Raw genomic sequence first — 57671 nt, forward strand, 5'->3', positions numbered from 1 at the left:
TATTATTTACTTTATGTCCATTTTGTCTAAAATAGAAAATATAGCTGGACAAAAACACACGTTTTAACACATAATGGACACAATGCTTCTTTAGAGGTGTAAAGAAAAAACATTGACAAATATAAAATGGCTAGCTATAATTTTGTTTGTTGCCTTGAGGTGATATGATATGAAATGGTCCATCCATCAATTGAATAAATTGAGAAATAAAGGATTGACATTGGATGAGATGGTAGATGTAAGTGAGCTAAAAGAGGTCGAGAAAGATATTCGTGAAATTAATCCTGTTCATGTAACAGGAAGAGTTGATTTTGGCTCCGGGAAGTTTACGTTCCATCTACATATAACTGGAAGCATGGTTTTACCATGTTCTCGCTCTTTAGTAGATGTGACATTACCATTTGACATTAAAACAACTGAGGTGTTCCAAACTTCAGAAGAAGAGTTTGAAACAGAAGCTGAAATTCATTGTTTAGAAGGAGAAGTACTTGACTTACTGCCCGTAATCAAGGAAAATATACTTTTGGAGATTCCAATGCAAATTTTCAGTGATGATGTTTCTGGTGGAGCACCGATGCAAGGTCAAGACTGGCAAGTGATTTCGGAAGAAAACAAAGAAAAGGCTGTTGATCCAAGATTGGCAGGACTTGCAAAGTTTTTTGACAAATAATCGGAAGACTGGTTTAGGCCTTCATATGAAAATAATTATTTCTTTTAAGGAGGTGGGAAGAATGGCTGTACCTTTTAGAAGAACTTCTAAAACAGTAAAAAGAAAGCGTCGTACGCATTTCAAATTATCAGTACCTGGTATGGTAGAGTGCCCAAGCTGTGGTGAAGCGAAATTAGCTCACCGTGTATGTAAAGCATGCGGTACTTACAAAGGTAAAGAAGTAATCAGCAAGTAATTGCGGGAAAATAAACGTAGAAGATATCTTCTGCGTTTATTTTTTTTGTTTTATTCTTTAGTTGTTGTATTCTATCTTTTCTAGTAACTGCATATGCTTAATAAAAAATGCATAGGGAGGACTAGAGAGATGGCGACAACAAGACAAGATGCTTGGACTGATGATGAAGATTTGCTTCTGGCAGAAGTAGTACTCCGGCATATTCAAGAAGGTGGAACGCAACTTTCTGCCTTTAAAGAAGTGGGAAGACATTTGTCTCGTACACCAGCAGCATGTGGATTTAGATGGAATTCTTACGTGAGAAAGCAATATAAAGAACGTATTGAAGAAGCGAAACAACTTCGTAAAGTAGAAAATTATGAAGTGAAAGAGACGGAGGTATTAGAGCCTACGTCAATTACACTGAATGATGTTATTGATTTCTTGCAAAATTATAAAGATGAAAACTCTTTAATGGTGTTGCAAAAACAAGTTGAATCGCTACAAACAGAGAGAGAACGACTTCTAGAGCGATTATCGGTATATGAGGAAGAGTATAGAACATTACTTGATTATATCGATCAAAAAAGAAGTGTAATGGTAGCGGAAAGAAGCAGTGTTCGTTCGAATGGAAAGTTAGAGAAGTTAAAGAAATAAAAACAGCTGTTACGCAGCTGTTTTTTTTATTTTTTATGCAGATTCCTCGTTTGTAATCGCATTCATATTTGTTTCTGGATGCCAAATATAAAAATCACCATTAGTTACTGATACAGGTTGGAAATTTAATTTATCCCAAAAACCAGCTGAATGGATACGTGCTATCGTTTTAACTGGGAACTGTAGTTGTTTTGCATAATTCACAAGCATTTGTCCAAATCCTTGTTTTTGAAAAGTTGGTAACACTTCAAGTTTATAAAGTTCTAGGTAAGGGCCAGTAATTTCAAATGGTTCGCCACCATCCCTTTTCATATATAGACTCATACGTGCGATTAGTGATCCGCCATAATAAATACCATAAAATGGTGATTCGCTATTGTTTTCAATAATGTTTGCTTGTAACTCTTCCAACATAGATAGTTCTAGAGCTCCGCAACCTTTAAATTTTTTAAATTCATCTAATGTTTTATAATTGATGAGCAAGCGCTCAACTTTTGGGAATCCCATTACATCACATCCTTTTCTTATCTTGTTGAATCCAGAAAAGTAAAAATATTTATAATAATATTATAACTTATTTTTTTATTTTTATGAAGAAGATAGTATATTTCTTTTATTATTTTTTTGAGGATTTGCTAAACTAAGAATAGAAGCACGTTAATAGGTAGTATATACATAGTGAAAGAAGAGGTTGAATTTATCTGTTAGGAGTCAGTGCAAGCGTAGGATGTATGCATGTGGATTAGAAAGATATAAAGGGAGGGAAGGCAAGGAAATTTAATATGAATTCCTTGGGTGAAAATGAAAATTGGAATTGTAGGATCAGGTGCTATTGGTCTATTATATACATTTTATTTACAAAAAAGTAATCAAGATGTCACGTTGTTTACAAGGACGGCTAAGCAGGCTGAAGAATTGAATAAAACAGGTGTAACTTGTATTAGAGATGGGAAACGTGAAACGGTATTTCCATCCATTTTACCGATAGAATATATGTTAGATCAGAAGTTAGATTATACATTTATTGCTGTGAAGCAATACCATATAAATGACATATTACCGTTTGTGCAAGGAGAATCATCATTAATCTTTTTGCAAAACGGAATGTCGCATCTTCATGCTATACAGAAAATAAGAAATGAGAATATAGCTGTTGGTATTGTAGAACACGGTGCGAAAAAAGAAGAAAGGTATACGGTCCATCATACTGGAATAGGTATAACGAAGTTTGGGGTAGTGCGCGGTCCATCTTTATATTTTAAAAAAGTATTCGATTATTTTCCTTTTGCTCATTTTCCAATTCAAATAGAGGCTGATTGGAAAGGTATTATGTACAAAAAATTAGTAGTAAATGTATGTATTAATCCATTGACAGCGTTATTGCGGGTTCAGAACGGTGAGTTAATTACGAATCCTTTTTTTTATCAAATGATGGAGCAAGTATTTAGGGAAGTTGCATTTCTTGTTAGTGAAGAACAAGAAATGGTATGGGAAATGGTACGAGGTATATGTGAAAGAACGTCTCATAATACATCATCTATGCTAGCAGATGTAAGAGCGAATAGACAAACGGAAATCGATGCAATTGTTGGATATGTGTTAGAGGAAGCTAAGAAACAGCAACGACCAGTTCCGACACTTCAATTTTTGTTCGATGCAATAAAAGGATTAGAAGTAAAAGAATAAGTGTTATTCTTTGCTTTTACGTGAAACATTGACTACAATGTGGATTGGTGAGAGAACTGGATACGAAAGGAAGAATTATATGGAGATAAACGAAATCTCTGTTCCGCAACAAGGTATTGTAGCGGACTATATGAACGGTAAAAAAGAGATACAGTCGTGTTTTGATTATATGTTAACAGAAGTTGCTTTTAAACAACGTTTACATGATTTGCGTGAAAGGAAGTTTTTCCGCCAAGAGTTAGTAGCGCATTTATTAGAATATAATACAAAATTGCAAGCGGGAGAATCTACAATTCAAAATGTAAAAGCGCTTGGAGATGAAAATACATATGTTGTTATAGCTGGACAACAAGCGGGGTTATTAACTGGACCGCTTTATACAATTCATAAAGCTATTTCAATTTTACAGCTTGCAAAGGAAAAGGAAGAAAGTTTAGGCGTTAAAGTCGTTCCTGTATTCTGGATTGCTGGTGAAGATCATGATATGGATGAGATTAATCATACTTTTGTAACGAAAAATAAAAAAATAAAAAAGACTATTTTTCATGACCGTAATCCGAAAAAGGCGAGTGCTTCTGAGTCTGAACTGTCTGTTGAAGATTGTAGAAAATGGATGGAAGAGGTTTTTAAAACATACCCAGAAACGAATTTTACAAAGGATGTATTACGATTTGTAGATGATGCTTTGAATAAATCGAATACGTATGTAGATTTCTTTGCTTACCTTATTACAAAAATGTTTGCTAATTCTGGTTTAATTCTTGTTGATTCGCATCATCCTGAATTAAGGAAGTTAGAGGTTCCATTCTTCAAACGTATTATAAGCAAGTATAAAGAAGTGCAAGAGGGGCTTCACAATCAGCAGGAAGTAATTAAAGAATTAGGGTATAAGCCAATTATTGAAACAAAGTCTAATGCAGTGCATATATTCATGGAAATCGATAATGAGCGAGTGCTGCTTGAAGACAATCAAGGAAAGTTTGTCGGAAAAGATGGGACACATTCTTTTTCATATGAAGAATTGATTGAAGAGTTGGAGAGAAGTCCAGAGCGTTTTAGTAATAATGTTGTAACACGTCCTCTTATGCAAGAGTATGTATTTCCTACGCTAGCGTTTATTGGAGGTCCAGGGGAGATAGCTTATTGGAGTGAACTGCAACAAGTATTCCATACTGTTGGTTTCCAAATGCCGCCTGTCGTTCCTCGTCTTACAATGACTTATATAGAGAGAGATATAGCGACAGATTTAAATGATTTACAGTTGCAAGAAAATGATCCGTTTTTACATGATGTAGATAAATTACGTGAAAACTGGTTGTCTGATCAAATAGAGGAACCAATCGACGATCGATTTATAGAGGCGAAAAAAGAAATTATTGATATTCATACATCATTACAACAGTTTGTGAAAAAAATAGATCCAGGATTAAGTGAATTCGCAGGGAAGAATGAGTTGAAAATTAATGAACAAATTGAACTGTTAGAAAGAATGTTGAAAAGAAATGTTGAGAAAAAACATGAAGTTCAACTAAATAAATTCCGCCGTATACAATGTGCAATTCGTCCATTAGGAGCTCCGCAAGAGCGCGTGTGGAATGTATGTTATTATTTAAATCAGTTCGGTTTGGATTTCGTTGATCGAGTGATGGAGAATTCATTTTCTTGGGATGGAAAACATCATGTTATAAAACTATAGAATCTTGCTCTTTGGAGCAGGATTTTATTTTTATTCTGTTGAATTTACTGTGAAGTGAAATTTTTCTGAATTATCATTTTATAACTGGTAGAGATTGTATATATGTAGGATACTTAAATATATGACAAAATCACACAAAATGTAAACGTATTATTCTCTTTTTCGACAGTTTTTTATTTAAATTCCCGCAAAAAATGATAAAATTTAGTATATAATAAAAGAAAATAGCGATTTGTATAGTATGCTGCCTTTGTTGGTAAGTTAACTGAGTCGTTCTTTAGTAGTATTTCGTTCTCTGATCGTGAGAAATACGTTTAGAGGAAGAAATACATTTAACATAAATTAATTGGAAAAAGAGTAGGTGCAACAATGTTTAAACACGTAACAGTGCTTTTGAAAGAAACAGTAGACGGCTTAGATATAAAGCCAGATGGTACATATGTAGATTGTACACTGGGGGGAGGAGGACATAGTTCTTATTTATTATCCCAATTGACTGATGGGGGAAAATTAATTGCTTTTGATCAAGATGAGATAGCGATTCAAAATGCAAAAGAAAAATTTTCTTCATACGGTGAGCAGTTTATAACGGTAAAGAGCAATTTCCGTTACTTATCTGAAAAACTACAGGAATTAGGCATAACAGAGGTAGACGGTATTTTATTCGATTTAGGTGTTTCATCCCCACAATTAGATACACCAGAGCGAGGCTTTAGTTATCATCATGATGCACCGTTAGATATGCGGATGGATCAAGATGCCCCATTAACAGCATATGATGTTATAAATAGCTGGTCATATGAACAACTTGTAAGAATTTTCTTCCAGTATGGTGAAGAGAAATTTTCAAAGCAAATAGCAAGAAAAATTGAAGCGTATCGTGAAAATAAAGCTATTGAAACGACAGGAGAATTAGTGGAACTAATAAAAGAAGGTATTCCGGCTCCTGCGCGTAGAACTGGTGGACATCCTGCGAAGCGAGTTTTCCAGGCAATCCGTATTGCTGTAAATGATGAATTGAAAGTATTTGAAGAAGCGTTGGAATCTGCTATTGAGATGGTCAAGCCTGGTGGAAGAGTTAGTGTTATAACATTCCATTCATTAGAAGACCGTATTTGTAAAACAACATTTAAGCGAAATAGTACAACGCCGCAATTGCCGCCAGGGTTACCAATTATCCCAGATGAATTTAAGCCGAAATTAAAGCTTATTACAAGAAAACCGATTTTACCTTCTGATATAGAGCTGGAAGAAAATAATCGAGCGCGTTCTGCGAAGTTGAGAATCGCTGAAAAACGATAAAAAGGAGAGAGAGGTATGACTAATTTAGCTGTAAAGTACAAACAACAAGCGCAAGAAGAGGTACAAATTCAAACGCCCCCACAGCAGATGGTTAAGCCGAAGGTTAAAGCAAAGATCACAAGGGTCGAAAAACTGATGTATGTAGCGTTTATTGGCTTCTTATTGTATGCCTGTGTAGCGTTTATTGGGAATAAAGCAGGGCTTTATCAAGTTAATGTAGAAGCAGCGACGATCGAAGAAAAAATTGTACAGCAGCAAAAAGAAAATCAAGAATTGCAAGCTGAAGTAGAGAAGCTAAGTCGCTATGAACGAATCGCTGAAGTTGCAAAAAAACATGGGCTAGAAATTAATGCGAATAATGTGAAAGGCCTCAAGTAAGGCAATAGGTGTGAAGGAAAGATGAAGAAAAATATGACTAAATTTCATACCAATAAAGGAGCAGGTTATTTTATGATATTTTTCCTCCTGCTCTTTTTGCTATTATTAGCCCGATTTTTTTACATACAAGCGACAGGAACAGTGCATAATCAGGATTTGGATGACCTTGCTAAGCAAAAACATAGTAAAACAGGAGTTCTCGAAGCGAATCGAGGAACGATTTATGACCAAAATGGTCATGTGTTAGCGCAAGATGCAAACTCTTATAAACTTGTAGCTGAATTAAAAGGTGCGAAACCTGTTGAGAATAAAGAGGATACTGCAAAGAAAATTGCAGGAGTACTAGGAAAAGGCGAAGAGGATATTTTAGCTGCATTAAATAAGGAAGACAGAAGTCAAGTCGAATTTGGAACACTAGGCAAGGATTTGACGAGAGAACAGAAGAAACAAATAGAGGCATTGAATTTGCCGGGAATATCTTTTATTACAGAAAATGCAAGAGTGTATCCAAACGGTGATTTTGCGTCTTACGTCATAGGTCATGCGAAACCAAATGAAAAGGGAACTTCGGTAGGACAATTTGGCTTAGAAAAAAGTTTGGATAAATATTTAAGTGCTTCTAATGGAGAAGTAGCTTATACAGGTGATCGTAAAGGTGTATCTCTCGATGGTGGAAAAGTGAATGTAAAGGCACCTAAAAATGGAGATAATGTGTATTTAACAATGGATCAACGAATCCAAAGTTATTTAGAAGATGCGATGAAAGCGGCAAGTAAACAATATGATCCAGAAAGTTTAATAGGGATTGTTGCGGATCCGAAAACTGGAAAAATATTAGCGATGTCTACTAAACCTAGTTATGATCCTAATGATCGTCAAATTAAATATTTCTTCAATGATGCGATTTCAAATGCATTTGAACCGGGGTCAACAATGAAAATTTTCACATTAGCGGCAGCTATTAATGAAGGTGTGTACAAAGGACAAGATTATTATCAGTCTGGTACATATCAAGTTGGAAATCGGAAGATAAATGATCATAATGGCGGTGCTGGCTGGGGCTCTATTACATTCGATGAAGGGGTGGAGAGATCTTCAAACGTAGCGTTTGCTATTTTAGGTGATCAAAAACTTGGTCCAGAACGTTTCCGTAAATATATTAATGCTTTTGGGCTAGATGAGAAAACAAATATTGATTTACCTGGTGAAGGTTCTAATACAATTTTATTTGATCAGCAAATACAGCAAGTAACAACGGCTTTTGGACAAGGTTCTACTGTAACGCCAATTCAGCTTGTACAAGCTGCAACGTCTATTGCAAATGATGGGAAAATGATGAAACCATATGCGATTGACAAAATTGTAGATCCGATAACAGGGGAAGTAAAATTAGAGCATAAACCAGAAGAAGTAGGAAAGCCTGTTACAAAAGAAACAGCAGCGCAAGTAAGACAGTTGTTAGAACGTGTTGTTACATCTCCGAAAGGAACAGGAACTGCTTATAAAGTCGATGGATATTCAGTTGGTGGTAAAACAGGGACAGCGCAAATGCCGGATGGGAAAGGTGGCTATATGACAGGAAGAGAGAATTATATATTCTCATTCTTAGGGATGGCGCCGATGGAGGATCCGCAACTTGTTGTGTATGTAGCTGTTAAACAGCCGAAATTGAAAGATGATGAGAACGGCGCACAGCCGTTAGCTGATATTTTTAAATATGTAACAAAAAATAGTTTAGAGTATTTAAAGATAAAGCCAAATGAAGTGAAAGATCCGAAGAAGCATTTAAAAGAGCAACAAACTGCTGTTCCAGATGTAACTGGTAAAACGATGACTGAAGCGGGGAAAGCAATTGAAAAAGCAAAACTCCGTCCAATCATACTAGGTGAAGGAAAAGTGCAGCAACAAGTACCAAAAGCGACTGAACAAACATTAAAAGGTGATCGAGTCTTTTTAGTGGGAGATAAGCCAACAATGCCAAATATACAAGGATGGGCACTACGTGATGTTATGAATTTGGCGAAAACATTACAGCTTAACTTAAAACCTTCTGGTACCGGATACGTAACTGAACAAAGTGTAGCAGAAGGAACATTACTGCAACCGGGTACAGAATTAGGTGTAACACTAGTACCACCACTTGAACCACAACAAGAAGCAGAAAAACCGTAATGGTAAGAAGCAAGGAGTTCTAATTAAATAAGTACAAGCATATATTGGAACAAGCTAGGCGTAAGGGAGGCTTGTTCCAATATGCGTGTATCAAATGTAACGGTTAGAAAACGACTTATTTTTATACTTATATCAGGTATACTTATTTTCACTATCATCGATATTCGTCTTGGATATGTACAGTTTTTTCTTGGAAATATGTTAACGGATCGCGCGAAAGATTCGTGGAGTCGTAATATTACTTTTGAGCCTGAAAGAGGGAAAATTTTAGACCGAAACGGTGTGGAACTTGCCACAAATAAAAGTGCCCCGACGGTATTTGTAGTGCCGAGGCAAATTGAAAAACCAGCAGAGACTGCAGAGAAGTTAGCTGCAGTATTAGGTGTGGAAAAAGACGAGATTTATAAGAGGGTTACAAAAAAGGAATCAATTGTAAGGTTAGATAAGGGTGGCAGGAAGATATCGCATGACAAAGCGAAAGAGGTACGAGGATTAAGTTTAAAGGGAGTTTATATTGCAGAGGATTCTATCCGGTACTATCCATTTGGAAATTTTTTATCACACGTATTAGGGTTTGCAGGTAGTGATAATCAAGGTCTTATGGGGTTAGAAAAATATTATGATAAAGAGCTGAATGGTGATAAAGGTCATGTCCGTTTTTTTGCAGATGCAAAAGGACAAAGAATGCCTAACATTGGTGATGATTTCAAAAAACCAGAAGCTGGATTGAACTTAGGCTTAACAATTGATGCGCGTATTACGAGAATTATGGAAAGAGAAATGAATATCGCAGAGTCAACGTATAATCCCGATGGTATGATTGCGATTGCAATGAATCCAAAAAATGGTGAGATTTTAGGCATGTCGAGTCGACCGAGTTTTGATCCAGCAGATTTTCAAAGTGTTTCTCCAGAAGTGTATAATAGAAATTTACCTGTATGGAGTACGTATGAGCCTGGTTCAACATTTAAGATCATTACGTTAGCGGCCGCTTTGAATGAAAATTTGGTAGACTTAGAGAAAGATACGTTTTATGATGATGGAGCAGCTGAAGTTGGTGGGGCTAGATTAAAATGTTGGAAAGCTGGAGGTCATGGTAGCCAGACGTTTTTAGAGGTCGTTCAAAACTCGTGTAACCCAGGGTTTATTGAACTTGGTGATCGTCTTGGTAAAGACAGATTGTTTAAATACATTCGTAATTTCGGCTTTGGACAGAAGACTGGAATCGACTTACAAGGTGAAGGTAGTGGGATTTTATTTAATTTAGATAAAGTTGGTCCAGTTGAGCAAGCAACAACTTCATTTGGTCAGGGTGTTTCTGTTACACCAATTCAACAAGTAGCAGCTGTAGCAGCGGCTGTAAATGGTGGAACGTTATACCAACCATATATAGCTAAGGAGTTTATTGATCCGAAAAATAATCAAGTTGTTAGTAAAAAAACACCTGTTGATAAAAGGAAAGTTATTTCCGAGGAAACTTCAGAAAAAGTTCGTTATGCATTAGAGAATGTTGTAGCGAAGGGGTCTGGTAAAGGTGCGTTTATTGACGGATATCGTGTAGGTGGAAAAACAGGTACTGCTCAAAAGGTGAAAGATGGTAAATATTTAGAGAATAATTATATAGTGTCTTTTATTGGCTTTGCTCCAGCGGATGATCCGCAAATTGTTGTTTATGTAGCTGTTGATAATCCAAAAGGAGTTACTCAATTTGGTGGAGTAGTAGCGGCTCCAATTGTTGGGAATATTCTTCGGGATGCACTTCCTGTTATGGGAGTGAAACCGAGAAAAGAACAAGTTGAGAAAGAATATAAATGGGGCGACACACCAACTGTAGAAGTTCCGAATTTAATTGGCATGAAAAAGAAGGATTTACAAACTCAACTTGTTGATTTGAAGCTTGATATAAGCGGAGATGGAGAGAGAGTAATTAAACAATCACCAGAAGCTGGGGCCAAGGTAAAAGAAGGCTCAAAAATTAGAATTTACTTCGGGAATTAAAGGTAACATAGTGCGTTTTATGGTACAATTGGTGGAAGTGAGTTCTTTATAGAAGAGTTACTTAATTTGAGACAGTAAGTGTCTCATTAATAAATAGGTCTATGTATTAGACGATAGTAGCACGTACCTCCTATTTAAATTAACTAGGAGGTAATGTGTTGCTTACTAAAAAAGAGATAAATAAACAATGTAGAGAGGGTTTAGTGAAATGAAGTTGCATACACTTGTATCATGTTTGCATGATTTTCCAGTTGTTCCAAAAGAAAATCCAGAAATCACATCTATTGAAGCTGATTCACGTAAAGTGAAAGAGGGAAGCTTATTTATATGTATGAAAGGGTATACGGTTGATAGCCATGATTTTGCTAAGCAAGCAGCGGCACAAGGAGCGGCTGCTATTGTTGCTGAAAGACCAATTGATGTTGACGTTCCAGTTGTACTTGTGAAAAATACTTTTCGTTCGTTAGCGGTTTTAGCTGATTATTTTTATGGTCAACCAACACACAAGTTACATTTAATCGGTATTACAGGTACAAATGGAAAGACAACAACATCGCATATTATGGATGAAATTATGCGCGCACATGGTCATAAAACAGGGCTAATTGGAACGATTAATATGAAAATCGGTGATGAAACATTTGAGGTGAAAAATACAACGCCAGATGCACTAACACTTCAACAGACGTTTTCGAAAATGGTTGAACAAGGTGTAGATAGCACAGTAATGGAAGTTTCATCTCATGCTTTAGATCTTGGGCGTGTACACGGATGCGATTATGATGTTGCAGTATTTACGAATTTAACACAAGATCATTTAGACTATCATAAAACGATGGAAGAATATAAACATGCGAAGGGCTTGCTTTTTGCACAGCTGGGCAATAGTTATAATCATAATCGTAAAAAATACGCTGTATTAAACAGCGATGATCCAGTTGCGGAAGAGTATATGAGAAGCACAGCGGCAACTGTTGTAACTTACGGTATAGATGTTTCAAGTGACATTATGGCGAAAGATATCGTTATGACGAGCGGTGGTACGACATTTACACTTGTAACACCGTATGAAAGTGTAGATGTTACGATGAAATTAATTGGTAAGTTTAATGTATACAATGTGTTGGCTGCTGCTGCAGCAGGGCTTGTTTCAGGCGTAAGCTTACAAACAATTATTGATGTAATTAAAGAGCTTGCTGGTGTGCCTGGACGTTTTGAAGTTGTTGATGGTGGACAAAATTACACAGTTATTGTGGATTATGCACATACACCTGATAGCTTAGAGAACGTTCTAAAAACAGCGAAACAGTTTGCGAACGGTGATGTGTATTGTATCGTTGGTTGTGGTGGTGATAGAGATCGCACGAAAAGGCCAGTGATGGCAAGTGTCGCGGTAGAATATGCAACTCAAGCGATTTATACATCAGACAATCCAAGAAGCGAAGATCCAGTGGCTATTCTAGATGATATGATAAAAGGTGCAAAAGGGAATAATTATGAAGTAATTGTTGATCGAAAAGAAGCGATACGTTATGCTATTTCGAAAGCCAAAGCAGAAGATATTATTATTATTGCTGGTAAAGGGCATGAAACGTATCAAATTATTGGTAAAGAAGTTCATCATTTTGACGATCGTGAAGTTGCTAAAGAAGCAATTACAGGGCGTCTAAACAACGAAGAGTAACAACGTGAGAGGAGGACTACATGTGCTTGAGCAAGGTTTATTAGTAACGGCAGGGGTAGCATTCTTAATTTCTGTTGCCCTTTCGCCACTGTTTATTCCATTTTTAAGAAAATTAAAGTTCGGACAGAGTATTCGTGATGAGGGACCGAAGTCACATCAAAAAAAATCAGGGACACCAACGATGGGCGGTATTGTCATATATGTATCTATGATGGTAACGACCTTAATTATGGCAATTAAGTTTAATCATTTAGGTGCAGAGGTTTCGTTACTATTATTGGTGACATTTGGTTATGGATTAATTGGTTTTTTAGATGACTACATAAAGGTAGTTAAGAAAAGAAATCTTGGTTTAACATCGAAACAAAAATTACTAGGACAGCTTATTATTGCAATTGCGTTCTTTTTAATTGGAAAAGGGCAAGCATTTCACACATACATTATGATTCCAGGGACGGATGTTAAGTTTGAACTAGGCTGGGCGTATTTTGTTCTTGTATTATTTATGCTTATTGGTGGGTCGAATGCAGTTAACTTAACTGACGGTTTAGATGGTTTATTATCGGGAACAGCCGCTATTGCATTTGGAGCGTTTAGTATTATTGCTGTGGCACAAGAGCAATTCGGAGTAGCAATATTCTGTATGGCAGTTGTAGGAGCTGTACTTGGATTTTTAGTATTCAATGCGAATCCAGCGAAAGTATTTATGGGAGATACGGGTTCCTTAGCTTTAGGTGGAGCGATCGCAGCTGTAGCAATTTTACTAAAACAAGAATTGTTACTTGTAATTATTGGTGGAGTATTCGTAATGGAAACTTTATCTGTTATTATTCAAGTCATTTCGTTTAAAACAACCGGAAAGCGTGTCTTTAAAATGAGTCCATTACACCATCATTATGAATTATGTGGTTGGTCAGAATGGCGCGTCGTTGTGACGTTTTGGTCTGTAGGATTTTTATTAGCTATGTTAGGAATTTATATCGGGGTGTGGATGTAATTGAAAACTGTAACTGAATTTCAAAATAAAAATATTCTTGTATTAGGCATTGCAAAAAGTGGTTATGCAGCAGCTACCTTGTTACAAAAATTAGGGGCAAATGTTATTGTAAATGACGGAAAGCCTTTAGCAGAAAATACGCTTGCTGCAGAATTACAAGCAAAAGGAATGGACGTTGTATGCGGGGGGCATCCTTTGGAATTATTAGAGAGAAATATTTCTCTTGTAGTAAAAAATCCAGGGATTCCGTATTCTAACCCAATATTAGTTGCTGCGAAAGAAAAGCAGATTCCAATCGTTACGGAAGTTGAATTAGCATACCGTATTTCAGAAGCGCCATTTGTAGGCATTACGGGGTCTAACGGTAAAACGACGACGACAATGCTTACGTTTGAAATGCTAAAAGAAGGACGAAAGCATCCTATTATTGCAGGGAACATAGGCACTGTAGCTTGTGAAGTAGCACAGGATGCAAAAGAGAATGAAGTTGTAGTTACAGAACTTTCATCGTTCCAACTGATGGGAGTAGAATCGTTCCAGCCTAAAATCGCTGTGTTTTTAAACTTATTTGAGGCCCACTTAGATTATCATGGGACGAAGAAAGAATATGGTTTAGCAAAAGCTAATATTTTTAAAAACCAAACAGAAAACGATTATAGTGTAATAAATGCAGATGATGCAGATGTGATGGCTTTATCTGCTTATAGTAAAGGTCAAAAAATACTATTCTCGACAGCGAAAGAAAATGAAGATGGTGCGTGTATAAAAGATAACGCTCTTTATTTCAAAGGTGAAAAAGTTGTTGAAGTAAGCGATATTGTTTTACCTGGTCAGCATAATTTAGAGAATATTTTAGCTGCGATGAGTATTGCGAAACTATTAGGTGTTTCTAATGAAGCTATTACGGTTGTGTTAAAACGTTTTACAGGTGTAAAACATCGTTTAGAATATGTAACAACTATTAACAACCGTAAGTTTTATAATGACTCAAAAGCGACGAATATGTTAGCGACTGAGAAAGCTTTAGCTGCGTTTACACAACCAATTGTGTTATTAGCAGGTGGGCTTGATCGTGGAAATGAATTCGATGATTTAATTCCATATTTCAAAAATGTAAAAGCGCTTGTAACATTTGGACAAACAGCACCAAAATTAGTAAGAGCAGCAGAAAAAGTGGGATTAGATATAATTGAAAGTGTCGACACTTTAGATGAAGCAGTAGTGAAAGCTTATGCTCATTCTACGGAGGGCGATGTAATTCTTCTTTCCCCAGCATGTGCAAGCTGGGATCAATTTAAAACATTTGAAGAAAGAGGAGACATTTTTATACAAGCTGTGCATAAACTTATATAAAGTAAATCAAAACATCAGTAGGCTAACACCTACTGATGTTTTGTTACATAGGGCAAAAGATTCTGCCTAAAGAGGTGGTGTTCATGGCTAATGAAGAAGACGCCTGATTATATTCTTATTATCGTTACACTTGCGTTGTTAACAATCGGAATGATTATGGTTTATAGTGCGAGTGCGGTTTGGGCCTCTTATAAAATGGGGGATTCATTCTTTTTTGCAAAAAGACAATTGTTGTTTGCGAGTATTGGTGTAGTGGCTATGTTTTTTATCATGAAAATTGATTATTGGGTGTGGCGGACATATTCAAAAGTAATTTTGCTAGTTTGTTTCGTTCTTCTTATTCTCGTTCTAATTCCAGGGGTGGGTCTTGTCCGTGGGGGAGCACGAAGTTGGATTGGAATCGGTGCATTTTCCATTCAACCGTCAGAGTTTATGAAATTCGCGATGATTATTTTTTTAGCGAAATTTTTAGCGGAACGACAAAAGTTAATTACATCGTTTAAACGTGGATTACTACCTGCTCTTAGTTTTGTATTTCTTGCTTTTGGGATGATTATGTTACAGCCAGATCTTGGTACAGGAACGGTAATGGTTGGGACATGTATTATTATGATATTTATCTCGGGAGCAAGGGTCTTTCATTTTGCAATGTTTGGTTTGCTTGGTGTAGCAGGATTTGTAGGGTTAATTGCATCAGCACCATATCGAATGAAACGCATCACATCATATTTAGATCCGTGGTCGGATCCGCTCGGAAGTGGATTTCAAATTATTCAATCGTTACTCGCAATTGGACCTGGTGGTTTATTTGGACTTGGACTTGGGCAAAGTAGACAAAAATTTCTTTATTTACCTGAACCACAAACAGACTTTATATTTGCAATTTTATCCGAGGAATTAGGTTTTATTGGCGGTTCATTTGTGTTATTATTATTTAGTCTATTACTATGGCGCGGGATTCGTATAGCATTAGGAGCGCCAGATTTATATGGTACGTTTTTAGCAGTAGGTATTGTGGCGATGATTGCGATTCAAGTAATGATTAATGTTGGTGTTGTAACGGGACTAATGCCTGTTACGGGTATTACTTTGCCATTTTTAAGTTATGGTGGATCAAGTTTGACCTTAATGTTAATGGCAGTAGGTGTATTATTGAATATAAGTCGCCATTCTCGCTATTAAACCCTGTTTAAAAGACAGGGTTTTTCGTATGTGTGGAAAATACAATATGTATATGGAAATAAATACGATTGAATAAGAACAGGGAAGTGGAGGAATTAGTAGTGCGAGTATTAGTAAGTGGTGGGGGTACTGGAGGCCATATTTATCCAGCTCTTGCTTTAATTAGAGAAATAAAAAAATTAAATCCGGAAGCAAGATTTTTATACATTGGTACAGAAAATGGATTAGAGAGTACCATCGTTCCAAAAGCTGGTATTCCGTTCCAATCTATTGTTATAAGTGGATTTAAACGAAAAATATCGTTAGATAATGTGAAAACGGTTATGCGTTTTCTAAAGGGTGTACAAGATAGTAAACGATATATTCGTCGTTTTAATCCGGATATAGTGATTGGAACGGGTGGATACGTATGTGGACCTGTTGTATATGCGGCAGCAAAACTAGGTATTCCAACTATTGTACATGAACAAAATAGTGTACCAGGTGTAACGAATAAATTTTTAAGTCGTTACGTTGATAAAGTTGCGGTTTGTTTTGAAGCAGCTACAGAACATTTTCCGCAGTCAAAAGTGGTAATGACAGGTAATCCGCGAGCATCAGAGGTAATGGATCAAAACGGAATGAAAGGGAAACGTTCAGTTGGTCTATCTCTTCCTAAAAAGTCCGTACTTATTTTTGGGGGAAGTCGCGGAGCTAGACCGATTAACGATGCTTTCGTAGAAGCGATTGAACAGTTTGGAAATAAAAGTTACGAAGTATTGTACGTAACAGGTGAAGTGCATTATGACAAAGTGATGGATGCTGTGAAGGAAAAAGGCAATCCGAATAATGTTATTATTAAACCTTTCATTCATAATATGCCAGAGGTACTAACTGGCGTTGATCTTGTTGTTTCAAGAGCCGGAGCAACAACACTTGCAGAATTAACAGCATTAGGTAAGCCGAGTGTGTTAATTCCGAGTCCGTACGTAACAAATAACCATCAGGAGAAGAATGCACTTTCGGTTGTTGATAAAGGAGCGGCGAAAATGTTACTTGAAAAAGAATTAACAGCTGAAACGCTTATTCGTGATATTGATGAGATTTTATTAGATACACAAACATTACAAAATATGAAGCTAGCTGCTAAGCAACTAGGTATTCCTGATGCAGCAAATAAGTTGTATGGAGTAATGAATAAGCTTGTGAAAAAATAACGTTAGGTGAACGCCCTGCATATTACTGTAATAAGGAAACTTAATATTGGGGGAGAGCGTCTATGGAACAATTAGTAAATGAGCTTATAGAAGCAAATGTTGGTCGCGTGTTAGTTAACGAGCCGTTAGCACGTTATACAACTATGAAGATAGGTGGACCAGCTGATATTTTAATTGTGCCAAAGCATGTTGCCGGTATTGAGAAAATATTGCAGTTAGTAAAGAAATATAAAATAAAGTGGACTGTAATTGGTCGAGGTTCAAACCTTCTTGTATCTGATAAAGGGATAGAAGGCGTTGTTATTCGTTTAGGAGAAGGATTAGACCACTTAGAGGTCGAAAAACATAGGGTAAGAGTTGGTGGCGGATATCCCCTTATTAAATTGTCAACATTACTTAGTCGCCAAGGGTTGGCTGGATTGGAATTTGCAAGTGGTATTCCAGGGAGTGTCGGTGGTGCAGTGTATATGAATGCTGGAGCACATAAATCAGACATATCAAACATATTGTCAAAGGCTCTAATTTTATTTGAAAACGGAACAATTGAATGGTTAACGAATAGAGGAATGGAGTTTTCATATCGTACATCTGTATTGCAAACGAAACGTCCTGGTATTGTTTTGGAGGCGGAGTTTCAATTACAGGTAGGAGAGCGTGAGGAAATCGTAAGAAACATGCAAAAGAATAAAGATTACCGCCGTGAAACACAACCGTGGAATCATCCTTGTGCTGGAAGTGTGTTTCGGAATCCAATCCCGTATTTTGCAGGAGATTTAGTAGAGAAAGCTGGGCTTCGTGGCTATCAAATAGGTGGAGCTCAAATTTCTGAAATGCATGGGAATTTTATTATTAATACTGGGGGAGCCTCAGCGCAAGATGTATTAGATTTGATTTCATTAATAAAGCATACAATTAAGGATAAATTTGGTGTAGAAATGCACACAGAAGTAGAAATCATTGGAAGATAACGGTTATTCATTCCGCTCATTATCATTTATGTTATAATAAGAAGATAAGAACGGCATGAGGAACATGCCGTTTTTTATGTTACATAGGGGGATCGTACATGAAAAATAGTAAAGTGATTAAACTACAAGATCGTGTACCAAAATTAAAAAATCAAAAGAAAAAAAACAAAAAAAATGTTAATCATCGGTTGATTTTATACATATCAATTTTATTTTTATTAGTACTCTTTTTAATTTATTTTCGGTCTCCGCTTAGTAATATAAAAAAGATAAGTGTGTATGGAAATCATTATATGACAGATGACCAAGTAATGAAGGAATCAGGTGTGACATATGATACAAGTTATTTCCGAGTGACAGCACATAAAGCGGAAGAAAATTTAACGAAACGAAAAGAAATTAAAGCAGTAAATGTAAAAAAGCGTTTTCCAAACAAAATTGATGTTCATATTAAAGAATATGTAACGATTGGTTATATAAACAAAGATGGAAAATTACAACCGTTATTAGAAAATGGGAAAACACTTGATGTACTCCCGAATGGAAAACTTCCTGTTGCAGCACCAATTTTTGAACCTTTTAAAGAGGAGAAAATGAAGGGACTAATTGCTGAACTAGAAAAGTTAACTCCGACTATTTTAAGGTCTATTTCTGAAATTCGTTATTCACCGACGAATGCGAATGAAGACCATCTTACTTTATATATGAATGAAGGATATGAAGTGAGCACTACGATTCAAAATTTCGCAAAGCGTATGGAAACTTATCCACTTATTTTAAAAACAATTGAGCCAGGTAAGAAGGTGTTAATTGACTTAGAAGTAGGTGCATATACGAAAGAGTTAGGTGTAGAAGAAAAAAAAGAATAGAACGGTAGTATTCACTGCATTAATATAGAAAAAAGAGAAACGAATGTTCTATCATATGCATACGAGTTTACTAGAATGGTTCATTTGATGAAAAATATGTAAAAATTCTTAGATTCATACTAGGATTGGTACAAGTTTCACTTTTCTATGAGTACATCTTAGTGTAGACTTATACTTGGCGGTAATTTTTACACTTGAAATAAAATTATTTCAAGATAAGCAGTTCTTCACAGGTTACTGCGATATTCTTAAATGAATGTTAAATAAAAATAAGAAAAATATAGGGTTAAAAAAGGGAAACGTGTAAAGACGTTGAATATTTTTCTTATAAATAGTAAAGTTGCGATTGTTGTTCCATATATTGAGTTGTATGGTATAAATAAAGAAGGAGGTGCCAAAGAATGAACAGCAATGAAATATATGTTAGTCTTGACATCGGTACATCCAATGTTAAAGTCATCATTGGTGAAATGGTTAATGACAGCTTAAACATTATTGGTGTTGGAAATGTAAAATCGAATGGTTTAAAGAAGGGATCGATAGTCGATATAGATGAGACTGTTCGATCAATTAAAAAAGCAATTGAACAAGCTGAGCGCATGGTGGGAATCCACATTGAGCAAGTTGTAGTAGGTGTCAATGCAAACCAGGTACAGCTACTTCCTTGTCATGGAGTAGTCGCTGTTTCAAATGAAGATCGTGAAATCGGGAATGAAGATGTCTTACGCGTTCTAGATGCAGCACAAGTTGTGTCAATTGCTCCAGAACGTGAGTTTATTGATGTGGTACCTCGACAGTTCATCGTAGACGGTCTTGACGAGATTAACGATCCACGTGGAATGATCGGTGTAAGATTAGAAATGGAAGGTACACTTATTACAGGATCGAGAACCTTACTACATAACTTACTTCGTTGTGTAGAAAAAGCAGGTCTTGAAATTGTTGATATTTGTCTTCAACCTTTAGCGGCTGCAACAGTTGCTATATCTTCGGATGAAAAAAATAGAGGAGTAGCCCTTGTTGATATGGGGGGAGGATCTACGACTTTATCTATTTTTAAAGATGGAGAGTTACAAGCGACAAGCGTATTACCATTAGGTGGAGACCATATAACGAAGGATATTGCGATTGGGTTGAAAACTTCAACAGAAAATGCAGATCAAATTAAGTTGAAATATGGACATGCTTTTTATGATACAGCATCGGAAGAAGAAATGTTTACGGTTCCTATTATGGGAAGCGATCAAACAGAACAATATTCTCAGTTGGAGTTATCGGATATTATCGAGGCTCGTGTAGAGGAAATTTTAATGTTTGTTCAAGATGAAGTACGTAAGTTAGGAGTAAAGCAAGTAGCTTCTGGGTATGTACTAACTGGTGGAATAGCTTCTATGCCAGGTGTTCTTGATCTTGCATATGATATTTTACATGAAAATGTTCGTGTAGCAACTCCTGACTATATTGGTGTGCGTGAGCCCCAATATACAAGTGGAGTTGGATTAATTAAACATTCATATCAAAAAGCTAAATTACGTGGGAAAAATGTGCAGGAAAAGCAAGAACATTTTGAACCAGTACCAGCACCAGCACCAATGCCGGTACAACAACAACCTGCGAAACAAAAAACCCGTAATCAAAACAATAATAATCAAAATGATGACCGTATGATGTCAAAAGTAAAACGTGTATTCCGTTATTTATGGGATTAAAATTGGACACGAAAAATGAGGTTCTAGGGGGATTTCGACATGTTAGAGTTTGATACTACTCAAGATCAATTAGCGAATATAAAAGTTATCGGTGTCGGCGGTGGCGGAAACAATGCTGTAAACCGTATGATTGAGCACGGTGTACAAGGTGTTGACTTTATCGCTGTGAATACTGATGCACAAGCGTTAAATCTATCAAAAGCTGAAACAAAAATGCAAATTGGTGGAAAATTAACGCGTGGACTTGGTGCAGGCGCAAACCCTGAAGTAGGGAAAAAAGCGGCAGAAGAAAGTAAAGAACAGATCCAAGAAGCACTTCGTGGTGCAGATATGGTATTCGTAACTGCTGGTATGGGCGGCGGAACTGGAACTGGTGCAGCTCCAGTTGTTGCTCAAGTTGCAAAAGAACTAGGTGCATTAACAGTTGGTGTTGTAACACGTCCATTTACGTTTGAAGGACGTAAGCGTGCAACACAAGCTGCATCTGGTATTGCGGCATTTAAAGAAAATGTAGATACACTTATTGTAATTCCAAACGATCGCTTATTAGAGATTGTTGATAAAAATACGCCAATGTTAGAAGCGTTCCGTGAAGCAGATAACGTATTACGTCAAGGTGTACAAGGTATTTCTGATTTAATTGCTACACCAGGTCTAATTAACTTAGACTTCGCAGACGTAAAAACAATTATGTCTAATAGAGGTTCTGCTTTAATGGGTATCGGTTCTGGTAATGGGGAAAATCGTGCTGCTGAAGCTGCGAAAAAAGCGATTTCTAGTCCATTACTAGAAACATCTATTGATGGAGCTCAAGGTGTTATTATGAATATTACGGGTGGAGCTAACTTAAGCTTATACGAAGTACAAGAAGCAGCAGACATTGTAGCTTCAGCTTCGGATCCAGAAGTAAATATGATCTTCGGTTCTGTTATTAATGAAGGATTAAAAGATGATATCATTGTAACTGTAATTGCAACTGGTTTTGATGATAGTATTGCAACTCAACCACCAAAACCAATGATTCGTCCGAATGCGAATCACACGCAACAACAGCAACAACCAGTAGCTCAGCCTTCAAAACAACGTGAAGTAAAACGTGAAATGAAGCGTGAAGAGCCGGTTGTACATGAGCGTCATTCAGATTCAGATGATATCGATATTCCAGCATTTTTACGTAACCGTCGTAGACGATAAAAAAAGGGGCATTCATGCTCCTTTTTTGTTTCTGAATGGAAAAGACCTGCTAAGCAGGTCTTTTTTTATTTTGTATATTTAAATTTATCTCGTATTAACGGCCCGTAAAAGCTCGGTTTATGTGGGTTAAAAGGAACCGATTCTACTGATTAAAATTGCGCGTTAAAGTTGTAGTACAGGATTTTTAATTTTCGTTACATATAGTTCAGCCCATTTGTCGGTAAAAAATAAAAACATATCATTCTATGAAACTATACTTTTATTTTTTACCGACAGATTATGTCTAGAAATCACAAAATAACAAAAAAACACCTCCGCAAATTGACACACTTTCCCATTGGATATGCATTATACTAGTCTCAACTTAAAAAAAGAGGTGAATTGTTTGGTTGTTTACGCCGACGTTGTTTGGTTGTTAAACGCCTGCATTGATTTTCTTTTACTTTTATTAACAGCTACCGTGTTAAAAAAGAAGATCAAAAGATGGAGGCTTGTGTTAGGGGCATTTATAGGTTCCACCATTGTTATTTTTGCCTTTACTCCTTTTGCTTCTATGATGACACATCCGATTATGAAACTACTGTACTCGTTACTTATTGTGTATACAGCCTTTGGGTTTACAACGTTTAGAAATTATACACAAACTGTTTTTACTTTTTACTTTGTCACTTTTATGGTTGGCGGAGGATTAATGGGAACTCATTTCTTTTTGCAAACGAATGAGATGGTAAATGGATTGGTTCAATCTCAATCGATTTCTTACGGTGATCCAATTAGTTGGTTGTTTGTTATTTTAGGTTTTCCAGTAATTTATTATTTTTCTAAAAAGCGTATTGAAAGCGTAGAAATCACGAAAATACACTATGACCAAATCGTGAAAGTGAAAATTCAATTAGCTGAAGAAGAATTGGAACTAGCGGGTTTAATTGACAGTGGGAATCAACTTTACGACCCGTTAACAAAAACACCCGTAATGATTATGCATATTTCATCATTAGAACATTGTTTGCCATCTTGGTTAACAGAACAAATTTATTCCAAAACAGAAATTCCTCAAATACCAGAAAAAGATTCTGGATGGGCGACAAAATTACGCTTAATTCCTTTCCGAGCAGTAGGAGTAGAGAGTCAATTTTTGTGGGCAATTAAGCCTGATAGTGTGCAAGTTGATCATGAAGGTAGTTCAATCGTTGTAAACAAAGTATTGATTGGGCTAAATACACAACAACTGTCTACCAATGGAGAGTATCAATGCATTGTACATCCAAAAATGTTGATTTCACAAAAAATGGTAATTGCTTAATTATGAGAGGCGGGATAATATGATGAAATTAAAATTTTATTTAGTATACCTTTGGTATAAAGTATTGCTGAAACTAGGAATTAAGACCGATGAAATTTATTATATTGGTGGAAGTGAAGCGTTGCCACCGCCGTTAACGAAAGAAGAAGAAGAAGTTCTTTTGAATAAATTGCCAAAAGGCGATCAAGCGGCAAGGTCATTACTTATTGAACGCAACTTACGGCTAGTTGTATATATAGCAAGGAAATTTGAAAATACAGGGATAAATATTGAAGATTTAATCAGTATAGGAACAATTGGCCTTATTAAAGCGGTAAATACATTTAATCCAGAAAAGAAAATAAAATTAGCAACATATGCATCTCGTTGTATAGAAAATGAGATTTTAATGCATTTGCGCCGAAATAATAAAAATCGTTCGGAAGTGTCTTTTGATGAACCGCTTAACATTGATTGGGATGGGAATGAACTGTTGTTATCAGATGTATTAGGTACAGATGATGATATTATTACAAAAGATTTAGAGGCTACTGTAGATCGTCATCTTCTAATGAAAGCATTGCACCAATTAAATGATCGGGAAAAACAAATTATGGAGCTTCGATTTGGGCTTGCTGGAGAAGAGGAAAAGACGCAAAAAGATGTGGCGGATATGCTTGGGATTTCACAGTCATACATTTCACGTTTAGAAAAAAGAATCATAAAAAGGTTACGAAAAGAATTTAATAAAATGGTGTAAAGAATAAGACCAGCCTTTATGTAGGCTGGTCTTATTCTGTTTAGTTGTAGAAGAAGAGGTAATTAAAATGAAAAATGAAGAGAAAACCACATGCATAAAATCCCCTTCAAAGGAAATACTTTACACTGTACAGCAACTCCCGATAGGAGGGAACACTTTGACGAGAAACAAAGTAGAAATTTGCGGTGTTGATACAGCAAAACTTCCAGTACTAAAAAATGAAGAAATGCGTAAATTATTTCGTGAAATGCAAAGTGGAGAGATAAGCGCAAGAGAGAAATTAGTGAATGGAAACTTACGTCTTGTATTGAGCGTCATCCAAAGATTTAATAACAGAGGAGAATATGTTGACGATTTATTTCAAGTTGGTTGCATCGGACTTATGAAATCCATTGATAACTTTGATTTAGGCCAAAATGTAAAATTTTCAACGTATGCTGTGCCGATGATTATTGGAGAAATACGCAGATATTTGCGTGACAACAATCCGATTCGCGTATCTCGCTCGTTACGAGATATTGCGTATAAAGCGTTGCAAGTAAGAGAAAAATTGATCGCAGAAAATTCAAAAGAACCAACAGCAATGGATATTGCAAAAGTGCTAGAAGTGACTCACGAAGAGATTGTATTTGCTTTAGATGCGATTCAAGATCCAGTGTCATTATTTGAGCCGATTTATAACGATGGGGGAGATCCTATCTTTGTTATGGATCAATTAAGTGATGAAAAACAAAAGGACGAGCAGTGGGTTGAAGAGTTAGCGCTGAAAGAAGGCATGAAGCGTTTAAATGATCGTGAAAAGATGATTATTCGAAAACGGTTCTTTCAAGGAAAAACACAAATGGAAGTTGCAGAAGAAATCGGGATTTCTCAAGCTCAAGTATCACGCTTAGAGAAATCGGCTATTAAACAAATGAATAAAACGATTCAAGGATAAGGTCTCACCATTTATGGTGAGGCCTTTTTATATGTACTATAGTTTGCGTTCATAGCAATGAGGTCGTGTTCATATAATGAAAATAATATGAACCTTAGTAGCGGTTACTTCCTGTTAATATGAAATACAGTAGTCTGTGTACTTCCAATTCGCCATATAAGGGAGAGGATGAGAGTGATACGGATTTCAGAGTTACAGATGAAGGATGTTATAAATATTTCAGATGGGAAAAGGCTTGGAAATATTGGAGATATTGAGGTTGATATCGATACAGGGAAGATTTGCTCTATTATTATTTCCAAACAGGCACGTATGCTTGGGATTTTTGGGAAAGACGTAGAAATTATAGTTCCTTGGGAGGAAGTTATGAAAATCGGGGAAGATGTCATACTTGTAAGAGTAAATCCTGTTAATTCTGTAACAGAATCAATACAAACACCGACAATTTCATAAAGAATATTACAAATTCCTCTTTTTTTTCTGTTGGTATTATGAAAAAATAAAAGTATGGTAAAATAGACAGGAAGTACCATGCTTTTTTCTGTTATTTTAATTAAAAAGGAGCCGCTTTATGAGAGAACCATTTAAATATGTGGACGGTATACTGTATTTACAAGCGTGGAAAGAACTTGGAAACATTACTGCTGGATTTACGACAAAAGATGGTGGGATAAGTACGGGCTCCTTTCATGCGATGAATTTAGGATTACATGTGAATGATATCGTGGAGAACGTTCATGAAAACAGACGCATTTTAGCAAATAAGCTACAAAAACCATTGGAAAACTGGATTTGCTCTGAACAAGTTCATGATCACCATGTTGAAAAAGTAGGACAACAAGAAAAAGGAAGTGGCGTCTATTCATATGAGGATGGCATTTCAAAAACAGATGGCATTTATACGACTAATAACGATGTTCTTTTAACGTCTTGTTACGCGGATTGTGTCCCACTCTATTTTTATGCACCATCACATGGTATGATAGGACTTGCGCATGCCGGGTGGAAAGGGACTGTAAAAGAGATTGCAAATGAAATGATTCAAAAATGGAGTGCAGAAGGGATTTCAAGTGATGAAATTCATGTTGCAATTGGACCGGCAATCGGATCTTGTTGTTATGTTGTTGATGATAGAGTGTTAACAGCGGCACAGCAAGTAGTAAACGGTTCTGTCCCATATAAAAAAATTTCTGATGGACAGTACGCAATTAATTTAAAAGAAATTAATCGTATATTATGTGTACAAGCAGGCATAAAAGAAGAGCATATTGTAATGTCATCTCTTTGTACAAGCTGTGAAGAACAACTATTTTTCTCTCATCGTCGTGATCAAGGGAAGACAGGGAGAATGTTGAGTTTCATAGGTTTTAAGGAGGAAGAAAACAAGTGACAGTACAAGAAAATTTAATAATTGTAAACGAAGCTATTAAAGAATCTTGCACACGAGCTGGACGTTCGTTGCAAGATATTAAACTTGTTGCAGTTACAAAAACTGTAGGGATTGAAAAAACAAACGAAGTAATGGAAGCTGGAATTATCGATTTAGGTGAAAATAGAAATGAAGGTTTCTTACAGAAATACGAGCATTTTGGCTCAAAAGTTAATTGGCACTTTATTGGCTCATTACAAACGAGAAAAGTAAAAGAGATCATTAATGAAATTGATTATTTACATTCGTTAGATCGTCTTTCTCTGGCGAAAGAAATTCAGAAACGTGCTGATAAGAAAGTGAAATGCTTTATTCAAGTGAAAACCTCATCTGAAGAATCAAAGCAAGGATTGGCAATAGAAGAAACAGTTTCTTTTATTCAAAGTTTGCAAGAATTGGATAAGATTGAAGTGGTTGGACTAATGACGATGGCGCCATTTACAGAAGAAGAGGAAGAAGTTCGTCGCTGCTTTAAGGACTTGCGCAAGCTACAAATAGAGGTGCAGGAGCTAAATCTATTACATGCGCCATGTAAAGAATTATCAATGGGAATGTCCAATGATTACACGATTGCAATTGAAGAAGGTGCTACATATATTCGTTTGGGAACGATTTTAGTAGGAAAAGCGTAAAAGGAAGGAGAATCTTATTATGAGTTGGTCAAAAGTAAAATACTTCTTTTTTGATACACCAGAAGAAAAAGAAGCAGCTCAATATAGCTATGAAAAGGAGCAAACGGACATGAAGAAGCAGCAAGATCCGCCGGAACAACAAGATGTTACGTTTCCGAAAGCACAACCGAAACAAAATGTTGTGAGCATTGAAACGGCAAAGCAATCTTCAAAAGTTGTTTTATTAGAACCACGCACGTATTCGGAAGCGCAAGGTATTGCGGACCATTTGAAAGGTAGACGAGCTGTTGTAATTAATTTGCAAAGAATGTCTACTGATCAAGCAGTACGTATCGTTGACTTTTTAAGTGGTACTGTATACGCTATAGGCGGGGACATTCAAAAAATAGGACCGAAAACATTTATGTGTACACCTGAAAATGTAGATATTGTTGGTGCAATTTCAGAATTATTCGGCGAAGAAGAAGAAACAAATATAAAGAGGTGGTAATACGCCATGACAACCGTTTTAAATGTTTTACTTACTGCTATCGAGATTTACTCGTGGGCACTTATCATTTACATCCTCCTATCATGGTTTCCTGGTGCAAAGGAATCAACTTTTGGAGATTTTCTTGCACGTATTTGTGAACCGTATTTAGAACCATTTCGCAGATTTATTCCGCCGTTTGGTATGATTGATATCTCTCCACTCGTTGCGATTTTTGCGTTAAAACTTGCTAAAAGTGGTTTGTTCAGTTTGTTCAGCTATTTCTTGTAATAAGAGGCTAAATACATGAGCATTTACGAACATTTCAGACCTGATGAAGAGGTCTTTGTAGATAAAGTGCTAGAGTGGAAGCGAGCAGCAGAGTACCATCAAGTGAAACTAACAGATTTCCTTGATCCAAGACAGCAACAAATTGTTTCTATGGTAATTGGACAAGGAGATGTTGCTGTGCAATTTGATGGTGCAACGCCTTACGCAGAGCGTAGAAGAGCACTTATTTATCCAGACTATCTAGAATTAGATGAAGAAGAATTTCAAGTAGAAGTATTAGAAATTGACTATCCTTCCAAGTTTTATACGCTAGAACATAGGCAAATATTAGGTACATTTATGTCACTTGGTTTAACGAGAGAAAAATGTGGTGATATTTTGCTTCAAGAAAATCGTGCCCAAATTGTAGTTGCGAAAGAAATCGTATCTTACATTGAGATGAACTTACAAGCAATAGGGAAAGTAAAAGTCTCCTTATCAGCAGTACAAGGAGAACAAATTCTACAGACTCATGAAACGTGGGGAGAGAAATCTGGAACGGTTTCTTCACTTCGCTTAGATGTTATGTTGGCTGAAATGTTACATATATCCAGACAGAAAGTGCAACCTTTCATAAAAAATGGTTTAGTAAAAGTCAATTGGAAAACAGTAGAGCAAACTTCTTATGAATGTTATCCAGGAGATGTGTTTTCGGTGAGAGGATATGGGCGAAGTAAATTGTTTTCTGTAGAAGGTAGAACAAAACGCGACAAATGGAGAATTTTGTATGGTATACTAAAATGATTGGTTTTTTAGAAGGAAATCCTCCTATTTTGTCGAAGAAAAGATATAATTGAAAGAGGAAATTTAGATAACTACTTGGAGGTGGCGTTGTGCCGTTAACACCATTAGATATTCATAACAAAGAATTTGGTCGCGGATTCCGTGGCTATGATGAAGATCAAGTAAATGAGTTTCTTGATCAAATTATCAAAGATTATGAATTAGTCATTCGTGAGAAAAAAGCTTTAGAAGAAAAAGTTGCGCAATTAGAAGGAAAGTTAGATCATTTTTCTAACATTGAAGATACGTTAAACAAATCTATCGTTGTTGCACAAGAAGCAGCGGAAGAAGTAAAACGTAATGCGCAAAAAGAAGCGAAATTAATCGTACGTGAAGCTGAAAAAAATGCAGATCGTATCATTAACGAAGCTTTAGTAAAATCAAGAAAAGTTGCTTTTGATATTGAGGAGCTAAAGAAACAAGCGAAAGTATTCCGAACTCGTTTCCGTATGTTATTAGAGACACAGCTTGAAATGCTAAACAACGATGATTGGGATAAACTAATTGAGTTAGAAGACGAAGTAGATGAGCTGTTGAAAAAAGAAGAAACAGTGTAAGCTTGACGTTTTTCTCATTATTACATATAATTTTAAACAACATATTTATTAAGAAAAACGAAGATAGGGATAAGTACCTTTTCAAACCTTATATAGCGAACTGAGGACGGTGTAAGCTCAGGATAAGGAGATTAGTGGGAATATCACCCTGGAGTTCCGCGCTGAACAAATAGAGTAAGCGTAGGCGTGTATTCGCGTTAAGAATATAAAGAGGGTTTTATACATATGTATAGAATCTACTAGGGTGGTACCGCGGGAGACTTTCTCGTCCCTTTTTGGGATGAGAAGGTCTCTTTTTTATTCCGTTTTTTAAGTATTTCTTTTATACATGTAAGGAGGAATTGAGCATGGAGTACAAAAATACATTACTGATGCCAAAAACAGAGTTCCCAATGCGTGGGAATTTACCAAAACGTGAGCCTGCAATGCAAGAAAAATGGGCTGAAATGAATATTTATGAAAAAGTACAAGAACATACAAAAGGCCGTCCTTTATTTGTGTTGCATGATGGACCTCCATATGCGAATGGTGACATTCATATGGGACATGCATTAAATAAAGTGTTAAAAGACTTTATTGTTCGCTATAAGTCAATGACTGGTTTCAGTGCACCATATGTTCCTGGTTGGGATACGCACGGTTTACCAATCGAACAAGCGTTAACGAATAAAGGTGTAAAACGTAAAGAAATGACAGTTGCTGAGTTCCGTAAGTTATGTGCAGAGTATGCATATGAACAAGTAGAGCGTCAACGTGAACAATTTAAGCGACTAGGTGTACGTGCGGATTGGGATAATCCATATATTACTTTAGAGCCAGCTTATGAAGCACAACAAATTAAAGTGTTTGGTGATATGGCGAAAAAAGGTTACATCTATAAAGGGCAAAAACCAGTTTACTGGTCTCCAACAAGTGAGTCTGCTTTAGCAGAAGCTGAAATTGAATACCAAGATAAAAAATCAGCATCTATTTATGTAGCGTTCCCTGTAAAAGACGGAAAGAACGTATTAGAAGGTGATGAGAAATTTATCATTTGGACAACAACTCCTTGGACATTACCTGCAAACTTAGGTATTTCTGTTCATCCAGAGCTTGAATATAGCATTGTAAAAGTAAATGACGAGAAATATATTATCGCTTCTGAATTATTTGAGACGGTTGCAAAAACGTTAGAGTGGGAAAATGCTGAAGTTGTGAAAACGGTAAAAGGTAGCGAACTTGAGTATACAGTTGCAAAACACCCATTCTACGAGCGTGATTCATTAGTTATGCTAGGAGATCATGTAACAACAGATGCAGGTACAGGTTGTGTTCATACAGCACCAGGACATGGGGAAGATGACTTCGTTGTTGGTAAAAAGTATGGATTAGAAGTACTTTGCCCAGTTGATGATAAAGGTGTATTAACAAATGAAGCACCTGGATTTGAAGGCTTATTCTATGATAAAGCTAACAAGCCAATTACAGAAAAATTAGAAGAAGTAGGCGCGTTGCTGAAACTAACATTCATTACGCATTCATACCCACATGATTGGAGAACGAAAAAACCAATTATTTTCCGTGCGACAGCACAGTGGTTTGCATCTATTGAAGCATTCCGTAAAGAGTTATTAGAAGCTGTTGCGGAAACGAAATGGGTACCAGCATGGGGCGAAACTCGTCTTCATAACATGGTTCGTGACCGTGGTGACTGGTGTATTTCTCGTCAGCGTGCATGGGGTGTGCCAATTCCTGTATTCTATGCTGAGAATGGTGATCCAATTATTACAGATGAAACAATTAACCATGTAGCAGATTTATTCCGTGAACACGGTTCTAACGTATGGTTTGAGCGTGAAGCGAAAGATTTATTACCAGAAGGATTTACACATCCAGGTAGCCCAAATGGTGAATTCCGTAAAGAAACAGATATCATGGATGTATGGTTCGACTCAGGTTCATCTCACCAAGCGGTATTAGAAGAGCGCGATGACTTACAACGTCCAGCTGATTTATATTTAGAAGGATCTGACCAATATCGTGGTTGGTTTAACTCTTCATTATCAACAGCAGTTGCTGTAACAGGTAAAGCTCCATATAAAGGCGTACTAAGCCATGGTTTCGTACTAGATGGTGAAGGACGTAAAATGAGTAAGTCGATTGGAAACATCGTCGTACCGAAGAAAATTATGGATCAATTAGGCGGAGATATTTTACGTTTATGGGTATCATCTGTTGACTATCAATCTGACGTACGTATTTCAGATGATATTTTAAAACAAGTAGCAGAAGTGTATCGTAAAATCCGTAACACATTCCGTTTCTTATTAGGCAACTTAGATGACTTTAAGCCAAGTGAAAACACAGTAGCGGTAGCTGAACTTCGTGAAGTAGATCGTTACATGTTAGTGAAGTTAAATGACTTAATTACAAAAGTAAAAGAAGCATATGAAACATATGACTTTGCTGCTGTATATCATGCTATTCACAACTTCTGTACAATTGATCTAAGTTCATTCTACTTAGACTTTGCAAAAGACATTTTATACATTGAAGGTGCAAATCACGCGGATCGTCGTGCAATTCAAACTGTATTATATGACGTTCTTGTTGCATTAACGAAACTTGTAACACCAATCTTACCTCATACAGCTGATGAAGTATGGCCATATGTTCCAGGTGTAACAGAAGAAAGCGTACAGTTAACTAACATGCCGGAAGCTACAGAAGTAGAGGGTTCGGAAGCGTTAAAAGCGAAATGGGATGCATTTATGACATTACGTGATGACGTATTAAAAGCGTTAGAAGTAGCTCGTAATGAGAAAGTAATTGGTAAGTCATTAAATGCGAGCATTACTCTTTATCCAACTGCAGAAATGAAAGTAATGTTAGAGTCTATTAGCGAAGACTTGAAGCAATTATTCATCGTTTCTGAATATAAACTTGGTGGTATGATGGAAGAAGCTCCAGCAGATGCGCCTAAGTATGAGCATACAGCGGTTGTCGTTTCTCAAGCAACTGGTGAAACATGCGAACGTTGTTGGGTAGTTTCAGAAACAATTGGTAAAGATGCTGAACATGAAACATTATGTGAGCGTTGTGCATCAGTTGTTAAAGAAAACTATGTAAAATAATAAAAAACTGACTGCTATTGATGCAGTCAGTTTTTTTATTGATGGTATATCGAAATAACTTTCAGGCTCTTTCCTGTGAAGGAAAAATGTGTGTGAGGTAAGCAAATAAATTTCGGACACACTAACTGTACATTACAGCTAGGAGGAATGTACACGTGAATGAAATTTACATGGAAATAAAAGAAGAATTGCAATTGATGAGAAAAGAGTTGCAAGAGAGACTAGCTAAAGAAGTAATGCACAAATATGATGCTGAGTTCAGCCAAGAGCTTGGATATGAAATTAAGGAAGAGATAAAGAAAAAATTGCTATTACATGATATAAAAGAGGACTTAAAGGATGTAGAACGCGCATTATTTAAAATGGAAATAGATATGTACGGTATTTGTGAAGAGACGGGGAGAGTAATTTCGACAAAGCAAATGAAAACAATGCCGACTGCCCGTACGATTCATGAATTTTTCTATGAAAAGGTAAATGTATGAATACGCACAACGATATTATATTACCTTTTTTTAATTTATTTTATTCTTCTATAAAGGTTCATTGTGAAAAGGTAGCAGCTATGCTAAAATTTTGAGGTACACTGTCTTTGTGGGGGAAATGAAAATGATATATTATGTAATAGCGTTATTTGTCATTGCCATCGATCAAATATCGAAGTGGCTAATTGTAAAGAACATGGAATTGGGTATGAGCATTCCGATAATCGATAATGTATTATACATAACATCACATCGAAATAGAGGAGCTGCCTGGGGGATTTTAGAAAATAAAATGTGGTTTTTCTACATTATTACGGTTGTCTTTGTAGTATTTATCGTAATGTATATGAAAAAATATGCAAAAACAGACAAGCTTCTAGGAATTTCATTAGGTCTAATTTTAGGTGGAGCAATTGGTAACTTTATTGATCGTGTATTTAGACAAGAAGTAGTGGATTTTATTCACGTGTATATTTTCTCGTACAACTATCCAGTATTCAATGTAGCTGATTCAGCGTTATGTATTGGTGTTGTATTAATTATTATTCAAACATTATTAGAAGGCAAGAAAACGAAGGAGTAATTGAATGAGTGAAGTAGTACAGGTAACAGTTGCAGAAGAACAAAAAAGTGAGCGAATCGATAAATTCGTTGCAGAAATTAACAGTGAATGGTCACGTTCACAAGTACAGCAATGGATTAAAGATGATGTTGTAACAGTGAATGGGAAATCGGTAAAAGTAAATTATAAAGTTAAAGAAAATGATGAAATTACAGTAACGATTCCTGATCCGGAAGAGTTAGATATTCAAGCGGAAGATATGAACTTAGAAATTTATTATGAAGATGCAGATGTACTTGTTGTAAATAAGCCACGTGGTATGGTTGTACATCCAGCACCAGGTCATACAAGTGGCACACTTGTGAATGGTCTTATGCATCATTGTACAGATTTATCAGGCATTAACGGTGTAATGCGTCCTGGTATCGTGCATCGTATTGATAAAGATACATCTGGCCTATTAATGGTTGCTAAAAATGATATGGCACACGAATCACTTGTAAATCAACTTGTAGCAAAAACAGTAACAAGACGTTACAAAGCGATTGTACACGGTGTTATTCCGCATGATAAGGGAACGATTGATGCTCCGATTGCTCGTGATAAGAAAGAACGTCAAAGTATGACAGTTGATGAAAATGGTAAGCATGCTGTTACGCATTTCCAAGTGTTAGAGCGTTTCAAAGATTTCACACTTGTAGAATGTCGCTTAGAAACAGGACGTACACACCAAATTCGTGTTCATATGAAATATATTGGCTATCCACTTGCAGGAGATCCAAAGTATGGACCAAAGAAAACATTAGACATGAATGGACAGGCACTTCATGCAGGTATTTTAGGATTTGACCACCCTCGTACTGGTGAATATATTCAGTTTGAGGCACCGATTCCAGAAGTGTTTGAAGAGACTTTAAATATTTTACGGAAATAGTATTGACAAATCATGAGAAAACTGAGATACTGACAACAGTTAAATAATGATCCTTTAACACAGCCCCGTGAGGTTGAGAAGGTAACGGTTTGAAATATTTAGGGTATGTTGTACCCTTTTTTCAAAAGTCCTCTCGCACATGCTGAGAGGACTTTTTTTATACCATTACTCTCACGCAAGAAAAATAGCTTGGAGGTGTAGAGCATGCAGGAAAAAGCTGTCGTTTTAGATGACCAAATGATTCGCCGCGCTTTAACACGAATTAGTCATGAAATCGTGGAACGAAATAAAGGTGTCGATAATTGTGTTCTTGTCGGAATTAAAACACGTGGAATTTTTATTGCACAACGTTTGGCAGAACGAATTGGTCAAATTGAAGGAAAAGAGATGGAAGTAGGAGAGTTAGATATAACTTTATATCGTGATGACTTAACACTTCAATCAAAGAATAAAGAACCACTAGTAAAAGGTTCAGATATTCCAGTAGATATTACGAAGAAAAAAGTAATCCTTGTAGATGATGTATTGTATACAGGAAGAACAGTTCGAGCTGCGATGGATGCTCTTATGGATTTAGGAAGACCATCACAAATTCAATTAGCTGTTCTTGTAGATAGAGGACATCGTGAATTACCAATTCGCGCTGATTATGTAGGAAAGAACATTCCAACATCAAGTGAAGAGCGTATCGAAGTTGATTTGCAAGAGACAGATCAACAAGATCGAGTAAGTATATACGATAAGTAAAGCCCTTTTAAATGTAGTCCTGTGAGGCTGCCAAAGGGTCTTGGCTTTCATATGTCGAATTTGGCATACGAAAGTATAGGACTCTTTGTGCACAGGCACAAAGAGTTTTTTTATTGCAAAGATTTAAACTGAAGGAGGATGTAACAATGGAACAAAAGCCAGTGTTAGACGTTAATGAAGTACCGAAACCGGGAAAATGGTTATTTTTAAGTATACAACATTTGTTCGCGATGTTTGGATCAACAGTGCTTGTTCCATTTTTAACAGGATTGAATCCGTCAGTAGCGTTAATATCAAGTGGATTAGGAACGCTAGCGTTTCTTCTTATAACGAAAGGTCAAGTACCTGCGTATTTAGGATCATCATTCGCCTTTATCGCACCGATTATTGCAGCAAAAACAGCAGGTGGCCCCGGAGCAGCGATGCTTGGTGGTTTACTTGCAGGACTGGTGTACATCTTAATTTCAATCGGAATTAAGAAATCTGGATCAGCGTGGATTATGAAATTACTTCCGCCAATCGTAGTTGGTCCGGTAGTAATGGTAATCGGTTTAGCTTTAGCACATACAGCAGTGAACATGGCGATGAACGGTGCGGATGGTAAGTATAGCATTACACACTTTTCAGTAGCACTAGTAACATTAGCAATTACAATCATTTGCTCCATATTTGGAAGAGGATTTTTCAGCATCATACCGGTGTTACTTGGAATCATCGGCGGATATATCTTCGCTTACTTCCAAGGGCTAGTAGATTTAAAACCGGTAGCTGAGGCGAAATGGTTTGTCGTACCTGATTTCACAGTACCGTTTGTAACATACACACCAGAGTTTTCGTGGAAGATTGTACTCTTAATGGTGCCAGTAGCACTAGTAACAATTTCAGAACATATCGGACATCAAATTGTACTTGGAAATGTTATTAAAAGAGATTTAATTGAAAAACCAGGTTTACACCGTTCAATCTTTGGGGATGGGGTAGCAACATTAATCGCATCACTAATCGGTGGACCACCGAATACAACATACGGTGAAAACATCGGTGTGCTAGCAATTACGAGAGCGTACAGTGTATACTTATTCATCGGTTCAGCAGTATTCGCAATCATGTTTGGATTTATCGGGAAGATTTCAGCACTGATCCACTCGATTCCAACACCAGTTATGGGTGGTGTATCAATCTTACTATTCGGTGTAATCGCATCAAGTGGTTTACGCATGATGGTAGATGATAGAACAGATTTAAGTGACAAACGAAACTTAATGATTGCATCAGTTATACTAGTAATTGGTATTGGCGGAGCGGTACTTCACGTAGGAGAATCGTTCCAAGTAGAAGGAATGGCACTAGCAGCAATTGTAGGTGTACTGTTAAATCTACTACTACCAGAAACGAAACAAATAAAACAATCTAAGCAGATTGCTTCATAAAAACAACCTTTTAATTCAGTCCTGTGAGACAGAAAAGGGTGGCTTCTTCCTTGCACCCTAGTCTCACATGACTAGGGTATTTTTATACAAAAGTTGTTATAAATATCCATAAGTGCTATCATAAAAATCAGAAAGATGAGGGATGACGATGAGCCATTTGTTAACGATGAGTGAATTATCGGAACTAGAAATTTCAGAAATCCTAAAAGACGCAGAAGATTTCGCGAATGGGAAAGAGAGCAAAACAACAGAGCAAACTTTTGTTGCGAACTTGTTCTTTGAGAATAGTACGAGAACGAGATTTAGCTTCGAAGTTGCTGAGAAGAGATTAGGACTTGACGTATTAAACTTTTCAGCAGATTCATCTAGCGTACAAAAAGGAGAAACGTTATACGACACGATAAAAACACTGGAATCAATCGGAACAAAAGCGGTAGTCATCCGCCACGAGCAAGATCGTTACTTCGATGAGCTAAAAGATCAAGTAAACATTCCAATCTTAAATGCTGGAGATGGATGCGGAAATCATCCAACGCAATGTCTGCTCGACCTTCTAACAATTAAACAAGAGTTTGGAAGTTTTGAAGGTTTAAAGATTGCAATTGTTGGAGATATTCGCCATAGCCGAGTAGCACGATCCAATGCTGAAACATTAACGAAGCTTGGGGCAACGATTTATTTTGCAAGCCCAGAAGAGTGGAAAGATGAAAAAAACACATTTGGAACGTACAAAAACTTAGATGAGCTAGTTCCAGAAGTTGATGTAATGATGTTACTTCGTGTACAGCATGAGCGTCATGATCATTATGAAACAGACATTATGAAAGAGTATCATGAAAAACACGGATTAACGCTTGAAAGAGAAAAACGTATGAAAGAAGGAAGTATTATTATGCATCCAGCTCCTTTCAACCGGGATGTGGAAATTGCAAGTGAACTTGTTGAGTGTGAGCGTTCACGCATATTTAAACAAATGGAAAATGGAGTTTACGTAAGAATGGCTGTACTAAAACGCGCCTTACCAAATGTATTAGGAGGAATGAAACATGAATTATTTGTTTAAAAATGGTCGTTATATGAATGAAGAAGGAATAATCGTAGCAACAGATCTTCTCGTACAAGACGGTAAAATTGCGAAAGTAGCAGAAAATATTACGGCAGATAATGCTGAAGTAATCGATGTGAACGGAAAGTTAATCGCACCTGGATTAGTAGATGTACATGTACATCTTCGTGAGCCAGGTGGTGAACATAAAGAAACAATTGCAACAGGCACACTAGCAGCGGCAAAAGGTGGATTCACTACAATTTGCGCAATGCCAAATACACGTCCAGTACCAGATTGCAGGGAACATATGGAAGACTTACAAAAACGTATTAAAGAAAAAGCACACGTAAATGTATTACCATATGGAGCAATTACAGTACGTCAAGCAGGTTCTGAAATGACAGATTTCGAAACGTTAAAAGAGCTTGGAGCATTCGCTTTCACTGATGATGGAGTAGGCGTACAAGATGCGAGCATGATGCTAGCTGCTATGAAGCGTGCAGCGAAGTTGAATATGGCGGTAGTTGCACACTGTGAAGAAAATACACTTATTAATAAAGGTTGTGTACATGAAGGGAAGTTTTCTGAGAAACACGGATTAAACGGTATCCCATCAGTATGTGAATCTGTACATATTGCAAGGGATATACTGCTTGCTGAAGCGGCAGATTGTCACTATCACGTATGTCACGTAAGTACGAAAGGGTCTGTACGTGTAATCCGTGATGCAAAACGTGCTGGAATTAAAGTAACAGCAGAAGTAACACCGCATCACTTAGTGTTATGTGAAGATGATATCCCATCAGCTGATCCTAACTTTAAAATGAACCCACCGCTTCGTGGGAAAGAAGACCACGCAGCGTTAATTGAAGGGCTATTAGATGGAACGATCGATATGATCGCAACTGACCATGCACCGCATACAGCGGAAGAGAAAGCACAAGGAATTGAAAGAGCACCATTCGGAATTACTGGTTTTGAAACAGCATTCCCACTTCTATACACAAACCTTGTGAAAAAAGGAATTATTACATTAGAACAGTTAATTCAATTCTTAACAGAAAAACCAGCTGATACATTCGGTTTAGAAGCAGGTCGCCTGAAAGAAGGTAGAGTAGCTGATATTACAATCATTGATTTAGAACAAGAAGAAGAGATTGATCCAACAACATTCTTATCAAAAGGAAAAAATACACCATTCGCAGGTTGGAAATGCCAAGGATGGCCGGTAATGACAATCGTTGGCGGTAAGATCGCATGGCAAAAGGAGAGTGCATTAGTATGAAAAGACAACTTATCTTAGAAGATGGAACAGTATTAATTGGAAAAGGTTTCGGAGGCGAAATCGAAAAGTCAGGTGAGGTTGTATTTACAACAGGAATGACTGGATATCAAGAAACATTATCTGATCCATCATATTGCGGTCAAATCGTAACATTTACGTACCCATTAATCGGAAACTACGGCATTAACCGTGACGATTTTGAATCCATTCACCCATCTGTAAATGGTTTAATCGTAAATGAAATTTGTGATCATCCATCAAACTTCCGTAATGAAATTTCGTTAAATGATTACTTAAAAGAAAGAAACATTCCAGGATTAGCAGGAATTGATACGAGAAAATTAACGAGAAAAATTCGTCAATACGGTACATTACGCGGACGACTTTGTAACATGGATGCAGATGTAGAGTACATTGTGGGCCAATTAAAAGCGACAGTATTTACAGATCATGTAAAACGCGTATCAACGAAAGACCCATACCCAAGCCCAGGCCGTGGTCATCGAGTTGTACTTGTAGACTTCGGAATGAAACATGGTATTTTAAGAGAATTAAATAAGCGTGACTGTGATGTAATTGTAGTACCTTACAATACAACAGCAGAAGAGATTTTACGCCTTAGCCCAGATGGAATTATGTTAAGTAATGGACCTGGGGATCCAAAAGATGTACCAGAAGCAATTGAAATGTTAAAAGACATTATCGGTAAAGTTCCTTTATTCGGGATTTGCTTAGGACATCAGTTATTCGCATTAGCATCTGGTGCAAATACAAGTAAGTTGAAGTTCGGTCATCGTGGTTTAAATCATCCAGTAAAAAATCTTGCAACTGGAAAAGTAGCAATTACTTCCCAAAACCATGGATACGCAGTAGAAGAAGAGTCAGTTGAAAATACAAATCTTGAAATTACACATGTTGCTTTAAATGATGGAACAGTAGAAGGTCTTCGTCATACGAAGTTTCCAGCATTTACAGTACAATACCATCCAGAAGCTTCAGCGGGACCAGAAGATGCAAATGATTTATTCGAAGATTTCTTAGAAATGATTGAAAACTTCAAGAAAGAAGGGGAAGAGTTATGCCAAAACGCCTAGACATTAACACAATTTTAGTAATCGGATCAGGACCAATTGTAATTGGGCAAGCAGCAGAGTTTGATTACTCTGGTACACAAGCTTGTCAATCTCTTAGAGAAGAAGGTTACAAAGTAATCCTTGTTAACTCTAACCCAGCAACAATTATGACAGATACTGCAACAGCAGATAAAGTATATATAGAACCATTAACATTAGAATTCGTAAGCCGTATCATTCGTAAAGAACGTCCAGATGCAATCCTACCAACATTAGGTGGTCAAACAGGCCTAAATATGGCTGTTGAACTTGCGAAATCAGGCATACTTGAAGAATGCGGAGTTGAAATTTTAGGAACAAAATTATCAGCAATTGAGCAAGCGGAAGATCGTGATTTATTCCGTACATTAATGCAGGAATTAAATGAACCAATTCCATCTAGTACCATTATTCATACGCTAGAAGAAGCACATGAATTTGTAAAAGAAATTGGTTATCCAGTTATTGTTCGCCCAGCATTTACAATGGGGGGAACAGGTGGCGGAATCTGTAGTAATGAAGAAGAACTAATTGAAATCGTATCAGGTGGATTAAAACATAGTCCAGTAACACAATGTTTATTAGAAAAGAGCATTGCTGGTTGTAAGGAAATTGAATATGAAGTAATGCGTGATTCGAATGATAACGCGATTGTAGTATGTAACATGGAAAATATCGATCCAGTTGGGGTTCATACAGGTGATTCAATCGTTGTAGCACCGAGTCAAACATTAAGTGACCGTGAGTATCAAATGTTACGAAACACTTCATTACGAATTATTCGTGCATTAGGAATCGAAGGTGGCTGTAACGTTCAGCTTGCACTAGATCCGCATAGCTTCCAATACTATGTAATCGAAGTAAATCCGCGTGTGAGTCGTTCATCTGCACTAGCATCTAAAGCAACTGGATATCCAATTGCGAAGTTAGCAGCGAAAATTGCAGTCGGTTTAACATTAGATGAAATTGTAAATCCAGTAACACAAAAAACATACGCTTGCTTCGAGCCAGCATTAGACTATGTCGTTTCAAAAATTCCACGTTGGCCATTTGATAAGTTCGAATCAGCAAACAGAACGCTTGGTACACAAATGAAGGCAACTGGTGAAGTTATGTCAATTGGACGTAACTTAGAGCAATCATTATTAAAAGCGGTTCGTTCTTTAGAGCTAGGGATTTATCACTTAGAATTAGACCATTTAAAAGAACTTGATAAAGAAACAATGAAAAAACGTATTATAAAAGCTGACGATGAGCGTCTGTTCGTTGTAGCAGAAGCAATCCGTCAAGGTGTAACGAAAGAAGAAATTAATTCATGGTGTGAAATGGACTTCTTCTTCTTACAAAAAATTGAAAACATCGTAAACATGGAACACGAAGTAAAAGAAAATGCAGGAAATATGGAAGTGTTACAATCTGCAAAAGAAATGGGATTCAGTGATCATTACATCGCCAATGCTTGGAACAAAACAGAGCGTGAAATTTACGATATGCGTAAAGAAAGTAATATGACTCCTGTTTATAAAATGGTAGATACTTGTGCGGCAGAGTTTGAATCTGCAACACCTTACTACTACAGCACATACGGTGACGAGAATGAATCGGTTATAACAGATCGTAAGAGTGTGGTTGTACTAGGTTCTGGTCCAATCCGTATCGGTCAAGGTGTTGAGTTTGACTACGCAACAGTTCACTCTGTATGGGCAATTAAAGAAGCTGGATATGAGGCAATCATTGTAAATAACAACCCAGAAACAGTTTCAACAGACTTCAGTATTTCTGACAAATTATACTTTGAACCATTAACGATTGAAGATGTAATGCACATTATCGATTTAGAAAAGCCAGAAGGTGTTATCGTACAATTCGGTGGACAAACGGCAATTAACTTAGCGGCGAAATTAGAAGAACACGGTGTAAAAATTTTAGGAACATCACTTGAAGATTTAGACCGCGCAGAAGATCGAGATAAATTCGAAGCTGCATTAACAAAATTAGGAATCCCGCAACCAGTTGGTAAAACAGCAACAACTGTAGAACAAGCGGTAGCAATCGCTGAAGAAATTGGTTACCCAGTATTAGTAAGACCATCTTACGTACTAGGTGGACGTGCGATGGAAATCGTATATCGTCAAGAAGAACTACTGCACTACATGAAAAATGCAGTTAAAGTTCATGCAGAGCATCCGGTATTAATCGACCGTTACATGGTTGGTAAAGAAATTGAAGTAGATGCAATTTCAGACGGTGAGAATGTGTTCATTCCAGGTATTATGGAACATATTGAACGCGCTGGAGTTCACTCTGGGGATTCAATTGGAGTATATCCACCACAAAGCTTATCTGACGAACTAAAAGAACAAATTATTGAACATACAATTGCACTTGGAAAAGGATTAAACATTGTTGGATTACTAAATATCCAGTTTGTAGTATTCAAAGATCAAGTGTATGTAATTGAAGTAAACCCACGTGCGAGCCGTACAGTACCATTCTTAAGTAAAATTACAGGCGTACCGATGGCGAATGTTGCAACGAAAGTTATTTTAGGTCAAAACCTAATAGAGCAAGGATACGGAACGGGCTATCACCCAGAAGAGAAAGAAGTGTATGTAAAAGCACCAGTATTCTCATTTGCGAAACTACGCTCAGTTGATACAACATTAGGACCTGAAATGAAATCAACAGGGGAAGTAATGGGGAAAGACTTAACGCTTGAAAAAGCATTATACAAAGGGCTAGTTGCCTCAGGAATTAACATCCCAACGCACGGATCCGTAATCATCACTGTAGCGGATAAAGATAAAGAAGAGGCGATGGAAATTGCAAAACGTTTCCATGAAATCGGCTATAACTTATTAGCAACAGCTGGAACGGCACAAACATTAGCAGAGCAAAATATCCCAGTACAAGTTGTAAACAAAATTGATTCTGAAGACTACAACTTACTAGATATTATCCGCCAAGGAAAAGCACAGTTTGTAATCAATACATTAACAAAAGGAAAACAACCAGCGCGTGATGGTTTCCGCATTCGCCGTGAATCAGTAGAAAACGGTGTGGCTTGCTTAACATCACTTGATACAACGAGAGCAATCTTACGAGTATTAGAATCTATGACATTCTCAGCTCATTCAATGAAAGAAATTACGCAAACAAAGCGTCACGAGGTGGTACATGCATGATGCAAAAGCAAAATATGATCGTCGTTAACCAAAAAGAAATCGCAAAAAACATTTACGAATTAGTGCTTCAAGGAACGTTAGTACAGCAAATGAACGAACCAGGGCAGTTTGTACACATTAAGGTAGCAGAGGGCATTGCGCCCCTTCTGCGCCGCCCGATTAGTATTTGTAATGTAGATCAAGAGAAGAACGAGTTTACAATGCTATATCGTGCGGAAGGACAAGGGACAAAAACATTAGCAACTAGAAAACAAGGTGAAATGGTAGATGTACTAGGACCACTAGGACACGGTTTTCCTGTAGAAGAAGCAGAAACAGGACAAACGGCTTTATTAGTAGGCGGGGGAATTGGGGTACCACCACTTTATGAATTATCACAGCGCCTCGTTGCAAAAGGTGTACGTGTGATTCACATCTTAGGTTTTCAAACTAAAGATGTTGTTTTCTATGAAGAAAAATTTGCAGAACTTGGTGATACGTACGTTGCAACAGTAGACGGCACACACGGTACAAAGGGATTTGTTACAGATGTAATTGATAATTACGGAATCGACTTTGACATTCTTTATTCATGTGGCCCGTTAGCGATGCTTCGTGCATTAGAAGGACGTTACAAAGAGAAAAAAGCCTATATTTCATTAGAAGAACGTATGGGTTGTGGTATTGGAGCTTGTTTCGCATGTGTATGCCACTTACAAGAAGATCCAAGTGGACATTCTTACAAGAAGGTGTGTAGCGACGGACCAGTATTTCCAATTGGGGAGGTTGTACTATGAACAGATTGCAAGTTGAATTACCAGGATTGTCATTAAAAAATCCAATTATACCGGCATCTGGATGCTTTGGATTTGGTCGTGAATATGCACAGTTTTACGATTTAAGTGTACTAGGATCAATCATGATTAAAGCGACGACAGAACAACCACGTTATGGAAATCCGACGCCGCGTGTTGCTGAAACACCAGGCGGCATGTTAAATGCAATCGGACTTCAAAACCCAGGTTTAGAAAAAGTAATGAATTCTGAATTACCATGGTTAGAACAATTTGATCTTCCAATCATTGCGAATGTTGCGGGCTCACAAGCTGAGGATTACGTAGCAGTTGCAAAGGAAATTTCTAAAGCGCCTAATGTCCATGCACTAGAATTAAATATTTCTTGTCCGAACGTAAAAACAGGTGGTATCGCTTTTGGTACAAATCCTGAAATTGCTGCTGATTTAACGAAGCGAGTAAAAGAGGTTTCTGAAGTACCTGTATACGTGAAATTGTCACCGAACGTGGCAAACATTGTGGAAATTGCAAAAGCGATTGAAAATGCAGGTGCAGATGGTTTAACGATGATTAATACATTGCTTGGTATGCGTCTAGATTTAAAAACAGCTCAACCAATTTTAGCAAACCGTACGGGCGGACTATCAGGTCCTGCGATTAAGCCAGTAGCAATTCGTATGGTACATGAAGTAAGCCAAGCGGTTAACATTCCAATTATCGGAATGGGTGGTATTGAGTCAGCAGAAGATGTAATTGAGTTCTTCTACGCTGGTGCAAGCGCAGTTGCAGTAGGTACAGCGAACTTCATAGATCCGTTCGTATGTCCGACAATTATTGAAGAGTTACCAGCATTACTAGATGAATTAGGATTTGATCACATTTCGGAATGTCAAGGAAGGAGCTGGAAGCAAACATGTCACAGTCGTTAATCGTTGCACTAGATTTTCCGGGGAAACAAGATGTAGAACAATTCTTGCACCACTTTGAAGGGGAAGAGTTATTTGTCAAAGTTGGTATGGAGTTATTTTACAAAGAAGGCCCTGCGATTATTACGTACTTAAAAGAAAAAGGACATAAAATCTTTCTAGATTTAAAACTTCATGATATTCCGAATACAGTAAAAAGCGCTATGCGTAGCCTAGCTAGTCTAGATGTTGATATGGTAAATGTTCATGCTGCTGGGGGAAGCAGTATGATGAAAGCTGCGATTGAGGGATTAGAGGAAGGTAAGCAAGAAGGAAAAGAGAGACCGATTTGTATTGCAGTTACACAACTAACAAGCACTTCGGAAGCTATGATGAAAAAAGAGATCGGCATTGAGAAAACGTTAGAAGAAGCGGTTGCTCATTATGCAAAATTAACGAAAGAAAGTGGACTTGATGGAGTTGTTTGTTCAACACTTGAAGTTCCAAAATTACGTGAAGTATGCGGGAATGAATTTGTAACAGTAACACCGGGGATTCGTCTTGCAAGCGATGATTTGAATGATCAGGTGCGCGTAGCAACACCGAAACGTGCGAGGGAACTTGGCTCAAGCTATATCGTAGTTGGACGTAGTATTACAAAAGCAGAAAATCCGTTTGAAGCGTATAAAACAGTAAAACAACAGTGGGAAGGTGTAACAGTATGAAAAAAGAAATCGCATCGCATTTATTAGAAATTGGAGCAGTATTTTTACAACCGAATGATCCATTCACATGGTCTTCTGGTATGAAATCACCAATTTATTGTGATAACCGCTTAACTTTATCTTATCCAAAAGTACGTCAAGCGATTGCAGCTGGATTAGAAGAGTTAATTAAAGAGCACTTCCCAGCTGTAGAAGTTATTGCAGGAACAGCAACTGCTGGTATTGCGCACGCTGCATGGGTAAGCGATCGTATGGATTTACCAATGTGCTACGTACGTAGTAAAGCAAAAGGTCACGGTAAAGGGAATCAAATCGAAGGAAAAGCTGAAAAAGGTCAGAAAGTAGTAGTAGTAGAAGACTTAATTTCAACTGGCGGCAGTGCAATTACATGTGTAGAAGCACTTCGCGAAGCTGGTTGTGAAGTATTAGGAATCGTATCAATCTTCACATACGAGCTTGAGTCAGGAAAAGAGAAACTAGAAGCAGCAAACGTAGCATCATATTCTTTAAGTGATTACAGTGCATTAACTGAAGTTGCAGCAGAAAAAGGTATGATCGGACAAGCTGAAACGAAAAAATTACAAGAGTGGCGTAAAAATCCAGCTAATGAGGCTTGGATCACAGCGTAATATGAAAAAAGACGACTGCGGGGGAACGCGGTCGTCTTTTTATATAAATTCAAGCAAAGTCCCATCAATATCAAAGCTCCTTACTACTAACTACTTAGTGCTTTCTACAAATTTATATCCTTTCACAAACAAGAGAGTCATATAAGAAACAATAAATGAGAAAATGCTATACATGCCAATCCAAAAGAAAAATTTTGGAGTAAAGGCGATGACACCTAGTATTAAAAAACTAGCAAACGTTACAATCGGCATTACGTAATATGTTTGCGTCTTGCGGGTTCCAATAACAGAAACGATAAAGATAAGTAATGGACAAATTAATAAGACGAAAATCAATTCATTCATAGTTATGTCCCCTTTTCGAATGGAAGTAATCTGTTTCTCGTAAACGTTTTGAAATAAATACTCTCCTAATATAACTTCGCTAACATATACATAATCCCTTTTGAAAGTCCGTAATAAATGATTGATTTCACAATAAAAAAGTAAGCAAGAGAACACCTGCTTACTTTATAGAATAAACATCGCAACGATTGTGGTGACAATTAAGCCAATTATAACTGGTAAAAAGTTTCGGCGTGCAAGTTCAAATGGATCTACTTTACAAATGGCAGCGGCAGGAATAAGCGCCCAAGGAATTAAAGTCCCGCCTCCGGTCCAGATTGCAGCAATTTGCCCAAGTGCTGTTAATGTAGCTGTTCCATGCCCCAGTGCTGTGCCGAAAAGATTGGCAATCGAACCAGCAAGTGATATACCGGAAAAGCCAGATCCATCTAACCCTGTTATGACACCAACGATAGTTAGTGTTCCCGCTGATACATATTGGTTTAAAGGAACAGTTTGAGATAAGGCAATTCCTAAGTCGTTAATGATTCCGTGTGAACCTTGCGGTAAATAGTCCCCGATAATTTTTACAAATCCGCTATCCCCTAAATAAAAAAGTGCCGCAATTGGGATAACTGGACCAAAGATTTTAAATCCAAATTGGAGCCCTTCTATAAAATAATCGGTCGTTTTATTCAGGCCATTTCCTTTGTAGGCGATGAGAGCAATAATGATAATCATAATAACAGTCGTCCCGCCAATAAGTGCTGTTGCATCGCTTCCTTGTAGTTTAAATTGAATCATGCAAAGGATATCAATGATATATACGATAGGGATACATATGGCGAGCCATTTCTTTATGTGAGGAGATAATAAAATGATAGTTTTGGATGGTTCAGTTGCTGAAGAAGAGTCTTGCAACGATAAGCCTGTATGAAATTCTTTTCGTAAGAAGAAAAAAGCAACAGAAGTTGTAACAACGCCCATAACGATAACGAGGAGGACACTTGCGGATACGACGCTAGAAACTGGTAAACCAGCTGCATCCGCTGTTAATTTCGGAGCACCTTGAATAACGAAGTCGCCGGATAAAGCAATTCCGTGTCCAAATAAGTTCATAGCAATTGCAACCCCAATTGGTGGCAGGCCGACGCGTACAGCGACGGGTAATAAAATAGCCCCCATTAACGCGACAGCTGGGGAAGGCCAAAAGAAGAAAGAAATTGTCATCATTAAAAGGCCGATAATCCAGTAGGCAAGTGTAGGTGTACGAATCATCTTTGTAAATGGTGAAATCATCGTATCATTTATGCCAGTATGAACGAGTAGGTTACTCATCGATACGATAATGGAGATGATCAATATAGTTGGTAATAGTTCAGTTATGGCATAAATAAAACTTTGAAAAATACCGCTAACGGCAAGAGGGATAGAACTTGTAGCGGTTAATGCTAATAAAAAGATAAAAATGATACAAATGATCGTTGTATCTTTTCTAAAAATAAAAAAGGTAATAATAGTGAGTAAACAAAGAATATAGAGAGCGTGTAAAAGCGTTAATTCAACTCCCACAACATTCACATCCTTTAGGCGTTCGTGTAGTTCATTGTATGAAAGCGGTGAATGTATGTGAGTATAGGGAAAAATAAAATTTCATGTACTGTAATGGTAAGGGTATAAAATGGATGTTACAATACAATTAATCCTAAAAATGGAACTGGAGGAGGGCGTATGCGCAAAAAAAGTTGGTTTTTGGGGATTTATCCCGCATTAACGGGCAGTAAGATTCCCACCTCAAAAGTTGGCGAATGCGAGGGAGTTAGGTAGGAAATCAACTGCCCGTAAAAGCCCGATTGGTTCAACTAATAATCCGTGGGGGACACCCCCACGGATTAAAGTTTCACTTTATCATTTCTTGTAGTCTATTAATCATTTTAGATCTATTTACAAACAATGAATGGATAAGTATTATGCCTGTTCTCGGGTTTGTGTTTTTGCTTTTATCTCGCTGGGATGACATGAAACAGCATAGTAAGAAAAGTATTGGAATTATGATAGATATCATTGTTGTTAGTTGATTTGTAGTAGGTTTTATTTTAATAGAAGGTCAGAAGCAAATGGAGCAAATGTCTATTTTTCAACAATGGATGTCGTCTGCGAAAGGTCTTTATTTTGTAATTGTAGTCGTTATTTTCCTAAGAGTCATGATAAGAATAGGGAGTTATATAGTAAAGAGCGAATAGAATGGGGGTAGTACGAATGAGAGAGAAAGTAGGGTATTATGGTGTGCTCGGTTGTTTAATAGCATCTATCATTTCAGCACAATTTTTAAAAAGTGAATGGACACCATTTATATTATGTATAGGCATATTCATTTTTGCTCCCTTGTACCGCTGGAAAGAGTGGAAAACGTATAGTCGGAAAAAGAAAATTATTTATAGCATTGAGTTTGTTATTATAATTAGTACAATTCCGTTCTTGCTAAAAAAAGGTTATGAGCAAATGAATGACATAGCAATTTTTCAAGGGTGGTTACTTGTTGCAAAATGGTTATACTTACTATTCATTTTAATAGTGGTAACAGCTATTGCTAAAAAAGCAAACGGGAAAATATTTGTAAATGAATAAAAGAAAGTGCCACCGGATAAGGTGGCACTTTCTTATTTTACTGAATGAGATTTTTGCATCTTTTTTATTAAACGAATTTGTCCACGATGGTTAATTTCATCTTCAAATACGTGAAACCACTTAAAATAATTATTTGCTGGTTTGTCATGCCAAAAGTCTGTCGTTTTAAATAACCATTCCTCAGGTAAGGATTGAAAAGTTTCAATTGTTTTAGAGCGTACTTCTTGTAATGTATGGATGTAAAATTCGATGGAGTTTCCTTTTATTTTTTCTCGTCCAATAGCCCCTAACTCTACAGCAGGTAACCAACGTTCTAATTCGGCATCTGTCGGTTCACGATCCTCAAAGGTATGAATTTGGTAATAAAATTCAATAGCAGCCATGTGATATAATAGCATGCCAATTGAATTTGCTTCTTCGTCATATAAATAATCAAGTTCATCAATTGTTAAACCTTCCACTGCTTGCATCGTTGTGTAACGGGCGTAATTCATCATGGAAACAAGTTTTGAAAATTCAAGCTGTAAACCATCTATCTTATCGATTACAAAATTCAATTTAAATTCCCCCTCTTTAAACGAATACTCCAGAGAAGGAATTCTATGTGTAGAGAAAAACTCCTTTTAAAAAGGGCCATGATTTTAACAAGGGATAACAATTAGTTCTCTATTTGATTTTGTAATAACTTCATAGCCTTCTTTTGTAATGACGATATCGTCTTCAATTCTACAACCGCCCCAGTTTGGTATGTAAATGCCCGGCTCAACTGTAACAACCATACCTTCTTGTAAAGTTGCCTTACTTTCTTGGGATAGGCGAAGCGGTTCGTGTATTTCTAACCCAAGACCGTGCCCGGTAGAGTGGCCAAAGTATTGACCGTATCCATGTTCTGTAATGTAATCTCTCGTTACATCATCGATACTTTTCGCAGTTTCTCCAGGCTTAATTGCTTCAGTTCCACGTTTTAATGCTTCTCGTACAACATTGTATATTTTTTTGAATTCTTCTGACGGTTCTCCGATCGCTACAGTACGTGTTATATCGGAACAATATCCGTCGTAAAGTGCACCGAAGTCTAATGTAACGATATCGCCTCGTTCGATTATTTTATTTGATGCAACGCCATGAGGAAGAGAAGAACGAACGCCAGAAGCTACAATGATTTGGAATGATGAAGATGTAGCTCCTCTTTTTCGCATGAAAAATTCTAACTCATCTCGTACATCAGTTTCACTTATTCCTGGTTTTAGAAAGGTAATGATGTGGTGAAATGCTTCGTCAGCAATAGTAGCTGCAATTTTCATTGTTTCTATTTCAGGCGTGTCTTTAATAATACGAATATTTTCGATGATTTCGCACACTTGAATCATTTCCGCATGTACGTATTTTTGTAAGTTTTTATATTGTTGCAATGTCATGTTATTTTCTTCAATTCCAAGTTTTTGAATGTTTAATCTGGATACTTGATTGGCAACTTCTTCTTCCAAATTCCCTTTATGCATAATGATTTCCGCGTCTTTTATTTGTACTTTGGCTTGATCTACATAGCGAAAATCAGTTATGAAAACAGCTTGATCTGCAGAGAGTAAGACGACACCAGCACTACCTGTAAAGCCTGTTGCATATTGGCGATTTTCTTTTTTTGTAATAAGTAATCCGTCAAGTCCATAATGATGTAGTTGATTTTGGATTTTATCAATTTTTAAAGTCATGTTAATTCCTCCTTTTCACAGTATTGAATAAAGCAAATAGCGTGCCAAAATATATATTAGGGAAAATAAACGATTATCTAGCTATTTTGTGGGAGGCGTGCCGTTAATAAAATTCAGATTGCAATTAGTAGGGGATAAAAACATTGACTTGAGTTGAACTTTATATACATACTGTAAAAAAATTTATACAAATGCGTAATGACACTGTCAATCTTTTTGACAATATATAAAATGACAAAAGAAAGATAGTGTGAATTAGTTAATGGATATAGGAACGAATGTGAATGAATATAAAAAATGCGTTGCTATCTAGCAACGCATTTTTTATATTTACGCTTTTAATTTCATTACGATGTCAGCATCTGGTGTTACATATACTGTCTGTTGGTTATCGTACGTAACGAATCCAAGCTTTGCACCACTCGGTTTTTTCACATGGCGTATTTTTGTAAAATCAACAGGTACAGAGCTAGACTCTTTTGCTTTACTGTAATAAGCGGCAATTTTTGCAGCTTCTAGTAAAGTTTCTTCAGCAGGTTCTAAAGAACGAATGACAACGTGAGAACCAGGTATGTCTTTCGTATGTAACCAAATTTCATCCCGACGGGCAAATTTCGTTGTTAAATAATCATTTTGCTTATTGTTTTTACCAACGAAAATCTCTGTACCGTCACTAGCTACATATTTATCTAATACTGGTTTTGTAGGCTTTTTCTTTGCATTTTTCGTCTTACGATTACGCACATATCCTTCTTCGGCTAATTCCTCACGAATTTCTTCAATATCTTTTGAAGAAGCAGCTTCCATTTGTTGAAGTAAGCTATCAAAATAAAGAATTTCTTCATTGGTTTTTTCGATTTGTTCTTCTACCACAACAACTGATTTTTTTGCTTTTTGGTATTTTTGGAAATAGCGTTGTGCATTGTCAGACGGTGTTTTTAAAGGATCTAATGTGATTTTTACAGTACCGCCATTTTCATCGTAATAATTAACGACCTCAATATCTTTATCGCCTTTTTTCAAAGCGTACATATTGGCTGTAAGTAGCTCTCCAAATAGTTGATATTTATCTGCTTTTCCAGCATCTTGTAATGTTTTTTCAAGTTTAATAAGTTTTTTCTCATTTTTGTTTTTTTCGTTTTGCATAAAGCGTTCTAAATCATGAGCTTGTTGTTTTACACGGTCTCGCTCCGCTTTTCCGAAAAAGAAACGGTCTAACAATTCACTAACAGATGAGAATGTTTTTTCTTCTCCTTGCAAGTGTGTAAGAGGGAAAAGATAAAAGAATTCTTTTCCGTTTGCAGTAATCATTGTTGGTGAATATGTATGAGTTAGTAATGGTTTTTGTATGGAGAAAAACGCTTCAGATAATGCTTTTTCATTTGCCATACCTGCTTTTTTTACAACTTCTTTTGCGAATAATGGGGAAATTCCCATAAATGCTCCGACAAGTTGTTTGTCCATGTTTCCGGATAAAAAGTCTAGCGGTCTAATAAAATCAGCTGCTGTTTCGATAAGAAGCGGATTAACCTTATGTTGTGCTGGAGGGGCAACATATTCAGCTCCAGCATATACAGTACGATGGCGGTTTACCGCTAAAGATATGTGTTTTAAGCTATCTAAAATAACATTTGTTTTCGTATCTACTAAGATAATGTTACTGTGTCGTCCCATTATTTCGATTACTAATGTTTTTAATGATTCGTCTCCGATTTCATTCCGACTGCGAACTGTAATTTGAATAATACGTTCTAAGTCAATTTGTTCAATTTTTTCAATAAATCCGCCTTCTAAATGTTTACGAAGAAGCATACAAAACATCGGCGGTATTGCTGGTGAATCGTAGTTTTGATTCGTTAAGTGCATACGCGCATATGTAGGGTGAGACGAAAGAATTAGTTTTTGGTTCTTTCCGTTTGCTCGAATATGTAATAAAATCTCGTATTTTGAAGGTTGATATATTTTGGAAATTCTTCCTGTGTAAAGAGAATTTGCAATTTCATGTGTAATTGCTCTTGTAAATAATCCATCGAATGCCATAAATGAACACTCCTTTCTAACTAAAAGTTAATTATAGCATTTTTTTGGACGAGGCTGAATAAGCTTTCAATAGAGTATGTCTGGAATCAGGAGGTCGATGGTAGGATGAACTGGTATGGAATGCGGGCACATGAAGTGGAAGAAAGAACGAATACGAACGTAAAAGTTGGACTTACAGAGAAAGAAGCAGAAGGGCGAATTAAGAAATTTGGTACAAATGAATTAGAAGAAGCAAAAAGGCCTTCTGCACTAATGGTATTTTTAGCACAATTTAAAGATTTTATGGTACTTGTTTTATTTGGAGCAACAATTGTTTCTGCATTTTTAGGTGAATATATTGATTCTATAGCTATTGTTGCCATTGTTATTATCAATGGTATTCTAGGTTTTTTTCAAGAAAGAAAGGCTGAAAAATCATTGGAAGCTTTAAAAGAACTAGCCGCCCCGCAAGTTACGGTAATGAGGAATGGAAAGTGGGTAAAGGCACCATCTAAAGCACTTGTTTTAGGTGATGTTATTAAATTTTCCAGTGGTGATCGTATTGGGGCTGACGTCCGTCTCGTTGAGGCATCGAGTTTATATATCGAAGAGTCTGCCCTGACAGGAGAGTCAGTACCTGTACAAAAGAAGATAGAAGCATTGCAAGGGCAAGATGTTTCAATTGGTGATCAAAAAAATATGGCTTTTATGGGTACGATGATTACGCGAGGATCTGGAACAGGAGTCGTTGTAGCGACTGGTATGAATACCGCAATGGGCCAAATTGCAAATATGTTGCAAAATGCAGAGCAAATGGAAACACCACTGCAAAGAAGATTAGAGCAACTCGGGAAAATATTAATTATTGTAGCTCTTATTTTGACAGCACTCGTTGTATTAGCAGGTGTGTATCAAGGGAATGAAGTATACCATATGTTTTTAGCAGGTGTATCCTTAGCTGTTGCTGCTATTCCAGAAGGATTGCCCGCAATCGTTACAGTAGCTTTATCACTTGGTGTACAGCGTATGATAAAAAAGAGAGCAATTGTAAGAAAGTTACCAGCTGTAGAAACATTAGGTTGTGCTTCTGTAATTTGTTCTGATAAAACAGGAACAATGACACAAAACAAAATGATGGTAACACATATGTGGTCAGGTGGAGAGTTGTGGAAAGTGACTGGTCAAGGATATGAACCTAATGGATCTTTTATGAAAGGTGAAATAGAAGTTAATCCAGCTAAGACAAAAGCGCTTTATCAGCTACTTACATTCGGTTCACTATGTAACAATGCGAATATTATTCAAAAGAAAAAGGTGTATGTATTAGATGGGGATCCAACAGAGGGAGCACTTGTAGCTGCAGCAATGAAAGCGGGAATAACACGTGATGCACTGAAAGGGAAGTTCGAGATTATTCGTGAGTTCCCATTTGATTCGACTCGAAAGATGATGAGTGTTATTGTCCGTGATCGAGATGGGAAAAAGTTTGTTGTTACGAAAGGAGCTCCAGACGTCCTCCTGCAAATGAGCCAAACAATCTTATGGGGTGATAAGCAGCAACCGATGAGTGAGTTATATAGAAAAGAAGTACAGGCGGCTATTCATAGTTTAGGTAGCCAAGCGCTTCGAACAATTGCGGTTGCATTTAAGCCATTAAAAGTAACAGATTCCACTGAACATGAGAGAGATGTTGAAAAAGATTTTATGTTAATCGGGATACAAGGTATGATCGATCCGCCAAGACCAGAGGTAGCGCAGGCGGTAAAAGAGTGTAAAGAAGCTGGTATTCGAACAGTGATGATTACAGGAGATCATAAAGTAACAGCGATGGCGATTGCGGAACAATTAGGGGTTTTACCACCAGGAGGTCGTGTGGTGGAAGGTGTTGAGCTAGCAAATATGGATATAGAGGAACTAGAAAATGTTGTAGAAGATACTTACGTATTTGCTCGTGTATCACCAGAACATAAATTAAAAATTGTTAAATCATTGCAAAATAAAGGGCATATAGTAGCGATGACAGGAGATGGAGTAAACGATGCACCAGCTATAAAAACAGCGGATATTGGGATAGCGATGGGTATTACAGGAACAGACGTTGCGAAAGAAGCTTCTTCGCTTGTATTGTTAGATGATAACTTTGCGACGATTAAATCAGCGATTAAAGAAGGTAGAAACATATACGAAAATATTCGAAAGTTTATTCGATATTTGTTAGCATCAAACGTCGGCGAAATTTTAGTTATGTTATTTGCGATGTTACTGGCACTGCCATTGCCGATGGTTCCAATTCAAATATTATGGGTGAACTTAGTTACCGACGGTTTACCAGCGATGGCATTAGGTTTGGATAAGGCGGAAGGAGATGTGATGAAGAGAACGCCGCGGCATCCGAAAGAGGGAGTATTCGCCAGAGGGCTTGCCTGGAAAATTATAAGTCGAGGGTTCCTCATTGGAGCAGTGACGTTAGTAGCGTTTATTATCGCATATAATCAACATCCGAATGAACTGAAATATGCACAGACAGTAGCATTTGCGACTTTGGTACTTGCACAACTTATTCATGTATTTGATTGCCGAAGTGAACATTCTGTCTTTCATCGCAATCCATTTGGGAACGTGTATTTAGTAGGGGCTGTTATCATTTCATTGTTGTTAATGCTCGTTGTTATTTATTATCCACCGTTACAACCAATTTTTAGTACAATGCCAATACAAGCAAGAGATTGGTTGTTAATTGGAGGTTTGTCATCAATTCCGACTTTCTTATTAGTAGGTTCTTTATTAACAAGGAAAAAGGGTAAGGAGAAAAAGCCACTTTTATATAAGAAGGGATTAAACTTGAAATAGTCAATGATATGAAAATGTGATATAATTTACAGAAGGTAGTAGAGCCTTGTCTCTATTACCTTTTTCATTGAGTTATTTCATGGCTTGGATGTGATAAAAATGATTTCTAGTATGACAGGGTTTGGAAGGTCGAAAGTAGAAAGTGATACTTTTCAGATTACAGTAGAAATGAAATCGGTGAACCACCGTTTTCTTGAGATGAGTATTCGACTTCCGAAGCAAATGATGGTATTTGAAGACAAAATTCGTAAAATAATCACACAGCAAGTTCGACGTGGGCGCATTGAAGTGTCTATTAGTATAACGGGTGAAGGGCTTGTTGAAAGAAAATTAAGTGTGAATTGGTCGCTTCTCAAGCAGTACCAATCGATGATGGAAGATATAAAAGGAAAATTTCAATTGCAAGATTCTATTACACTTGGGCAATTAATGGCAATGCCAGAAGTAACGGCAATTGAAGAAATAGAAAACGTAAATGAACAATTTGAGAATAGTTTATATGAGGCTGTTCGCCAAGCTGCTCATATGTTGAAAACGATGAGAGATGGCGAAGGAGAACGATTACATAAAGATATGGCGTATCGTTTACAAGAGATTCACAATTGTGTAAATGCAATTATTCCACATGCACCGATTGTTACACAAAAATATCGTGAACGATTAGAAAATCGCTTAAAGGAATTACATAATCAAGATCTAGACGAACAAAGATTGCTAACAGAAGTCGCGATGTTTGCAGAGCGTTGTGATATTCATGAAGAGTTAGTTCGTTTACAAAGTCATTTAGAACAATTTCGTGAAACACTGCAGATTGAAGAGCCTGTTGGAAGAAAAATGGACTTCATCGTGCAAGAGATGCATCGAGAAATTAATACGATTGGTTCGAAGGCAAATGACTTAACAATTTCAAAATATGTTGTAGAAATGAAAAATAACCTTGAAAAAATTCGTGAACAAGTACAAAATATTGAGTAGCTTTCAAAAAATATATAAAGTTATACGTGGTGGAGAAATCGGATAGACTTACTAGGAGGCGCAAACTATGGCCATGCGGTTTTTAAATATTGGATACGGAAATATTGTATCTGCTCATCGAATTATTGCTATTGTAAGTCCGGAGTCAGCTCCTATTAAACGAACAGTACAGGAAGCACGTGAACATAATGCTTTACTAGATGCTACGTATGGGAGAAAAACAAGGGCGGTTATTGTTATGGATGATGGGCATGTTGTATTAAGTCCAATTCAGCCAGAGACGATTGCACATCGTTTGAATAATAAAGAAGATTTAAGTGAGGAAGGGTAGGTTTTACATATTTATGAGAAGTAGAAGAGGATTGCTCATCGTTCTTTCAGGACCTTCTGGGGTTGGTAAAGGAACGGTTCGAAAAGAGCTGTTTAGCCATGAGGATACACGTTTTCAATACTCTATTTCAGTAACGACACGTAAGCCGCGTGAAGGTGAAGTAGATGGTGTGGATTATTTCTTTAAAGAGAGAGAAGAATTTGAGGAAATGATTCGTAATGAAAAATTACTTGAGTGGGCGGAGTTCGTAGGTAATTATTACGGAACACCGATTGACTATGTTGAAAAAACATTACAAGAAGGAAAAGATGTATTCTTAGAAATTGAAGTGCAAGGAGCAATTCAAGTTAAGAAAGCTTTCCCAGAAGGTGTATTTATTTTCTTAGCACCCCCAAGTTTATCTGAGCTAAAAAACCGAATTGTCGGCCGTGGTACAGAAACTGAAGATGTTATTGAAAATCGCTTAACTGTAGCGAAAGAAGAAATCGAAATGATGGACGCTTACGACTATGTTGTAGAAAATGATCAAGTTGAATTAGCTTGTGATAGAATTAAAGCAATTGTGGTTGGTGAACATTGCCGCCGCGAAAGAGTAGCAAAATATTATAAAGAAATGACGGAGGGTCTATAATTATGTTAAATCCATCAATTGATTCATTATTAACAAAAATCGATTCTAAATATACACTTGTAACAGTAGCTGCAAAGCGTGCACGTGAAATGCAACTTGCTAACAACTGTGTTATTGAACAGCCTGTTTCTCATAAATGTGTAGGTAAAGCATTAGAAGAAATC

General features: G+C 36.9%; 54 protein-coding genes, 1 pseudogene and 1 other annotated feature (1 of these 56 running past the window's edge). Of the genes and pseudogenes, 49 read left to right on the forward strand and 6 right to left on the reverse strand.

Going from position 1 to position 57671, the window contains the following annotated elements; all coding sequences use genetic code 11:
* Positions 1-169 precede the first annotated feature (169 nt).
* The 3 genes from ACS2MN_RS18690 to ACS2MN_RS18700 all read left to right on the forward strand — a co-directional run bounded on the left by ACS2MN_RS18690 (position 170) and on the right by ACS2MN_RS18700 (position 1541).
* The gene (locus ACS2MN_RS18690; protein ID WP_000872142.1) at positions 170-670 is read left to right on the forward strand and encodes a YceD family protein; all 501 of its coding nucleotides are present in this window, start codon (positions 170-172) and stop codon (positions 668-670) included.
* A gap of 61 nt (positions 671-731) precedes the next feature.
* Positions 732-905 carry a 50S ribosomal protein L32 gene (gene rpmF, locus ACS2MN_RS18695; RefSeq protein ID WP_001984764.1) on the forward strand — a complete coding sequence of 58 codons (174 nt, stop codon included), beginning with the start codon at positions 732-734 and terminating at the stop codon, positions 903-905.
* Positions 906-1034: 129 nt separating this feature from the next.
* Entirely contained in the window at positions 1035-1541 is a 507-nt protein-coding gene (locus ACS2MN_RS18700) for an RsfA family transcriptional regulator (protein ID WP_000246459.1), read from the forward strand.
* Positions 1542-1574: 33 nt separating this feature from the next.
* Here the strand turns inward: ACS2MN_RS18700 and ACS2MN_RS18705 are convergent, their stop codons facing one another.
* On the reverse strand, positions 1575-2048 hold the full coding sequence (locus ACS2MN_RS18705; protein ID WP_000506686.1) for an N-acetyltransferase: 474 nt from the start codon (positions 2046-2048) through the stop codon (positions 1575-1577).
* Between the two features lie 294 nt (positions 2049-2342).
* Between ACS2MN_RS18705 and panE the strand changes: the two genes are divergently transcribed.
* The 39 genes from panE (at position 2343) to pyrE (ending at position 46037) form a co-directional block, all read left to right on the forward strand.
* Positions 2343-3227 carry a 2-dehydropantoate 2-reductase gene (gene panE, locus ACS2MN_RS18710; RefSeq protein ID WP_033661358.1) on the forward strand — a complete coding sequence of 295 codons (885 nt, stop codon included), beginning with the start codon at positions 2343-2345 and terminating at the stop codon, positions 3225-3227.
* A gap of 79 nt (positions 3228-3306) precedes the next feature.
* Positions 3307-4923, forward strand: a complete 1617-nt coding sequence (gene bshC, locus ACS2MN_RS18715) for a bacillithiol biosynthesis cysteine-adding enzyme BshC (protein ID WP_346994731.1) — start codon at positions 3307-3309, stop codon at positions 4921-4923.
* Between the two features lie 369 nt (positions 4924-5292).
* A complete protein-coding gene (gene rsmH / locus ACS2MN_RS18720; RefSeq protein WP_000472506.1) occupies positions 5293-6225 on the forward strand; it encodes a 16S rRNA (cytosine(1402)-N(4))-methyltransferase RsmH in 933 nt (310 codons plus the stop codon).
* Positions 6226-6240: 15 nt separating this feature from the next.
* Entirely contained in the window at positions 6241-6603 is a 363-nt protein-coding gene (gene ftsL / locus ACS2MN_RS18725; RefSeq protein ID WP_000182809.1) for a cell division protein FtsL, read from the forward strand.
* A gap of 21 nt (positions 6604-6624) precedes the next feature.
* The gene (locus ACS2MN_RS18730; protein WP_098708962.1) at positions 6625-8775 is read left to right on the forward strand and encodes a penicillin-binding protein; all 2151 of its coding nucleotides are present in this window, start codon (positions 6625-6627) and stop codon (positions 8773-8775) included.
* Positions 8776-8856: 81 nt separating this feature from the next.
* Positions 8857-10773 (forward strand): stage V sporulation protein D, encoded by a 1917-nt coding sequence (locus ACS2MN_RS18735; RefSeq protein ID WP_001266241.1) that lies wholly within the window; start codon positions 8857-8859, stop codon positions 10771-10773.
* Positions 10774-10981: 208 nt separating this feature from the next.
* Entirely contained in the window at positions 10982-12457 is a 1476-nt protein-coding gene (locus tag ACS2MN_RS18740) for a UDP-N-acetylmuramoyl-L-alanyl-D-glutamate--2,6-diaminopimelate ligase (RefSeq protein ID WP_000766293.1), read from the forward strand.
* Between the two features lie 22 nt (positions 12458-12479).
* Positions 12480-13454 carry a phospho-N-acetylmuramoyl-pentapeptide-transferase gene (gene mraY / locus ACS2MN_RS18745; protein ID WP_000893064.1) on the forward strand — a complete coding sequence of 325 codons (975 nt, stop codon included), beginning with the start codon at positions 12480-12482 and terminating at the stop codon, positions 13452-13454.
* On the forward strand, positions 13455-14807 hold the full coding sequence (gene murD, locus ACS2MN_RS18750) for a UDP-N-acetylmuramoyl-L-alanine--D-glutamate ligase (protein ID WP_087950659.1): 1353 nt from the start codon (positions 13455-13457) through the stop codon (positions 14805-14807). It abuts the gene before it with no gap.
* Positions 14808-14897: 90 nt separating this feature from the next.
* Entirely contained in the window at positions 14898-15989 is a 1092-nt protein-coding gene (gene spoVE / locus ACS2MN_RS18755; RefSeq protein WP_000753526.1) for a stage V sporulation protein E, read from the forward strand.
* 101 nt (positions 15990-16090) lie between these two features.
* Positions 16091-17185, forward strand: a complete 1095-nt coding sequence (gene murG / locus ACS2MN_RS18760) for an undecaprenyldiphospho-muramoylpentapeptide beta-N-acetylglucosaminyltransferase (protein WP_001265419.1) — start codon at positions 16091-16093, stop codon at positions 17183-17185.
* A 62-nt stretch (positions 17186-17247) separates the two neighbouring features.
* On the forward strand, positions 17248-18153 hold the full coding sequence (murB, locus tag ACS2MN_RS18765; protein WP_000437053.1) for a UDP-N-acetylmuramate dehydrogenase: 906 nt from the start codon (positions 17248-17250) through the stop codon (positions 18151-18153).
* Between the two features lie 98 nt (positions 18154-18251).
* The gene (gene divIB, locus ACS2MN_RS18770; RefSeq protein WP_000798216.1) at positions 18252-19022 is read left to right on the forward strand and encodes a cell division protein DivIB; all 771 of its coding nucleotides are present in this window, start codon (positions 18252-18254) and stop codon (positions 19020-19022) included.
* 401 nt (positions 19023-19423) lie between these two features.
* Positions 19424-20731, forward strand: a complete 1308-nt coding sequence (ftsA, locus tag ACS2MN_RS18775; RefSeq protein WP_001087556.1) for a cell division protein FtsA — start codon at positions 19424-19426, stop codon at positions 20729-20731.
* 39 nt (positions 20732-20770) lie between these two features.
* Positions 20771-21925, forward strand: a complete 1155-nt coding sequence (gene ftsZ, locus ACS2MN_RS18780; protein ID WP_000888977.1) for a cell division protein FtsZ — start codon at positions 20771-20773, stop codon at positions 21923-21925.
* A 385-nt stretch (positions 21926-22310) separates the two neighbouring features.
* Complete coding sequence (spoIIGA, locus tag ACS2MN_RS18785; RefSeq protein ID WP_000261990.1) at positions 22311-23228, forward strand: sigma-E processing peptidase SpoIIGA; 918 nt, start codon at positions 22311-22313, stop codon at positions 23226-23228.
* Between the two features lie 19 nt (positions 23229-23247).
* Positions 23248-23967: an RNA polymerase sporulation sigma factor SigE gene (sigE, locus tag ACS2MN_RS18790; RefSeq protein WP_000976947.1), complete on the forward strand. Its 720-nt coding sequence runs from the start codon at positions 23248-23250 to the stop codon at positions 23965-23967.
* 157 nt (positions 23968-24124) lie between these two features.
* On the forward strand, positions 24125-24904 hold the full coding sequence (gene sigG / locus ACS2MN_RS18795) for an RNA polymerase sporulation sigma factor SigG (RefSeq protein WP_000197755.1): 780 nt from the start codon (positions 24125-24127) through the stop codon (positions 24902-24904).
* Between the two features lie 168 nt (positions 24905-25072).
* Positions 25073-25357, forward strand: a complete 285-nt coding sequence (locus ACS2MN_RS18800; RefSeq protein WP_043322276.1) for a YlmC/YmxH family sporulation protein — start codon at positions 25073-25075, stop codon at positions 25355-25357.
* 118 nt (positions 25358-25475) lie between these two features.
* A complete protein-coding gene (pgeF, locus tag ACS2MN_RS18805) occupies positions 25476-26294 on the forward strand; it encodes a peptidoglycan editing factor PgeF (RefSeq protein ID WP_001209013.1) in 819 nt (272 codons plus the stop codon).
* Positions 26291-26965 carry a YggS family pyridoxal phosphate-dependent enzyme gene (locus ACS2MN_RS18810; RefSeq protein WP_000218001.1) on the forward strand — a complete coding sequence of 225 codons (675 nt, stop codon included), beginning with the start codon at positions 26291-26293 and terminating at the stop codon, positions 26963-26965. Before pgeF ends, ACS2MN_RS18810 begins: the two co-directional genes overlap by 4 nt.
* A gap of 19 nt (positions 26966-26984) precedes the next feature.
* The gene (locus tag ACS2MN_RS18815; RefSeq protein ID WP_000119137.1) at positions 26985-27455 is read left to right on the forward strand and encodes a cell division protein SepF; all 471 of its coding nucleotides are present in this window, start codon (positions 26985-26987) and stop codon (positions 27453-27455) included.
* Between the two features lie 6 nt (positions 27456-27461).
* Entirely contained in the window at positions 27462-27725 is a 264-nt protein-coding gene (locus ACS2MN_RS18820) for a YggT family protein (protein WP_000214326.1), read from the forward strand.
* A gap of 15 nt (positions 27726-27740) precedes the next feature.
* A complete protein-coding gene (locus tag ACS2MN_RS18825; RefSeq protein WP_097956944.1) occupies positions 27741-28508 on the forward strand; it encodes an RNA-binding protein in 768 nt (255 codons plus the stop codon).
* Between the two features lie 89 nt (positions 28509-28597).
* Entirely contained in the window at positions 28598-29104 is a 507-nt protein-coding gene (divIVA, locus tag ACS2MN_RS18830; RefSeq protein WP_001131611.1) for a septum site-determining protein DivIVA, read from the forward strand.
* A 51-nt stretch (positions 29105-29155) separates the two neighbouring features.
* Positions 29156-29380 (forward strand) — a binding site (T-box leader).
* A 71-nt stretch (positions 29381-29451) separates the two neighbouring features.
* Positions 29452-32217 (forward strand): isoleucine--tRNA ligase, encoded by a 2766-nt coding sequence (gene ileS2 / locus ACS2MN_RS18835; RefSeq protein WP_016109031.1) that lies wholly within the window; start codon positions 29452-29454, stop codon positions 32215-32217.
* A 155-nt stretch (positions 32218-32372) separates the two neighbouring features.
* On the forward strand, positions 32373-32702 hold the full coding sequence (locus ACS2MN_RS18840; protein ID WP_001002952.1) for a hypothetical protein: 330 nt from the start codon (positions 32373-32375) through the stop codon (positions 32700-32702).
* Between the two features lie 124 nt (positions 32703-32826).
* Entirely contained in the window at positions 32827-33285 is a 459-nt protein-coding gene (lspA, locus tag ACS2MN_RS18845) for a lipoprotein signal peptidase LspA (protein WP_000642175.1), read from the forward strand.
* A 4-nt stretch (positions 33286-33289) separates the two neighbouring features.
* On the forward strand, positions 33290-34198 hold the full coding sequence (locus ACS2MN_RS18850) for an RluA family pseudouridine synthase (protein ID WP_000005848.1): 909 nt from the start codon (positions 33290-33292) through the stop codon (positions 34196-34198).
* Positions 34199-34402: 204 nt separating this feature from the next.
* Entirely contained in the window at positions 34403-34945 is a 543-nt protein-coding gene (pyrR, locus tag ACS2MN_RS18855) for a bifunctional pyrimidine operon transcriptional regulator/uracil phosphoribosyltransferase (protein WP_001156491.1), read from the forward strand.
* 146 nt (positions 34946-35091) lie between these two features.
* Positions 35092-36375: a uracil permease gene (uraA, locus tag ACS2MN_RS18860; protein ID WP_000435916.1), complete on the forward strand. Its 1284-nt coding sequence runs from the start codon at positions 35092-35094 to the stop codon at positions 36373-36375.
* Between the two features lie 148 nt (positions 36376-36523).
* Positions 36524-37438: an aspartate carbamoyltransferase gene (pyrB, locus tag ACS2MN_RS18865; RefSeq protein ID WP_000018838.1), complete on the forward strand. Its 915-nt coding sequence runs from the start codon at positions 36524-36526 to the stop codon at positions 37436-37438.
* The gene (pyrC, locus tag ACS2MN_RS18870) at positions 37422-38708 is read left to right on the forward strand and encodes a dihydroorotase (RefSeq protein ID WP_001108362.1); all 1287 of its coding nucleotides are present in this window, start codon (positions 37422-37424) and stop codon (positions 38706-38708) included. The genes pyrB and pyrC overlap by 17 nt, the downstream gene beginning before the upstream one ends.
* Positions 38705-39802: a carbamoyl phosphate synthase small subunit gene (locus ACS2MN_RS18875; protein ID WP_000828665.1), complete on the forward strand. Its 1098-nt coding sequence runs from the start codon at positions 38705-38707 to the stop codon at positions 39800-39802. The genes pyrC and ACS2MN_RS18875 overlap by 4 nt, the downstream gene beginning before the upstream one ends.
* Positions 39787-43005, forward strand: coding sequence for a carbamoyl-phosphate synthase large subunit (gene carB, locus ACS2MN_RS18880; RefSeq protein WP_001126140.1), 3219 nt, complete (start codon positions 39787-39789; stop codon positions 43003-43005). Before ACS2MN_RS18875 ends, carB begins: the two co-directional genes overlap by 16 nt.
* A complete protein-coding gene (pyrK, locus tag ACS2MN_RS18885; protein WP_000983363.1) occupies positions 43002-43781 on the forward strand; it encodes a dihydroorotate oxidase B electron transfer subunit in 780 nt (259 codons plus the stop codon). The genes carB and pyrK overlap by 4 nt, the downstream gene beginning before the upstream one ends.
* On the forward strand, positions 43778-44707 hold the full coding sequence (pyrD, locus tag ACS2MN_RS18890; protein WP_001081058.1) for a dihydroorotate oxidase B catalytic subunit: 930 nt from the start codon (positions 43778-43780) through the stop codon (positions 44705-44707). Before pyrK ends, pyrD begins: the two co-directional genes overlap by 4 nt.
* Positions 44692-45408 carry an orotidine-5'-phosphate decarboxylase gene (gene pyrF, locus ACS2MN_RS18895; RefSeq protein ID WP_000083486.1) on the forward strand — a complete coding sequence of 239 codons (717 nt, stop codon included), beginning with the start codon at positions 44692-44694 and terminating at the stop codon, positions 45406-45408. The genes pyrD and pyrF overlap by 16 nt, the downstream gene beginning before the upstream one ends.
* Positions 45405-46037 (forward strand): orotate phosphoribosyltransferase, encoded by a 633-nt coding sequence (gene pyrE, locus ACS2MN_RS18900; protein WP_000711439.1) that lies wholly within the window; start codon positions 45405-45407, stop codon positions 46035-46037. Before pyrF ends, pyrE begins: the two co-directional genes overlap by 4 nt.
* 90 nt (positions 46038-46127) lie before the next feature.
* Here the strand turns inward: pyrE and ACS2MN_RS18905 are convergent, their stop codons facing one another.
* Positions 46128-46382, reverse strand: a complete 255-nt coding sequence (locus tag ACS2MN_RS18905; RefSeq protein ID WP_001003942.1) for a YbeF family protein — start codon at positions 46380-46382, stop codon at positions 46128-46130.
* A 165-nt stretch (positions 46383-46547) separates the two neighbouring features.
* Positions 46548-47933, reverse strand: coding sequence for a hypothetical protein (locus ACS2MN_RS18910; protein WP_000537880.1), 1386 nt, complete (start codon positions 47931-47933; stop codon positions 46548-46550).
* Between the two features lie 296 nt (positions 47934-48229).
* Here ACS2MN_RS18910 and ACS2MN_RS18915 point away from each other — a divergent pair.
* Positions 48230-48604 (forward strand): annotated as a pseudogene (locus ACS2MN_RS18915) (YoqO family protein).
* A 16-nt stretch (positions 48605-48620) separates the two neighbouring features.
* Positions 48621-48989: a YoqO family protein gene (locus ACS2MN_RS18920; protein ID WP_001208470.1), complete on the forward strand. Its 369-nt coding sequence runs from the start codon at positions 48621-48623 to the stop codon at positions 48987-48989.
* 32 nt (positions 48990-49021) lie between these two features.
* Here the strand turns inward: ACS2MN_RS18920 and ACS2MN_RS18925 are convergent, their stop codons facing one another.
* The 3 genes from ACS2MN_RS18925 to ACS2MN_RS18935 all read right to left on the reverse strand — a co-directional run bounded on the left by ACS2MN_RS18925 (position 49022) and on the right by ACS2MN_RS18935 (position 52741).
* Positions 49022-49546, reverse strand: coding sequence for a DinB family protein (locus tag ACS2MN_RS18925; protein WP_001012025.1), 525 nt, complete (start codon positions 49544-49546; stop codon positions 49022-49024).
* An 84-nt stretch (positions 49547-49630) separates the two neighbouring features.
* The gene (locus ACS2MN_RS18930; RefSeq protein ID WP_000172782.1) at positions 49631-50701 is read right to left on the reverse strand and encodes a M24 family metallopeptidase; all 1071 of its coding nucleotides are present in this window, start codon (positions 50699-50701) and stop codon (positions 49631-49633) included.
* 330 nt (positions 50702-51031) lie between these two features.
* Positions 51032-52741 carry an Rqc2 family fibronectin-binding protein gene (locus ACS2MN_RS18935; RefSeq protein ID WP_000863273.1) on the reverse strand — a complete coding sequence of 570 codons (1710 nt, stop codon included), beginning with the start codon at positions 52739-52741 and terminating at the stop codon, positions 51032-51034.
* A 105-nt stretch (positions 52742-52846) separates the two neighbouring features.
* On the opposite strand from ACS2MN_RS18935, the gene ACS2MN_RS18940 reads away from it, so the two are divergent.
* The 5 genes from ACS2MN_RS18940 to rpoZ all read left to right on the forward strand — a co-directional run.
* Positions 52847-55570, forward strand: coding sequence for a calcium-translocating P-type ATPase, SERCA-type (locus tag ACS2MN_RS18940; RefSeq protein ID WP_346994733.1), 2724 nt, complete (start codon positions 52847-52849; stop codon positions 55568-55570).
* 99 nt (positions 55571-55669) lie between these two features.
* Positions 55670-56545 carry a YicC/YloC family endoribonuclease gene (locus tag ACS2MN_RS18945; protein ID WP_000625873.1) on the forward strand — a complete coding sequence of 292 codons (876 nt, stop codon included), beginning with the start codon at positions 55670-55672 and terminating at the stop codon, positions 56543-56545.
* A 67-nt stretch (positions 56546-56612) separates the two neighbouring features.
* Positions 56613-56876, forward strand: a complete 264-nt coding sequence (remA, locus tag ACS2MN_RS18950) for an extracellular matrix/biofilm regulator RemA (protein WP_001251456.1) — start codon at positions 56613-56615, stop codon at positions 56874-56876.
* A 13-nt stretch (positions 56877-56889) separates the two neighbouring features.
* A complete protein-coding gene (gene gmk, locus ACS2MN_RS18955; protein ID WP_001257739.1) occupies positions 56890-57507 on the forward strand; it encodes a guanylate kinase in 618 nt (205 codons plus the stop codon).
* A 2-nt stretch (positions 57508-57509) separates the two neighbouring features.
* Positions 57510-57671, forward strand: partial view of a DNA-directed RNA polymerase subunit omega gene (rpoZ, locus tag ACS2MN_RS18960; protein ID WP_000933967.1) — the 5' portion only. Its footprint extends 51 nt past the window's final position; 162 of the gene's 213 nt are visible here — the first part of the coding sequence; it begins with the start codon at positions 57510-57512; its stop codon lies beyond the right edge, outside the window.

The organism is Bacillus cereus group sp. BceL062 (assembly GCF_051780025.1).
In the GTDB taxonomy this organism is placed as follows: Bacteria; Bacillota; Bacilli; order Bacillales; family Bacillaceae_G; genus Bacillus_A; species Bacillus_A toyonensis.

Excerpts from the sequence above, each read along its gene's own strand:
- pyrR (WP_001156491.1), top strand. The coding sequence starts at position 34,403 with ATGCAGGAAAAAGCTGTCGTTTTAGATGACCAAATGATTCGCCGCGCT.
- pyrD (WP_001081058.1), top strand. The coding sequence starts at position 43,778 with ATGAACAGATTGCAAGTTGAATTACCAGGATTGTCATTAAAAAATCCA.
- ftsL (WP_000182809.1), top strand. The coding sequence starts at position 6,241 with ATGACTAATTTAGCTGTAAAGTACAAACAACAAGCGCAAGAAGAGGTA.
- ACS2MN_RS18920 (WP_001208470.1), top strand. The coding sequence starts at position 48,621 with ATGAGAGAGAAAGTAGGGTATTATGGTGTGCTCGGTTGTTTAATAGCA.
- ACS2MN_RS18930 (WP_000172782.1), bottom strand. The coding sequence starts at position 50,701 with ATGACTTTAAAAATTGATAAAATCCAAAATCAACTACATCATTATGGA.
- rsmH (WP_000472506.1), top strand. The coding sequence starts at position 5,293 with ATGTTTAAACACGTAACAGTGCTTTTGAAAGAAACAGTAGACGGCTTA.
- pgeF (WP_001209013.1), top strand. The coding sequence starts at position 25,476 with ATGAGAGAACCATTTAAATATGTGGACGGTATACTGTATTTACAAGCG.
- lspA (WP_000642175.1), top strand. The coding sequence starts at position 32,827 with ATGATATATTATGTAATAGCGTTATTTGTCATTGCCATCGATCAAATA.
- ACS2MN_RS18690 (WP_000872142.1), top strand. The coding sequence starts at position 170 with ATGAAATGGTCCATCCATCAATTGAATAAATTGAGAAATAAAGGATTG.
- sigE (WP_000976947.1), top strand. The coding sequence starts at position 23,248 with ATGATGAAATTAAAATTTTATTTAGTATACCTTTGGTATAAAGTATTG.
- pyrE (WP_000711439.1), top strand. The coding sequence starts at position 45,405 with ATGAAAAAAGAAATCGCATCGCATTTATTAGAAATTGGAGCAGTATTT.
- bshC (WP_346994731.1), top strand. The coding sequence starts at position 3,307 with ATGGAGATAAACGAAATCTCTGTTCCGCAACAAGGTATTGTAGCGGAC.
- pyrC (WP_001108362.1), top strand. The coding sequence starts at position 37,422 with ATGAATTATTTGTTTAAAAATGGTCGTTATATGAATGAAGAAGGAATA.
- ileS2 (WP_016109031.1), top strand. The coding sequence starts at position 29,452 with ATGGAGTACAAAAATACATTACTGATGCCAAAAACAGAGTTCCCAATG.
- panE (WP_033661358.1), top strand. The coding sequence starts at position 2,343 with ATGAAAATTGGAATTGTAGGATCAGGTGCTATTGGTCTATTATATACA.
- ACS2MN_RS18700 (WP_000246459.1), top strand. The coding sequence starts at position 1,035 with ATGGCGACAACAAGACAAGATGCTTGGACTGATGATGAAGATTTGCTT.
- ACS2MN_RS18705 (WP_000506686.1), bottom strand. The coding sequence starts at position 2,048 with ATGGGATTCCCAAAAGTTGAGCGCTTGCTCATCAATTATAAAACATTA.
- rpmF (WP_001984764.1), top strand. The coding sequence starts at position 732 with ATGGCTGTACCTTTTAGAAGAACTTCTAAAACAGTAAAAAGAAAGCGT.
- ACS2MN_RS18935 (WP_000863273.1), bottom strand. The coding sequence starts at position 52,741 with ATGGCATTCGATGGATTATTTACAAGAGCAATTACACATGAAATTGCA.
- pyrK (WP_000983363.1), top strand. The coding sequence starts at position 43,002 with ATGATGCAAAAGCAAAATATGATCGTCGTTAACCAAAAAGAAATCGCA.
- ACS2MN_RS18800 (WP_043322276.1), top strand. The coding sequence starts at position 25,073 with ATGAGAGTGATACGGATTTCAGAGTTACAGATGAAGGATGTTATAAAT.
- spoVE (WP_000753526.1), top strand. The coding sequence starts at position 14,898 with ATGAAGAAGACGCCTGATTATATTCTTATTATCGTTACACTTGCGTTG.
- ACS2MN_RS18815 (WP_000119137.1), top strand. The coding sequence starts at position 26,985 with ATGAGTTGGTCAAAAGTAAAATACTTCTTTTTTGATACACCAGAAGAA.
- ACS2MN_RS18735 (WP_001266241.1), top strand. The coding sequence starts at position 8,857 with ATGCGTGTATCAAATGTAACGGTTAGAAAACGACTTATTTTTATACTT.
- ACS2MN_RS18875 (WP_000828665.1), top strand. The coding sequence starts at position 38,705 with ATGAAAAGACAACTTATCTTAGAAGATGGAACAGTATTAATTGGAAAA.
- murB (WP_000437053.1), top strand. The coding sequence starts at position 17,248 with ATGGAACAATTAGTAAATGAGCTTATAGAAGCAAATGTTGGTCGCGTG.
- ACS2MN_RS18940 (WP_346994733.1), top strand. The coding sequence starts at position 52,847 with ATGAACTGGTATGGAATGCGGGCACATGAAGTGGAAGAAAGAACGAAT.
- pyrB (WP_000018838.1), top strand. The coding sequence starts at position 36,524 with ATGAGCCATTTGTTAACGATGAGTGAATTATCGGAACTAGAAATTTCA.
- ACS2MN_RS18820 (WP_000214326.1), top strand. The coding sequence starts at position 27,462 with ATGACAACCGTTTTAAATGTTTTACTTACTGCTATCGAGATTTACTCG.
- pyrF (WP_000083486.1), top strand. The coding sequence starts at position 44,692 with ATGTCACAGTCGTTAATCGTTGCACTAGATTTTCCGGGGAAACAAGAT.
- divIB (WP_000798216.1), top strand. The coding sequence starts at position 18,252 with ATGAAAAATAGTAAAGTGATTAAACTACAAGATCGTGTACCAAAATTA.
- ACS2MN_RS18905 (WP_001003942.1), bottom strand. The coding sequence starts at position 46,382 with ATGAATGAATTGATTTTCGTCTTATTAATTTGTCCATTACTTATCTTT.
- ACS2MN_RS18730 (WP_098708962.1), top strand. The coding sequence starts at position 6,625 with ATGAAGAAAAATATGACTAAATTTCATACCAATAAAGGAGCAGGTTAT.
- remA (WP_001251456.1), top strand. The coding sequence starts at position 56,613 with ATGGCCATGCGGTTTTTAAATATTGGATACGGAAATATTGTATCTGCT.
- uraA (WP_000435916.1), top strand. The coding sequence starts at position 35,092 with ATGGAACAAAAGCCAGTGTTAGACGTTAATGAAGTACCGAAACCGGGA.
- ACS2MN_RS18825 (WP_097956944.1), top strand. The coding sequence starts at position 27,741 with ATGAGCATTTACGAACATTTCAGACCTGATGAAGAGGTCTTTGTAGAT.
- carB (WP_001126140.1), top strand. The coding sequence starts at position 39,787 with ATGCCAAAACGCCTAGACATTAACACAATTTTAGTAATCGGATCAGGA.
- ftsZ (WP_000888977.1), top strand. The coding sequence starts at position 20,771 with ATGTTAGAGTTTGATACTACTCAAGATCAATTAGCGAATATAAAAGTT.
- ACS2MN_RS18740 (WP_000766293.1), top strand. The coding sequence starts at position 10,982 with ATGAAGTTGCATACACTTGTATCATGTTTGCATGATTTTCCAGTTGTT.
- ACS2MN_RS18945 (WP_000625873.1), top strand. The coding sequence starts at position 55,670 with ATGATTTCTAGTATGACAGGGTTTGGAAGGTCGAAAGTAGAAAGTGAT.
- ftsA (WP_001087556.1), top strand. The coding sequence starts at position 19,424 with ATGAACAGCAATGAAATATATGTTAGTCTTGACATCGGTACATCCAAT.
- ACS2MN_RS18850 (WP_000005848.1), top strand. The coding sequence starts at position 33,290 with ATGAGTGAAGTAGTACAGGTAACAGTTGCAGAAGAACAAAAAAGTGAG.
- gmk (WP_001257739.1), top strand. The coding sequence starts at position 56,890 with ATGAGAAGTAGAAGAGGATTGCTCATCGTTCTTTCAGGACCTTCTGGG.